The sequence below is a fragment of the Roseovarius mucosus DSM 17069 genome (assembly GCF_000768555.3).
Lineage (GTDB): Bacteria > Pseudomonadota > Alphaproteobacteria > Rhodobacterales > Rhodobacteraceae > Roseovarius > Roseovarius mucosus.
The window spans coordinates 1-55,091 of record NZ_KN293989.1; the positions used below are offsets into that span (position 1 = coordinate 1).

General features: G+C 57.6%; 58 protein-coding genes and 4 pseudogenes (1 of these 62 running past the window's edge). 29 read left to right on the plus strand and 33 right to left on the minus strand.

Annotated features, from left to right (window positions below; genetic code table 11):
* Positions 1-244 precede the first annotated feature (244 nt).
* Both ROSMUC_RS16620 and ROSMUC_RS21095 read left to right on the plus strand, forming a co-directional pair.
* Entirely contained in the window at positions 245-1,456 is a 1,212-nt protein-coding gene (locus ROSMUC_RS16620; protein WP_037239075.1) for an IS256 family transposase, read from the plus strand.
* A gap of 99 nt (positions 1,457-1,555) precedes the next feature.
* Entirely contained in the window at positions 1,556-1,699 is a 144-nt protein-coding gene (locus tag ROSMUC_RS21095) for a hypothetical protein (RefSeq protein ID WP_206018471.1), read from the plus strand.
* Positions 1,700-1,807: 108 nt separating this feature from the next.
* On the opposite strand, the gene ROSMUC_RS21445 is transcribed toward ROSMUC_RS21095, so the two are convergent.
* The gene (locus tag ROSMUC_RS21445) at positions 1,808-2,062 is read right to left on the minus strand and encodes a ubiquitination-like system serine protease family protein (protein WP_255331228.1); all 255 of its coding nucleotides are present in this window, start codon (positions 2,060-2,062) and stop codon (positions 1,808-1,810) included.
* A gap of 45 nt (positions 2,063-2,107) precedes the next feature.
* Between ROSMUC_RS21445 and ROSMUC_RS16630 the strand changes: the two are divergent.
* A pseudogene (locus ROSMUC_RS16630) lies at positions 2,108-2,593 on the plus strand (IS6 family transposase); the annotation flags it as partial.
* Between the two features lie 283 nt (positions 2,594-2,876).
* Here the strand turns inward: ROSMUC_RS16630 and ROSMUC_RS16635 are convergent.
* Positions 2,877-3,905: an IS110 family RNA-guided transposase gene (locus ROSMUC_RS16635; protein WP_037239072.1), complete on the minus strand. Its 1,029-nt coding sequence runs from the start codon at positions 3,903-3,905 to the stop codon at positions 2,877-2,879.
* Positions 3,906-3,990: 85 nt separating this feature from the next.
* On the opposite strand from ROSMUC_RS16635, the pseudogene ROSMUC_RS16640 reads away from it, so the two are divergent.
* The 6 genes and pseudogenes from ROSMUC_RS16640 to ROSMUC_RS16665 all read left to right on the plus strand — a co-directional run.
* Positions 3,991-4,215, plus strand: a pseudogene (locus tag ROSMUC_RS16640) (IS6 family transposase); the annotation flags it as partial.
* Positions 4,216-4,753: 538 nt separating this feature from the next.
* A complete protein-coding gene (locus ROSMUC_RS16645; RefSeq protein ID WP_037239070.1) occupies positions 4,754-6,196 on the plus strand; it encodes an NAD-dependent succinate-semialdehyde dehydrogenase in 1,443 nt (480 codons plus the stop codon).
* Between the two features lie 58 nt (positions 6,197-6,254).
* A complete protein-coding gene (locus tag ROSMUC_RS16650; protein ID WP_102106009.1) occupies positions 6,255-7,289 on the plus strand; it encodes a TRAP transporter substrate-binding protein in 1,035 nt (344 codons plus the stop codon).
* An 84-nt stretch (positions 7,290-7,373) separates the two neighbouring features.
* A complete protein-coding gene (locus ROSMUC_RS16655) occupies positions 7,374-7,877 on the plus strand; it encodes a TRAP transporter small permease subunit (protein WP_102106010.1) in 504 nt (167 codons plus the stop codon).
* A 29-nt stretch (positions 7,878-7,906) separates the two neighbouring features.
* Positions 7,907-9,214 (plus strand): TRAP transporter large permease, encoded by a 1,308-nt coding sequence (locus tag ROSMUC_RS16660; protein WP_051922079.1) that lies wholly within the window; start codon positions 7,907-7,909, stop codon positions 9,212-9,214.
* 10 nt (positions 9,215-9,224) lie between these two features.
* Complete coding sequence (locus tag ROSMUC_RS16665; protein ID WP_037275501.1) at positions 9,225-10,841, plus strand: GMC family oxidoreductase; 1,617 nt, start codon at positions 9,225-9,227, stop codon at positions 10,839-10,841.
* A gap of 45 nt (positions 10,842-10,886) precedes the next feature.
* Here ROSMUC_RS16665 and ROSMUC_RS16670 read toward each other — a convergent pair whose 3' ends face one another.
* Entirely contained in the window at positions 10,887-11,765 is an 879-nt protein-coding gene (locus tag ROSMUC_RS16670; RefSeq protein WP_102106011.1) for a LysR substrate-binding domain-containing protein, read from the minus strand.
* A gap of 140 nt (positions 11,766-11,905) precedes the next feature.
* On the opposite strand from ROSMUC_RS16670, the gene ROSMUC_RS16675 reads away from it, so the two are divergent.
* From ROSMUC_RS16675 to ROSMUC_RS21615, 4 genes are all read left to right on the plus strand, one after another.
* Positions 11,906-13,513 carry an FAD-binding oxidoreductase gene (locus tag ROSMUC_RS16675; RefSeq protein ID WP_037275503.1) on the plus strand — a complete coding sequence of 536 codons (1,608 nt, stop codon included), beginning with the start codon at positions 11,906-11,908 and terminating at the stop codon, positions 13,511-13,513.
* On the plus strand, positions 13,510-14,727 hold the full coding sequence (locus tag ROSMUC_RS16680; protein ID WP_037275504.1) for a CaiB/BaiF CoA transferase family protein: 1,218 nt from the start codon (positions 13,510-13,512) through the stop codon (positions 14,725-14,727). Before ROSMUC_RS16675 ends, ROSMUC_RS16680 begins: the two co-directional genes overlap by 4 nt.
* Positions 14,728-14,780: 53 nt before the next feature.
* Positions 14,781-15,350 (plus strand): gamma carbonic anhydrase family protein, encoded by a 570-nt coding sequence (locus ROSMUC_RS16685; RefSeq protein WP_037275506.1) that lies wholly within the window; start codon positions 14,781-14,783, stop codon positions 15,348-15,350.
* Between the two features lie 161 nt (positions 15,351-15,511).
* A complete protein-coding gene (locus ROSMUC_RS21615) occupies positions 15,512-15,628 on the plus strand; it encodes an IS1096 element passenger TnpR family protein (protein WP_099911053.1) in 117 nt (38 codons plus the stop codon).
* A 206-nt stretch (positions 15,629-15,834) separates the two neighbouring features.
* Here ROSMUC_RS21615 and ROSMUC_RS16695 read toward each other — a convergent pair.
* The 6 genes and pseudogenes from ROSMUC_RS16695 to mobQ form a co-directional block, all read right to left on the minus strand.
* A pseudogene (locus ROSMUC_RS16695) lies at positions 15,835-16,047 on the minus strand (IS5/IS1182 family transposase); the annotation flags it as partial.
* Between the two features lie 26 nt (positions 16,048-16,073).
* Positions 16,074-17,459, minus strand: a complete 1,386-nt coding sequence (locus ROSMUC_RS16700; protein WP_037239053.1) for an ISKra4 family transposase — start codon at positions 17,457-17,459, stop codon at positions 16,074-16,076.
* Between the two features lie 21 nt (positions 17,460-17,480).
* Complete coding sequence (locus ROSMUC_RS16705) at positions 17,481-18,170, minus strand: recombinase family protein (RefSeq protein ID WP_245875215.1); 690 nt, start codon at positions 18,168-18,170, stop codon at positions 17,481-17,483.
* Positions 18,171-18,182: 12 nt separating this feature from the next.
* On the minus strand, positions 18,183-18,842 hold the full coding sequence (locus tag ROSMUC_RS16710; protein ID WP_037239049.1) for a plasmid pRiA4b ORF-3 family protein: 660 nt from the start codon (positions 18,840-18,842) through the stop codon (positions 18,183-18,185).
* 128 nt (positions 18,843-18,970) lie between these two features.
* Positions 18,971-19,261 carry a hypothetical protein gene (locus ROSMUC_RS16715; protein WP_037239045.1) on the minus strand — a complete coding sequence of 97 codons (291 nt, stop codon included), beginning with the start codon at positions 19,259-19,261 and terminating at the stop codon, positions 18,971-18,973.
* 35 nt (positions 19,262-19,296) lie between these two features.
* Complete coding sequence (mobQ, locus tag ROSMUC_RS16720) at positions 19,297-20,589, minus strand: MobQ family relaxase (RefSeq protein WP_037239043.1); 1,293 nt, start codon at positions 20,587-20,589, stop codon at positions 19,297-19,299.
* A 661-nt stretch (positions 20,590-21,250) separates the two neighbouring features.
* Here mobQ and ROSMUC_RS16725 point away from each other — a divergent pair.
* The 6 genes from ROSMUC_RS16725 (at position 21,251) to ROSMUC_RS16750 (ending at position 26,102) form a co-directional block, all read left to right on the plus strand.
* Entirely contained in the window at positions 21,251-21,538 is a 288-nt protein-coding gene (locus ROSMUC_RS16725; RefSeq protein WP_037239041.1) for a hypothetical protein, read from the plus strand.
* 11 nt (positions 21,539-21,549) lie between these two features.
* Positions 21,550-23,211, plus strand: coding sequence for a type IV secretory system conjugative DNA transfer family protein (locus ROSMUC_RS16730; protein ID WP_245875216.1), 1,662 nt, complete (start codon positions 21,550-21,552; stop codon positions 23,209-23,211).
* 18 nt (positions 23,212-23,229) lie between these two features.
* On the plus strand, positions 23,230-23,769 hold the full coding sequence (locus ROSMUC_RS16735; RefSeq protein ID WP_037239036.1) for a hypothetical protein: 540 nt from the start codon (positions 23,230-23,232) through the stop codon (positions 23,767-23,769).
* 254 nt (positions 23,770-24,023) lie between these two features.
* Entirely contained in the window at positions 24,024-25,076 is a 1,053-nt protein-coding gene (locus ROSMUC_RS16740; RefSeq protein WP_075571766.1) for a replication initiator protein A, read from the plus strand.
* An 82-nt stretch (positions 25,077-25,158) separates the two neighbouring features.
* Complete coding sequence (locus ROSMUC_RS16745; RefSeq protein WP_037239034.1) at positions 25,159-25,827, plus strand: ParA family protein; 669 nt, start codon at positions 25,159-25,161, stop codon at positions 25,825-25,827.
* Entirely contained in the window at positions 25,809-26,102 is a 294-nt protein-coding gene (locus ROSMUC_RS16750; protein ID WP_037239032.1) for a hypothetical protein, read from the plus strand. The genes ROSMUC_RS16745 and ROSMUC_RS16750 overlap by 19 nt, the downstream gene beginning before the upstream one ends.
* Positions 26,103-26,254: 152 nt before the next feature.
* Here the strand turns inward: ROSMUC_RS16750 and ROSMUC_RS16755 are convergent, their stop codons facing one another.
* From ROSMUC_RS16755 to ROSMUC_RS16775, 5 genes are read right to left on the minus strand one after another with little or no spacing between them, the layout of a single operon-like run.
* On the minus strand, positions 26,255-27,433 hold the full coding sequence (locus tag ROSMUC_RS16755; protein WP_008281741.1) for an IS5-like element ISRssp10 family transposase: 1,179 nt from the start codon (positions 27,431-27,433) through the stop codon (positions 26,255-26,257).
* Between the two features lie 37 nt (positions 27,434-27,470).
* Positions 27,471-28,772: a TRAP transporter large permease subunit gene (locus ROSMUC_RS16760; RefSeq protein ID WP_237183600.1), complete on the minus strand. Its 1,302-nt coding sequence runs from the start codon at positions 28,770-28,772 to the stop codon at positions 27,471-27,473.
* Positions 28,723-29,235 carry a TRAP transporter small permease subunit gene (locus ROSMUC_RS16765; RefSeq protein WP_008282846.1) on the minus strand — a complete coding sequence of 171 codons (513 nt, stop codon included), beginning with the start codon at positions 29,233-29,235 and terminating at the stop codon, positions 28,723-28,725. Before ROSMUC_RS16765 ends, ROSMUC_RS16760 begins: the two co-directional genes overlap by 50 nt.
* 46 nt (positions 29,236-29,281) lie before the next feature.
* The gene (lspA, locus tag ROSMUC_RS16770; protein ID WP_009824417.1) at positions 29,282-29,791 is read right to left on the minus strand and encodes a signal peptidase II; all 510 of its coding nucleotides are present in this window, start codon (positions 29,789-29,791) and stop codon (positions 29,282-29,284) included.
* Positions 29,788-30,642, minus strand: a complete 855-nt coding sequence (locus tag ROSMUC_RS16775) for a cation efflux transmembrane domain-containing protein (RefSeq protein ID WP_037275508.1) — start codon at positions 30,640-30,642, stop codon at positions 29,788-29,790. The genes lspA (ROSMUC_RS16770) and ROSMUC_RS16775 overlap by 4 nt, the downstream gene beginning before the upstream one ends.
* Before the next feature lie 59 nt (positions 30,643-30,701).
* Here ROSMUC_RS16775 and ROSMUC_RS16780 point away from each other — a divergent pair, with 59 nt between their 5' ends.
* Positions 30,702-31,049, plus strand: coding sequence for an ArsR/SmtB family transcription factor (locus ROSMUC_RS16780; protein ID WP_425442834.1), 348 nt, complete (start codon positions 30,702-30,704; stop codon positions 31,047-31,049).
* Between the two features lie 435 nt (positions 31,050-31,484).
* The gene (locus ROSMUC_RS16785; protein WP_005613343.1) at positions 31,485-32,150 is read left to right on the plus strand and encodes a L,D-transpeptidase; all 666 of its coding nucleotides are present in this window, start codon (positions 31,485-31,487) and stop codon (positions 32,148-32,150) included.
* A gap of 39 nt (positions 32,151-32,189) precedes the next feature.
* Here the strand turns inward: ROSMUC_RS16785 and ROSMUC_RS16790 are convergent, their stop codons facing one another.
* The gene (locus tag ROSMUC_RS16790) at positions 32,190-32,459 is read right to left on the minus strand and encodes a hypothetical protein (RefSeq protein WP_005613342.1); all 270 of its coding nucleotides are present in this window, start codon (positions 32,457-32,459) and stop codon (positions 32,190-32,192) included.
* A gap of 169 nt (positions 32,460-32,628) precedes the next feature.
* Between ROSMUC_RS16790 and ROSMUC_RS16795 the strand changes: the two genes are divergently transcribed.
* Both ROSMUC_RS16795 and ROSMUC_RS16800 read left to right on the plus strand, forming a co-directional pair.
* Positions 32,629-35,025 (plus strand): heavy metal translocating P-type ATPase, encoded by a 2,397-nt coding sequence (locus tag ROSMUC_RS16795; RefSeq protein WP_439570338.1) that lies wholly within the window; start codon positions 32,629-32,631, stop codon positions 35,023-35,025.
* 99 nt (positions 35,026-35,124) lie between these two features.
* The gene (locus ROSMUC_RS16800) at positions 35,125-35,601 is read left to right on the plus strand and encodes a L,D-transpeptidase family protein (protein WP_008282841.1); all 477 of its coding nucleotides are present in this window, start codon (positions 35,125-35,127) and stop codon (positions 35,599-35,601) included.
* Positions 35,602-35,604: 3 nt separating this feature from the next.
* On the opposite strand, the gene ROSMUC_RS21455 is transcribed toward ROSMUC_RS16800, so the two are convergent.
* Complete coding sequence (locus ROSMUC_RS21455) at positions 35,605-35,826, minus strand: PhnE/PtxC family ABC transporter permease (RefSeq protein ID WP_245875226.1); 222 nt, start codon at positions 35,824-35,826, stop codon at positions 35,605-35,607.
* An 88-nt stretch (positions 35,827-35,914) separates the two neighbouring features.
* Positions 35,915-36,094, minus strand: a pseudogene (locus tag ROSMUC_RS21460) (PhnE/PtxC family ABC transporter permease); the annotation flags it as partial.
* Between ROSMUC_RS21460 and ROSMUC_RS21465 the strand changes: the two are divergent.
* On the plus strand, positions 36,009-36,380 hold the full coding sequence (locus tag ROSMUC_RS21465; protein WP_245875227.1) for a hypothetical protein: 372 nt from the start codon (positions 36,009-36,011) through the stop codon (positions 36,378-36,380). The pseudogene ROSMUC_RS21460 and the gene ROSMUC_RS21465 overlap by 86 nt on opposite strands.
* On the opposite strand, the gene ROSMUC_RS16810 is transcribed toward ROSMUC_RS21465, so the two are convergent.
* The 3 genes from ROSMUC_RS16810 to ROSMUC_RS16820 are packed head-to-tail and all read right to left on the minus strand — an operon-like array spanning position 36,364 to position 39,898.
* Positions 36,364-37,146 carry a phosphonate ABC transporter ATP-binding protein gene (locus tag ROSMUC_RS16810; protein ID WP_008282839.1) on the minus strand — a complete coding sequence of 261 codons (783 nt, stop codon included), beginning with the start codon at positions 37,144-37,146 and terminating at the stop codon, positions 36,364-36,366. The two genes, ROSMUC_RS21465 and ROSMUC_RS16810, sit on opposite strands and share 17 nt — an antisense overlap.
* Complete coding sequence (locus tag ROSMUC_RS16815; RefSeq protein ID WP_008282838.1) at positions 37,143-38,018, minus strand: phosphate/phosphite/phosphonate ABC transporter substrate-binding protein; 876 nt, start codon at positions 38,016-38,018, stop codon at positions 37,143-37,145. Before ROSMUC_RS16815 ends, ROSMUC_RS16810 begins: the two co-directional genes overlap by 4 nt.
* Entirely contained in the window at positions 38,018-39,898 is a 1,881-nt protein-coding gene (locus tag ROSMUC_RS16820; protein ID WP_008282837.1) for a cytochrome c peroxidase, read from the minus strand. Before ROSMUC_RS16820 ends, ROSMUC_RS16815 begins: the two co-directional genes overlap by 1 nt.
* 94 nt (positions 39,899-39,992) lie before the next feature.
* Between ROSMUC_RS16820 and mntR the strand changes: the two genes are divergently transcribed.
* Positions 39,993-40,463, plus strand: a complete 471-nt coding sequence (mntR, locus tag ROSMUC_RS16825; RefSeq protein ID WP_005641374.1) for a manganese-binding transcriptional regulator MntR — start codon at positions 39,993-39,995, stop codon at positions 40,461-40,463.
* A 237-nt stretch (positions 40,464-40,700) separates the two neighbouring features.
* Here the strand turns inward: mntR and ROSMUC_RS16830 are convergent, their stop codons facing one another.
* The 13 genes from ROSMUC_RS16830 to ROSMUC_RS16885 are packed head-to-tail and all read right to left on the minus strand — an operon-like array spanning position 40,701 to position 51,274.
* Positions 40,701-41,693, minus strand: a complete 993-nt coding sequence (locus tag ROSMUC_RS16830) for a cytochrome c oxidase assembly protein (protein ID WP_037275512.1) — start codon at positions 41,691-41,693, stop codon at positions 40,701-40,703.
* Positions 41,690-43,627, minus strand: coding sequence for a penicillin acylase family protein (locus ROSMUC_RS16835; RefSeq protein WP_008282833.1), 1,938 nt, complete (start codon positions 43,625-43,627; stop codon positions 41,690-41,692). Before ROSMUC_RS16835 ends, ROSMUC_RS16830 begins: the two co-directional genes overlap by 4 nt.
* 24 nt (positions 43,628-43,651) lie before the next feature.
* The gene (locus ROSMUC_RS21100) at positions 43,652-43,819 is read right to left on the minus strand and encodes a hypothetical protein (protein ID WP_008282832.1); all 168 of its coding nucleotides are present in this window, start codon (positions 43,817-43,819) and stop codon (positions 43,652-43,654) included.
* Positions 43,819-45,390, minus strand: coding sequence for an apolipoprotein N-acyltransferase (gene lnt, locus ROSMUC_RS16840; protein ID WP_050775788.1), 1,572 nt, complete (start codon positions 45,388-45,390; stop codon positions 43,819-43,821). Before lnt ends, ROSMUC_RS21100 begins: the two co-directional genes overlap by 1 nt.
* Positions 45,387-45,881 (minus strand): signal peptidase II, encoded by a 495-nt coding sequence (gene lspA / locus ROSMUC_RS16845; RefSeq protein WP_008282830.1) that lies wholly within the window; start codon positions 45,879-45,881, stop codon positions 45,387-45,389. The genes lnt and lspA (ROSMUC_RS16845) overlap by 4 nt, the downstream gene beginning before the upstream one ends.
* Complete coding sequence (locus ROSMUC_RS16850) at positions 45,862-46,647, minus strand: ZIP family metal transporter (RefSeq protein WP_008282829.1); 786 nt, start codon at positions 46,645-46,647, stop codon at positions 45,862-45,864. The genes lspA (ROSMUC_RS16845) and ROSMUC_RS16850 overlap by 20 nt, the downstream gene beginning before the upstream one ends.
* Before the next feature lie 22 nt (positions 46,648-46,669).
* On the minus strand, positions 46,670-47,128 hold the full coding sequence (locus ROSMUC_RS16855) for a DUF411 domain-containing protein (protein ID WP_008282828.1): 459 nt from the start codon (positions 47,126-47,128) through the stop codon (positions 46,670-46,672).
* 3 nt (positions 47,129-47,131) lie between these two features.
* A complete protein-coding gene (locus ROSMUC_RS16860) occupies positions 47,132-48,505 on the minus strand; it encodes a M23 family metallopeptidase (protein WP_008282827.1) in 1,374 nt (457 codons plus the stop codon).
* Positions 48,502-49,128: an SCO family protein gene (locus ROSMUC_RS16865; RefSeq protein ID WP_037275514.1), complete on the minus strand. Its 627-nt coding sequence runs from the start codon at positions 49,126-49,128 to the stop codon at positions 48,502-48,504. The genes ROSMUC_RS16860 and ROSMUC_RS16865 overlap by 4 nt, the downstream gene beginning before the upstream one ends.
* The gene (locus ROSMUC_RS16870; protein WP_008282825.1) at positions 49,128-49,595 is read right to left on the minus strand and encodes a copper chaperone PCu(A)C; all 468 of its coding nucleotides are present in this window, start codon (positions 49,593-49,595) and stop codon (positions 49,128-49,130) included. The genes ROSMUC_RS16865 and ROSMUC_RS16870 overlap by 1 nt, the downstream gene beginning before the upstream one ends.
* Before the next feature lie 28 nt (positions 49,596-49,623).
* Positions 49,624-50,283 (minus strand): DsbA family protein, encoded by a 660-nt coding sequence (locus ROSMUC_RS16875; RefSeq protein ID WP_008282983.1) that lies wholly within the window; start codon positions 50,281-50,283, stop codon positions 49,624-49,626.
* Positions 50,280-50,702 (minus strand): disulfide bond formation protein B, encoded by a 423-nt coding sequence (locus ROSMUC_RS16880; RefSeq protein ID WP_037239850.1) that lies wholly within the window; start codon positions 50,700-50,702, stop codon positions 50,280-50,282. The genes ROSMUC_RS16875 and ROSMUC_RS16880 overlap by 4 nt, the downstream gene beginning before the upstream one ends.
* Positions 50,703-50,707: 5 nt before the next feature.
* On the minus strand, positions 50,708-51,274 hold the full coding sequence (locus tag ROSMUC_RS16885; RefSeq protein WP_008282981.1) for an SCO family protein: 567 nt from the start codon (positions 51,272-51,274) through the stop codon (positions 50,708-50,710).
* A gap of 618 nt (positions 51,275-51,892) precedes the next feature.
* Here ROSMUC_RS16885 and ROSMUC_RS16890 point away from each other — a divergent pair.
* The 4 genes in view from ROSMUC_RS16890 to ccmI are tightly spaced (at most 1 nt apart) and all read left to right on the plus strand, a layout consistent with a single transcriptional unit that may run on beyond the window.
* Entirely contained in the window at positions 51,893-53,884 is a 1,992-nt protein-coding gene (locus ROSMUC_RS16890; protein WP_008282980.1) for a heme lyase CcmF/NrfE family subunit, read from the plus strand.
* Between the two features lies 1 nt (position 53,885).
* Complete coding sequence (locus ROSMUC_RS16895) at positions 53,886-54,440, plus strand: DsbE family thiol:disulfide interchange protein (RefSeq protein ID WP_273183981.1); 555 nt, start codon at positions 53,886-53,888, stop codon at positions 54,438-54,440.
* Positions 54,437-54,922 carry a cytochrome c-type biogenesis protein gene (locus ROSMUC_RS16900; RefSeq protein WP_008282978.1) on the plus strand — a complete coding sequence of 162 codons (486 nt, stop codon included), beginning with the start codon at positions 54,437-54,439 and terminating at the stop codon, positions 54,920-54,922. The genes ROSMUC_RS16895 and ROSMUC_RS16900 overlap by 4 nt, the downstream gene beginning before the upstream one ends.
* On the plus strand, positions 54,919-55,091 hold the beginning of the coding sequence (gene ccmI, locus ROSMUC_RS16905) for a c-type cytochrome biogenesis protein CcmI (RefSeq protein WP_008282977.1). 979 nt of this gene lie beyond the right edge of the window; 173 of the gene's 1,152 nt are visible here — the first part of the coding sequence; its start codon is at positions 54,919-54,921; its stop codon lies off the right edge, out of view. The genes ROSMUC_RS16900 and ccmI overlap by 4 nt, the downstream gene beginning before the upstream one ends.

Here is a 55,091-nt window from a genome sequence, read left to right on the forward strand (position 1 = left end):
CCGGAAGTGAATCATGTTCTCATAACCGCGTCGAGGGCCGACTTTTTCAGCAGCCTGTTAATCATCCCAATAATCTGCGCCTCGGTAAAACGGCTCTTTCGCATATGTTTGCTCCTTCATGGTTGAGCAAACTCTACATTAAAGTGAGGGATCTCGCGGGGGGCAGGTCAGTCGCTTGGCGGCCATGGTTGTTCTTCGGTTAAGGTTTGGTTTGCGGACCCAACTTTGACCGAGGAGAACGACCATGACCAAGAACAGTCTGTCAGATACTGCCGCACTGCGTGCGCTTTTGTCGGAGTCATCTGACAGCAACCTGCTTGCCGAGATGCTCGGGTTCGTCGCCGACCGCCTCATGGCGCTGGATGTCGATCAGCTCTGCGGTGCCAGCGCGCACGAGCGAAGCAGCGACCGCATGAACCATCGCAACGGATACCGGTCCCGAGCTTGGGAGACGCGTGCAGGAAGGGTCGACGTAAAGATCCCAAAGCTGCGTAAAGGCAGCTACCTGCCCGAGTTCCTTGAGCCCCGCCGGGCGGCGGAGAAAGCCATGACGGCCGTCATTCAAGAGGCCTATGTTCAGGGCCTATCGACGCGCTCCGTGGATGATCTGGTCAAGGCGATGGGAATGACTGGCGTATCGAAGAGCCAGGTCTCGCGGCTCTGCGGCGAAATTGATGAACGCGTCGATGCATTCCTGAACCGCCCGCTGGAAGGCGAATGGCCCTATCTCTGGCTTGACGCGACTTACATCAAGGTCCGCCGCGGCGGTCGGATCGTCAGCGTCGCTGCCATAGTGGCCGTGGCGGTTAATCTGGATGGACGCCGCGAGGTTCTGGGCATCGCTGTCCAGCCCAGTGAGGCCGAGGTCTTCTGGGACGAGTTCTTGCGTTCTCTGGCCGATCGCGGACTGCGCGGCACCCGTCTAATCATCGCCGACGACCACAAGGGACTGAAAGCCGCCGCCGCAAAGGTGCTCGGTGCGACAGTCCAGCGCTGCCGCGTCCACTTTATGCGCAACGCACTTGCCTGCGTCGGCAAGAAGGACAAGCCCATCGTCACTGCGGCGCTCCGGACGGCCTTCGACCAAGACACGCTCACAGCTTCGAAAGAGCACTGGGCCAAGTTGCTCGACGCCTTCGAACCGCGGCATGCCAAGCTTGCAGAGCTGATGCGCCGTGCGGAGGATGACGTGCTGGCCTACAAGAGTTTCCCCCGCGAGCACTGGGTCAAGATTCACAGCACCAACCCGCTTGAACGCCTCAACAAAGAGATCAAGCGGCGGACCAACGTCGTCGGGATCTTTCCCAATGAAGCCGCAGTCACACGATTGGTCGGAGCACTGATGCTGGAGCAAAATGATGAATGGGCGATCACGCGGCGCTACATGACACTGGAAACCGTCGCCGCCATTTGCGACACTACCCCAATGGACCCGGCGACAATCGCCGCCCTGTAACTGCGGCCAAGCCAAGGCCGAAGAACAAAGTTACACCATTCCTTGGGACACTATCGCGTTCTTGAATTCAAGGGCTTTCGGCATGAGGATCTTATGAAGATGGCGGCCGAGGCAGGTGTCCCAGAAGCCGACCAAGAAGGCGTCGTCGCATACGTGGCTGAGCAACTCGCGGGCCTACATGAGGGCAACGTTATCCGCTATCGCCTCAAACCGAGCGATCTCGACGGCGTCACACTCCCTTGATCTGCTTCGGCAAGGGGTAGAAGATAAACCTTCGCCCCTGGTGTGCAAAGAACTTTGGCAGTTCGATAGAGCAAACGCTCAGAAACTGCAGCGTCCATGCCAGGGACCTTATTTGCGCTGGACAGCGTCTTTGCATGTTCTGCGAGGGCTGTCCTTGCACCAATCGATCCGCCCTTGCCGGATCCAGAAGTGACACCGACACTCGTTTGTCTGCCGGACCGAAGGCGAGATCGCCGGGCGTTTCAGCCAGTCTGATATGGCCGTCCACCTGGGTCTCCGGTTTTTGCTGAGGGACAGCTTAATGGTCTCGCCGCACCCGCAGGGGCAGCGGAAGCAGGCCCATTTGTCGACGCCATCGCGCAGGCTTTGTCAGGTTGCTGACGCCGCATCGGCGGGGTAGTTTTTGTCATGCTGAACACCAAAGATTTGTCCCGGATCAAAGGCTTCCGGTTTCCACGGAGCGTCATCGGGTACGCCGTTTGGGCCTACCACCGTTTCGCTCTGAGCCTGCGCGACGTCGAAGACCTGTTGGCTGAACGTGGGGTTACAGTGTCGTACGAAACGATCCGGGATTGGGTGAGCCGGTTCGGGCACCAGTTTGCCGCAAAGATCCGCCGTGACCGTTCAGCGCCGGCAGATAAATGGCATCTCGATGAAGTCGTTATCCAAATCAAGGGACGAAGCCACTGGCTTTGGCGGGCCGTCGACGCCAAGGGCGACGTGCTCGAAATCCTGATCCAGTCCCGACGCAACAAGGCCGCGGCCCGCCGATTTCTCCGCAAACTGATGAAACGTTGGGGCCAACCCCGTGTGCTGGTGACGGACAAGCTTCGCTCATATGGAACGGCTAAGCGAGAGCTCGTGCCCGGGCTGGGTCACTGGTCGCACAAGGGCTTCTGTGGTTGCCGTCCGTGATGCAAGAAGTTTTTCAAACCGTGTAAACTGAACTGGTGATCGAGTGCGAGCTTCTGTCAGGCCTTTGAACGCGGCGCTTTCAGAAGCCGCGGGCCGGGATGGTGATCTGCGGATCAGGTCCAGACCTAAACATCGAGCTTTGGTGCTCTTTCCCTTATCCTGGTTCTACCGATCCAGATCTGTTCGATCATTCTGCCCATTCAGGTCATTGACTTCTCACACCTCCTTCACCGACGTTGATCCATCCTGTGCTGCACCGTGTTCATGCAGCGACGGTCTGCGTCGGATCCCTATAATTTTCCTTCTTTGTTTGCATGGCCCATAGGGCGCGGGCCATCTTGTTGGCCAGCGCAACTGCGACCAGCATCTTGGGTTTGCGCGCGAGCATGCGTTCCAGCCAGGACCCTTTGGGAATGGATTTTCGGCCTAACCAACTCAAACGCGACATCGCACCGATGATCAGAAGCCTTCTGATGTCAGGCTGGCCCGCCTTCGACATGCGCCCCAGACGAGGCTTTCCTCCTGATGAATGTTGCCGCGGCACGAGACCGAGCCAGGCAGCAAAGTCGCGGCCTGAGTTGAATGTCTCCAGTGGTGGAGCAAAGGCCTCAATGGCGAGGGCGCTTAACGGACCAACGCCGGGCATCGTCTGAAGACGTTTGGCCGTATCTGTCTCGGTGGACAAAGCTTTGATCCGTTTCAACTTGGCGTCGATCCGTACAGTGATCTCTTCAATCAGCTCGAAAAGGTCTCGACACTCCTGGCGGACCAGGTCTGGAAGATCGCAATTCGGATCCTCCAGAATCTCATTCCCGCGGCTTAAGTTTCCGATGCCCTGCGGGATTGTATGCCCGAACTCGTAAAGGACTGATCGCAGACCATTTACCAGCTCGGTGCGTTGATTCACCAAACGCTCCCGGCTCCGGAACAGGATCGCGCGGGCCTGTTGGTTCTCGGACTTGGGCGGAACAAACCTCATCTCCGGCCGTTGCGCCGCGATGACGATAGCTTCCGCGTCGGTAGCATCGTTTTTCTGGCGCTTCACAAACGGTTTCACGTATTGCGGCGCGATCAGCTTCACCTCGTGGCCCAAGCGGGTCAACTCGCGAGCCCAGTAATTGGCACTGCCAGATGCCTCCATGACGAGGACGGCCGGCGGTTGCGCAGAAATAAACTCCCTAAACTGTGGACGGGACAGCTTCTTACGAAATTTCAGGTGTCCGGTCATGCTGGCTGCGTGAAGCTGAAAAACGTTCTTTGCCAGGTCCACGCCGATCATTGTATCTTTCATTTGCCGTCCTTTCCTTTTCGTGACGTTGAACACCACGATCCTGGCACAATTCGATGCCGTTTGGGGAGGACGGCAACCACCCCATCTGAACAACCGAAGCGAGGCCTCCCACCGGCATACACGAAGACGCGAGAAGATCATGGGTCGGTTTAAATCCCCGCGCCAAGCACAGCAGTTTCTATCTGTGCATGATCAGGCCACCAGTCTGTTTCGCCCGAAGCGCCACCGCCTGTCCGCAGAATCTTACCGCCACGCTAGGAACGACGCACTCTCGCTGTGGACCGGTTATTCCAACGAATTGACTGCGTGACCTTCGCCGTCACCAATAAACTCAGCCTGACATCAGCAACCTGACAAAGCCCTGCAACGCGAACGAGATGCGCCGGTGCTTCATCAAGCGCCGCGCGCGGCCTCTTACACCATCCGATGGGACACTGCCCTCGCAGTCATCAACACCATGTTTTATATAAGTAATACAAAGTTCAGGACAGCGAAATCAGCGCGCTACTTGGGGAATGCGGGACCAAGAGACTATCAGCGTAGGTAACATAAAGTTGCTCAAGGGTTAATATTTACTCGTTTGTCAGCTGCGAGAAGTAGTGAGAGCTTGCAAACTTAGTCAGCTTTTCGCTGTGATATGAAGTCATCAGTGAGTGGTCAAGATCGGACGAGGGCCATTTGAGACTGATGCTGTAATCGCCGAGCTGATTGGAAGTTGTATGGGAGCACACCTTTTAGACCAGTCCTATAGACCTACCATTCGATCAGATGGTCTAAGTTGGAGTGCAAAATATGCGTGAGAAAAATAAACTGTTGTTGAAGCGACCTCAATTGGGAATTTGTAAAATATGAGCTATTCAGAGGTTCAGCATTTTATTGGCGGCAAGTGGTGTCCGGGCGGCGAAGGTTTGGCCCTGGATGTTTTGAATCCCGCTACCGAACAAATGATAGGTAAAGTAGCTGTCGCAACTAAAAGTGATTTGGATGCCGCTCTGGAATCCGCGCAGCTTGGGTTTGAGGAGTGGGGGGCTATGTCAGCTTATACCCGCTCGAATATATTGCGAAATGCCGCGATTATTCTGCGTGAGCGCGCTGACATGATCGCCGGGATATTAACGCTAGAGCAAGGGAAGCCATTGGCGCAGGCCAAGGCCGAAGTTCTAGCCGGTGCCGAATTCATAGAATGGAGCGCTGAAGAGGCGCGCCGGACATACGGGTTGGTTATTCCTGCGCGCAATGCCGAAGTGCTTCAGCTCACGTTACGCGAGCCAGTCGGGCCAGTAGCGGCATTTGCGCCGTGGAATTTTCCCATCAATCAATGTGTGCGCAAGCTGGCAGCGGGTTTGGCGGCGGGTTGTTCCTTTGTGCTGAAGGGGCCGGAAGATACGCCCGGCTCACCTGCTGAACTTGTGCGTGCCTTTGTTGACGCAGGCGTGCCGGGGAATACAATCAATTTGGTTTATGGCGATCCACCAATGATTTCTGGCCATCTGATACCGCATCGTGTGATCCGTAAAATCAGCTTTACAGGATCGACACAGGTCGGGCGGCAAATTGGGGCTATGGCTGCAAGCCATATGAAACGCATGACGCTGGAGCTCGGAGGCCACGCACCCGTTATTGTTGCTGAAGATGCCGATATCGAGGCTGCTGTGAAATTCATGGTGCTTCAAAAGTTCCGGAACGGCGGACAGGTCTGCACGTCGCCTACGCGCTTCCTGGTTCAACAGAAGGTCTTCGATCGTTTTGTTGAAAAGTTTGTCAAACAATGCGCAGAGTTGGTCGTTGGCGATGGGCTTGATCCCGCAACAGAAATGGGGCCGCTTATCAATCGCAAGCGGGTCGATTCAGTTTCCGAGTTGGTGGATGAGGCAGTGTCACTAGGCGCCAAGCTTTGCACAGGTGGAAATCGTATCGCCAACAAAGGGTTCTTCTATGCACCAACAGTTCTCACAAATGTCCCGATTGCTGCGCGTATTATGAATGAAGAACCGTTTGGTCCAGTTGCTTTGATCAATCCATTCAACACTCTGGATGAAGCGCTGGAGGAAGCAAACCGTCTTGAATTCGGGCTAGCATCGTATGCTTTCGCCGGAAGTGCCGCGACAGTTGCAAAGCTGGGCAAGGGGATTGCGGCCGGTATGGTGAGCATCAATCATCTAGGATTGGCTTTGCCCGAGGTTCCCTTTGGTGGGATCGGAGATTCCGGAGTGGGTACAGAAGGCGGAGCGGAGGCCGTCGCCCAGTTTTTGGCAACAAAATTTGTCACTCAACAAACGATCGGAGGATAGGATCTGACGCGTTGTGCGTCATATCAAAATAAGACTAAAATCAAACAGGGAGAGAAAAATGAAAACCAAGTTGAAATCAATAGCGCTGTCAGCCTTTGCAGCTGCGTTGACTTTTGGCCCCTTACAGGCGTCAGCAGCCGATGTTGAATGGCGCATGCAGACTTACGCGAGCACGGGGATGTCAGAATACAACTCGCTCGTCGTAAACTTCGCCAATCGGGTCGAGAAAGCCTCTGCTGGGCGTATGAAAATCCAGGTCTTTCCAGCAGGGCAAGTGGTTGCTTCGCCAGAAGTAACAGAGGCTGTGCGCGCTGGTGCGCTAGATCTCGGCAACACTTTCTTACTCTATTACGCTGGTAAGGAACCTGCCTTGCAGGGGATTAACGAATGGCCCGCAGGTCTCTATGATCAGCAAGCCTTAGAATGGTTCTATTCCGGCGGCGGTAAAGAATTGCTTCGGCCAGTTGGTGAGCGGAACAACTTTTACTACCTAGGCGTTTCGACACTGCTTGGCGAAAACATCTGGTCCAACAAGAAGATTGAGTCTCTTGAAGATTTTAAAGGTCTCAAAATTCGCACTGCAGGTTTGACCGCTGAATCCCTTTCCAAATTTGGCGCTTCTCCGGTTAGCATGGCATCTGAAGACATCTATACCGGCATGCAACGCGGAACGATTGATGCGTTCGAATTTGTATCCACACCAGTTCATTACGGCTTTGGTTGGCATGAAGTTACCAAATATGTCATTAACCCAAAATTCACGATGGGCGGGTCTTCGGATTGGATTGTGAACCTGGATTCATGGAACGCATTGCCTGACGACCTGAAAGAGATTGTGGACAACTCTTTGCGGGCCGCAAGCGATGATTTCTTTGTGCAGTCACGTCTTGAAGAGGGCGAGATTGTGAAGAAGCTGGAGGAAGCGGGAGTTGAGTTTCTTACGTGGCCAGAGGGCGAGATCGAAAAATTCGAGAAAGCCCGTTATGAAGTCGTTCGCGAAAAGTATTCGCCCAACTCAGAAGACTTTCGTGTGATCCAGCAGTCGCGCATGGATTTTTTGACCAAGCTTGGCTACGCTGTCGAAGCGCCCTGAAACCTGAATATTATTGTCTGAACTAAGAAAAAGGGCCCGGGCAGTAATGCCCGTTCCCAACAATTAAAAAAGGGAGGCGGGAGCGTGCAGAAATTACTTTCATTAGTGGATGGAACATCAAAATACCTGTCGTATTTGGCGACACTTGCGCTGATCGCGGGGATGATAGCCGCATGTTACGAAGTTTTTGCGCGTTATGTACTGTCCCAACCTACGATATGGACGGGAGAACTTGTGCAGATCTTGTTCGGCTCCATTTTTCTACTATGTGCGGCTGACAACCTGCGCACGGGTGGACATGTTGCCATCGACTTTATCAATAGCCTTTTGTCGCGCCGGATGAATTTGATCCTTGCCGGAACTGTTAGTCTGGTTATCTGCATATACTCGGCTATCTTTCTTAAAGTTATTTGGAAGCGTGCCACTGACTCCATTTTGATGTTGGAGACTTCGAACACGCCCTGGGATCCACCTGTATGGCCTTTGTCGTTTCTCTTGATCGTGGCGGTCGGAACGATGTTCTTGCAGGCGTTAGCGTCGTTTATCCGAACCACACAGGGTAACGATCCCTCTCTACCACAAAAATAACTCTTATTGACTAAAAAGAGAAACCAATTATGGACCCTGCGCTCCTTACCGTTCTGCTTTTCCTATCGGTGATCATCGTGTTGTTTTTCAGCGTGCCAATTGCCTTTGGAGTTGGCATTGTCTCACTGGCTTTCGGCTATTTTGTCTGGGGTCCTGCTTCGATCTTTATTCTGGGCAGTCAAGTTTACTCGGGGATGCAGAATACCTCTTTGGTTTCATTGCCGTTCTTTATGTTCATGGCATCGATACTTGTTCGAAGTGGTATTGCCGACGACCTTTATAGCGCAATGTATTTGATAATCGGCAAAGTTCGAGGCGGGTTGGCTATCGGGACAATTTTCGTCTGCGCTGGAATCGGCTGCATGTCAGGCGTCAGCGCGGTTGGTGTGATTACTTCAACCAAGATAGCTTTGCCTGCGATGTTAAGCCGGAACTATGATGAGAAAATCGCGTTGGGTGTCATTATGGTTGGTGGGGCACTTGGCCAGCTTTTTCCTCCAAGCATTCTTGCAATCGTCTTTAGCGGGTTATCAGGCGTTTCAGTGGGTAAAATGTTTGCGGTAGGCTTATCGACCGGTGCCGTGATGGTATTCTTTCTCGTTGCCTATATAGTTGTTCGCTGCTGGTTGGATAAAAATCTGTGCCCTGCGGCTGATGACAGTATGATGGGACATATCGAACCAAAAGAACGTGTGCGTATCTATTTGCGGACTGTGCCATCCGTTTTGGTCGTTTTTGCAGTTTTGGGATCCTTGTTCGCAGGCATTGCCACACCGACAGAAGCGGCTGCGATCGGGGCCGCAGCAAGTATGATCATCGCATTGATTTTGGGCACCATCGATCTGAAGCGTATTTTTGAAGCGGCGGTCGAGGCCGCCAAGCAAACGACAATGGTGTTGTGGATTGCCCTCAATTCATTGCTTCTGGTCTCTGTTTATTCAGGTATTGGTGGTGATGAGGTTGTGCGTGCCTTGATAGATAGCTTGGGAGTTTCACCGGGGGTCGTGATTGGGGTTATGCTTGCCACAATCTTTGTATTGGGATTTTTCATCGACCCTATCGGTATTCTGTTTTTGGTCATGCCGGTGTTTTTGCCCGTACTGACTGCGCTTGATGTTAATCTAGTTTGGATCGGTGCCCTCGTCATTCTGGTTTTGGAAACTGCGTATCTGACGCCACCATTCGGATATAACATATTTTTCCTGAAGTCAGTAGCACCGCCGTCCATTAGTTTGCGAACAATTTACGCCGCAGCACCGGCTTTCGTTTTGATTCAACTGGTGACCGTCGCGGCGTGTTTTACGATGCCTGGAATTGTTCTTTGGATCATTTACTAGGAGACAACGAATGAAAGAAAGTGCAATTTACGATTATATAATCGTCGGCGCGGGCTCTTCCGGATGCGCTTTGGCGGAACGCCTAAGTCGAGATGCGACAGCACGTGTGGCACTGATCGAAGCGGGAAAGAGTGATAAATCCTTGCTCATCAGGATGCCTGCCGGGGTACGACTGCTCTATAATGGCGCGGCCTATAACTGGAAATTCTCGACCACGGCCCAGCCTGAGCTTGAGGCACGCAAAATTTATATACCGCGTGGCAAGGTGATCGGAGGATCGTCTTCCATCAATTCTATGATTGCTATCAAGGGTGCCCGTAGCGATTACGAAAAATGGGCGGCTGTTTCCTCTCCTGAGTGGGGGCCCGAAAACATGTATCGGGTTTTGCGTGAAATCGAAGATTGTAGCGCTCTACCCCTAGTGAGCCGTAACGGGCGCGGACAGGATGGGCCAATAAAGCTATCGCGGCGATTGACCGGCCATACCTTGTCCGAGGCCTATATTGAGGCTTGTGAGCAAGCGGGCATTGGGCAAAACGATGAAGGGTTCAACGGCGAAAATCAGGCGGGTGCTGGTTACTTTGATGTGAACATCGCGTATGGCAAACGCCATGGCGCGTCAATGTTCCTTAAGAAAGCGAGTGGTCGGAGCAACTTGACCGTTCTGTCCGGATTGCCAGTACGGCGGGTCCACCTAGAGAATGGTGCAGCTTGTGGTGTTGTAGTTAAAAAAGGCTCTGATGAAGTACTGCTCCGTGCCGATAGCGAAGTAATCTTAAGCGCGGGGTCAATTGGCACACCGCAGCTTTTGATGTTGTCCGGAATTGGGCCTTCGACGCATTTGCGCGAAACGGGGATAACCCCCATCATTGATGCTCCTGAGGTTGGTCAGAACCTGCGTGACCATCTGGATTGTTCAATACGTTGGGCGACGCAGGGCGTTGACACTTATACCAAATATTTTCGACCCTACGAGGGCCTTTGCCACAGCGCCCTAGCCGGCGCGCAATATCTTCTCAAAGGTACGGGAAGTGCTGCGACACAAGGGATTGAGGCGGGTGCCTTTTGGGGGACCGATCGTCCTGACCAAGCTGAATTTCAAACTCATCTTGTCTTGGCGTTAAAGTGGCCGCCGAAAGGAGAACAACATCCAAAGAACGGTTTTGCTTTGCGTGTTTGCCAGCTCAACCCACAAAGTGTTGGCGAAATCAGGCTAGCCTCCGCCGATCCGAATGATGCTCCGTTTATCGATCCGCGGTTTTTGTCCCATTCGAAGGATCTTGATATGCTGGCTGATGGCGTTACCCGTATGGTGGATGTCGTCGAAAGTGGAGCCATGCGGACATATCTAGATAAGGCGATTGATAAAGATGCATTAAGCACCGATCCCGAGGTGGTGCGTCGCTGGATCAGAAAAAACGCGGAAACCGTCTATCACCCCGTTGGCACATGTCGCATGGGTAACGATGATAGCTCTGTGGTTGATAGCGCCCTGCGGGTACGCGGCGTAGAAAACCTGCGTGTCGCGGATGCGTCGATCATGCCAACAATCCTGAGCGGAAATACCAATCTGAGCTGCATGGCTATTGGTTTGATTGCTGGCGAGACAATTCAGGCCAGTAGTTAACAGGAAGCTCCCCGGATTTTGACCGCTTACAACAGGTAGGGCACTCTAAATCTCCTGTTGTAGCCAAGACATGAAGGTAGGGAATAACGGATGGGTTTCAGTCGCTTTCGGTCGGATTACCGAAAAGGGGCAAACGATTGCTTTGTTATCACTGAATGCATGGGCAAGGCGGTTTGACGAGAATTCACGGTCCAGAAGGGCTTCGATTCCGATAGCTATTCCAAGCCCGCTCATGGCTGCTTCGTACATCATCGACGCGTTTTCAAACCATTGACCACGCTTTGTATCAACATGAATGCCATTTGCATTTGACCATCTTTCCCAATCTTTGGGCCGGGTTTCGCAATGTAAAAGTGCATTTTGCCAATCGGCAACATCGCTGATCAACGTATTAGGCGGGAGATAATCCGGCCGACATACCGGAACCAAATTCGTCTCAAACAACCGCGACGAAATATATCTTTGATCCTCTAAACTATCTGAAAGTATTGCAAGGTCGATGCCCTTCTGTTCGAAATGAATCTCATGACTAAGAGTGGTGACAATCCGAAGTTGCGCGTCTGGATGAGATTGCAAATACCGTGACCAGCGGGGGACTAGCCAGCTAACGATGAAGCTGGGGTAGGCGCATATAACAAGGGGTCGATCGGCATTTTTTCCGACCAGATTATGTGTGGCCAAACTAATTTCATCAAAGACGTCGGCTAGACTATCAGCGTAATTCCGTCCTTCGTGGGTTAAGGATATCTGTCGGTGCATCCGGTGAAAAAGGCTGCACCCCAAATAATCCTCAAGCGATTTAATCGAACGACTCACCGCTGCGGGCGTCACACTCAGCTCATTAGCAGCACTGACAAAACTTCCTGTTTGCGCTGCCATGACGAAAGTACGCAGTGCATTTAGTGGTGGTAATTTAGGATCCATCGACGCAACCTAAGGTAAGAAAAACTCAACCAAAGACTAAGAATAACTTAGTTGTAAGTCAATAAATTAAGTGAAATAGTAAATTCAGTGCAGCATTAATTGACAAATTGTATGTCAAAAAAATCCTTAAGGGGACAGCTATGACCGAGAGACGTAGAAAATTCTATGCTTGGGGCTTTGAGGATCAAAGCGCCACACCCGAAGAGATGAAGCCGGTACTGGATACTTGGCACCGTACCTTCGAGGTTGATGCATTCGACGTAAAGCCCGCACCAACGCTTGATACCATCGATATGCCAGAGAGCAGAATTACCCATTTTCCAGAGACAATCAAAGATATTTGCCGCACAGATCGGTATGAGCGTGCGTTGCATAGCTACGGTCGGTCATTTCTTGACAGCGCCAAGATGTTTCGCGGTGATTTCCGCAATGCCCCAGATGTGGTTGCTTATCCGCGTAATGAAGAGGATGTACGCGCGCTTATCGATTGGGCGGGTGACATTGGTGCGGCGGTTATTCCTTTTGGCGGCGGATCGAGTGTCGTCGGCGGTGTGAATCCTGAAATCAACGGAACCTATGCCGGTGTGGTGACCATCGACATGTGGTACTTGAACAAGATTTTGGAATTCGACCCAGTGTCGCGTTCTGCGCGTGTGCAGGCGGGGGTGTATGGACCCGACCTAGAAACACAGCTAAAAACCCATAACGCCACTTTGCGTCACTATCCCCAAAGCTTTGAGCTTTCGACTCTGGGCGGCTGGATCGCAACCAGGGCTGCCGGTCACTATGCGACACACGGCACCTACATCGACGATTATGTCGAAAATATCCGCATGGTTTCGCCAAGCGGCATCAGCGAAAGCCGCCGTTTGCCCGCCTCTGGCGCTGGTCCGTCACCCGACCGTTATGTGATGGGCACAGAAGGATCCGTTGGAATCATCACCGAAGCTTGGATCAGAGTCTTGTCCCGTATCAAGCACAAGGCAAGCAAGACAGTTACCTTCGCTGAATACGATCAGGGCGTCGAAGCTGTCCGTGCGATCTCACAATCTGGACTTTACCCAGCGAACTGCCGCCTCATCGATGCGCTTGAAGCTAAATTGACCGGAGCTTTCGATGGTAGCCGTCCCATCCTAGTCTTGGGATATGAAAGCTCACATTACCCGGTGGATCAGCTGATGGACTTAACTGTTGATCTGTGCCGAGAATTTGGGGGAACTCCAGTGGATGAGACAGAACAGGGACGCAACAGCGTGGCTGGTCAATGGCGCAATGCCTTCATTCGCGGCCCATATTATCGTGAGCATATGACTTCGCGCGGAATATGTCGTGAGACCTTTGAAACGGCTGTGTGCTGGAACAATTTCAAAGAACTGCACAGCTCGGTCATCGAGACAGTGAATGCAGCGATCAAGCGGGTGACCGGTCGGGCGGGCACCGTCACTTGTCGCTTTACCCACGTCTATCCCAATGGCCCCGCGCCGTACTTCACGTTCCATTGCCTTCCAGACCGTGAGCGAATGGGCGAGCAGTGTATGGAAATTAAAATCGCCGCCTATGATGCTGTGATGAAGGCAGGGGGCACGATCACCCACCACCATGCCGTTGGCAGACTGCACATGCCTTGGTATGAAAAACAGCGCCCGGCGCCAATCGGCGCTGCATTCACTGCGGCAAAGAAATCACTTGATCCCAAGTCAATTATGAACCCCGGGGTGATCATCTCTGAACAGAGGGGAAACCCATGACTTTGCCGCTTGACGGCCTGCGGGTTCTTGATCTCTCGCGCATTCTTGCAGGGCCAAGTTGCACGCAGACCTTGGGCGATTTGGGGGCGGATGTCGTCAAAATTGAAAGGCCAGGCATCGGTGATGACATTCGCGGATGGGGCCCACCCTTCCTGAAGGATCGGGATGGAAACGACACCCGCGAAAGTGCTTATTTCATGTCCACAAACCGTAACAAGCGGTCTTTGACAGTTGATATAGGATCAGACGATGGCCTTGAAATCATCCATGATCTTATCGATAAAAGCGATGTTCTGGTCGAGAATTTCAAGGTTGGTGATCTCAAGCGTCGTGGACTGGATTGGGGGTCGGTCCACGCACGCAACCCACGTCTTGTTTATTGCTCGATCACGGGTTTTGGACAGACTGGTCCCTATGCCGAGCGGCCCGGCTACGATTTCGTCGTTCAGGGCATGGGTGGCCTGATGAGCATTACCGGAGAGGCCGCGGGACAGCCTATGAAGGTAGGGGTGCCGATCTCGGACATCATGTCAGGGATGTATGCGGCAGTATCTATCTTGGCCGCGCTCCGTGAACGCGACCAAACCGGTGTCGGGCGGCACATTGACATTTCGTTGCTCGATTGTCAGGCTGCGTGGTTATACAATCAGGCGTCCAACTACCTTGTCGGTGGTGTTCATCCGGGGCGTTTGGGCAATGCCCATCCAAACATCGTTCCGTATGAGACCTTCGCCACCGCTGACGGCCACATAAATCTAGCCGTGGGTAACGATGGTCAGTACCGACGCCTTTGTCAGGCCATCGGACGGCCCAATCTGGCCGATGATCCGCGCTTTGTCACCAACACCCTTCGGCTAACCAATCGTGACGCCGCTTTGATCGAGATTCGTGCAGAATTGGCCAAAAAACCTTCAGCCCAATGGCTTACAGATTTGCAGGCGGCCGGGATACCTTGCGGACCGATCAACACCATCCCCGAAGTGTTCGACGACCCCCACATCCAGGCGCGGGGTATAGTTCAAGAGATTAACCACAGCGCTGCGCCAAATGTGAAAGCAAAGGTAATGCGCACACCGATCCGCATGGAAGGCCATGAGTTTGGTGTTCGCCTGCCGCCGCCAATGCTGGGCGAGCATACGGACGAAATCCTGTCCAAAATGCTTAACTATGACCCCAAAAAAATTACAGATCTGCGTGAGAAAGGCACTATATGAGTGGCGCTGCTGTACCTCTTCCCGGACTCCGGTACAGCGTAGGAGATGCAACAATGACCACACATTTATTCACTTTGGACAACATCGGCCCGCGTGGCCCCACCACGGGCGAAGCCTTCGTCGCGCCCACGGCTGTGCTAATCGGCGATGTGCAGATCGAGGCCGACGTTAGCATCTGGTTTGGTGCCATCCTGCGCGCCGACGATGCCACTATCTATTTGGGCACAGGGTCGAATGTTCAGGACAACTGCGTGCTGCATGTCGATCCCGGCTTCCCCATCCATATTGGTGTCAACTGCACCATCGGGCATCGCGCGATGATCCACGGCTGCACCATCGGTGACGGCACGTTGATAGGCATGGGCGCGACCATCCTCAATGGTGCCAAGATTGGCAAAAACTGCCTAATTGGCGCAGGCGCGCTGGTCACCGAAGGCAAAGAGATCCCCGACAACACTCTGGTCGTTGGAAGCCCTGGCCGCGCGGTTCGTAAGATCGATGCAGATGGTGTGGCTGATTTGGAAAAAGCTGCGGAACTTTATCGTCTCCGCTGGCGCCGCTTTGTTGGGGGGCTCCAATCCGCCACCCTGCCCGTCGGCATCACCACCTTGAAAGGTCTTTGATCTGGTTGCGAGGCTTGATCGGTCGCGCTGGCAGCAATCTTTTCCTCGACGGCAGCAATCTGCGCCTGGGTCTCGGCGATGGCGATGCTGCGGTATTCATAGAGAGTACAGCAAAGTGCGGGGCCGGTGCCGCGTGCGGCTATTGATGGCACGTTCAGGATATGGACACTGTCTGTAATATTGTTCAGCTGAAGGTTCGGCTTTTGGGGATCAGTCCGATGATCTGGCGTCGTGTGATGGTCCCGACAACAATTACCTTACGCGAGTTGCAGGGGTAGTGTGTGGATGCCCCCGGTTTTGCAAGGATTTTCTGATCTGTCTGGACAAGATTGATTGCGGTCGTGTGTCAGGCCTCAAGTTGCAGCTTTTCGCACGCCGCGGGCCAAGATGGTTCGTTCGCTGATCGGGTCCAATTCGATTCCGCGGGCTTTATGCGCCCTACCCCTATCAAGCAAAAGACTGCAGGTCTACCTAGGGTCAGGATTCATAACCAATAGATGACGAGAGCCGCGAGGGCGATGGCTGAGAGGAACACCTTGGGGCATCGGTCATAGCGGGTCGCGACGCGCCTCCAGTCCTTGAGCCTGCCGAACATGATCTCGATGCGGTTACGCCGCTTGTATCTCCGCTTATCGTATTTGATCGCCGTCTTGCGTTTCTTCCGGCCTGGGATGCAGGCACGTATCCCCTTGTCCTGGGAGAGTACCGTAAAGTGTGGGGCAATCATGCAGCCATTTCGGTTTCGGACGAAGGCTTCAACGCCGGATGCCATTGCTCGAACTTGGCGCGCAGGGTGCCATCGAGGGCTCTGGTTCGGGTTTGCAGCATGAGGTGCGCGCCTCGTTTTGACCAGCGCATTTGCTGCCGCTTGCCGAAGCGCTTTCCAACAACGGTGTTGACGGTGCTTTCGACAAAGCCGGTTGAAACGCGTTCACCGTACCGTCGTCTTTCCGCATAGTTCGGGATCATCAAGGCGTTGTTGGCGATGTAGGTCTCGAACTCGGACGCCGCCTTCCGAAGTGCCTTGATGCTGGCATAGTCCGTCTCGACAACTTCCAGATCGATGACAAGGTCTTCGATCGCTGCCTGACCATTGTGAAGGTTGCCATTCCAAAGGAACCCTTTGATCTGGCGCAGCAGGCGGGCAATGGCTTCGGCCTCTGCGGGATTGTGATGCGCAAGCCCTTTGACGTATTGCTGCATGACGGTGATGCGCATGGTGATGTGGAACCAATCCAGGATATGCTCAGAGGAAGGTGCCATGTGTCGCGCCATGTGGATGACGGTGTCTCCACCGTCAGTCATGAATGTCACTGGATGGTTTTCCTGCCAACCCTGATCCTTCAAAACTTCATGCAGTCGCCGCTTGGGCTTGTCATCATGACTTTGGACAAGCCCAAGATAGCGGCTCGGGCGATCTGTGGGGATGGATTTGCCGACGGTGACCTCGAAATGCGACTGACCCGCGTCGCGAGACCGAACATAGCCACCGTCGATACCGACGGTGATTTGGCCCTCAGGGTTGGGAAGCTGGGCGCGCTGGTGGGGACTGGTTTCAATGAAACTGTAACGCTCATCAGAAAGTTCGGCCTCCATCCGCGTGGCCACACGCCCCAGATGTCTGCGGATGGTGTCTGGATTTAGCCTCATATCAATCGGCAGGACATCTTTCAGCAGGTTAGTCGTGACCCCGAAAGATACAAGCGAAGCCCATTTCGTCTCAAGCCAGAGCAACTCCGGGGCGATATGGTCGGGCAAAAGTTCGTTCAGAGGACTGAAAGTTTTGGCTGGACCATTGTGGCACTGGCAGGAATAGAAGCGCGGACTTTCAACGGCGATGTCACCGAAGACCGTCCGGTATCGAATTTGCCGGCGCCCTTTGCCACGAAGCTTTCGATCACAGCACGTACAGCGGGCACGTTGGATACAAAACGCTTCGCATTGCGCGGCAACAACTTTCCGCTGGATGCCCAAAAGAACGGCTTTGCCTTCCTCTATGGACAGGCCGATGTCACCAGCAGCCTCAATGCCCTTGGAGAATGCGGCGATCCTATCCGTGTGAGCGGTGCCATCTGGCGCAGTTATTGTGACGCTGATTTCGATATCCATCTTCGGGGTCTGCCTGCTTGATTATATTGGTTCTGAATCTCTCGCCCGCATGATTGTCTGCCGACTGGTGCCCATTTCGCGTGCGATGGAGGAAACTGTCGCGCCATTGGCAATCTTTTCGCGGACCAGCGCCTGCTGATCAGCCGAAAGGGTTGATGGGCGCCCCAGTGTTTTGCCTTGCGCTTTCGCACGCGCCAGCCCCGATTGCGTGCGTTCGATCAGAAGGTCTCGCTCGAACTGGGCAACTGCGTTGATCACACCCATCGTCAGCTTGCCCGCAGAACTGGTCAGATCCACGCCGCCCAAGGCGAGGCAATGCACACGGATGCCCAAGACTTCCAGCTTGGCCACGGTCGTACTGACATCGATCGCATCGCGCCCCAGCCGGTCCAGCTTAGTCACGACAAGAACATCGCCACGCTCCATCTTGTCCAGAAGACGCGCAAATCCCTTCCGCTGTGCGATGGCCTGTGAGCCGGAAACCGTTTCGGTAATGATCCGGTGTGGCTCCACCGCAAATCCTGCGGCAGCGATCTCCCGGATCTGGTTTTCGGGGTCCTGTTCGACGGTCGATACTCTGGCGTAGGCGAATGTTCTGGTCACAGCATTGCAATTCTGTCCGGAAATGTTGTCCAAAATAATACGCCTGTTCGATACAGGTTCAAGATAATTTATGGACAGATCATTACGCCCTGTCCGGAACCGAACCATTTCGGACGGCCCTTACCACATCTGCTGGCGCATCAGGTCGCGATGATCTCCGGATCGAAACCGCTTGTTCACAGCACCCCGTGAGAATTTCCCGTCGACGAACGGCTTGCGAGCAACCATCCGTTCCATCGCAGCTTCCACCTCGTCAGACATGAAATCAGATACCGGCCGATTGGGGGCGTTCGCTGCTACAACATCTTCAAGGAAACCAACCATGACGCCCATGTCATTCCAGGCATCATAGCCGTCAGCCTCATCCCGCCGTTCAAGATACCCATATACACCACCGCAATCTTCAGGCGGGCAGGCTCCGGAACCGCCTATGCAGGCCGGATAGGTTTTCTTTGGTGGCGGATTAATCGCTTCAACACGAATTTCGTGTTCCCAGTTATTCCCCATATCGTAAACGTAGGAAAATCGTTCGTTCTCGCGGAACCCAAACTGCTGCAAGGATACATCCGGGTTTCCAGCATGCAACTCCAACGAGCCGTATTGTACCGCGTGAACCTCGAAGAGGAACAGATGAATGCCCTCCCAGCCCATCGCAACCTGAAGAATGCCGTGCAGTTCACGCAGTGTCGTCGAATCCGATACCAAAACACGCCGCCAGATCATCGGGCTCAACCCAAGAAGGCGTACCTTTAGCTGATAGATTGGAGAAGCGGATGACATCCAAAATCCTTGCCAGCATCAATCCCAAAATTCAACTGCCCCACACTTTACGGTACTCTCCACATTGGCCGCATTGCAGAAAACTTACAAGATGGGCTCGAAGCGGCCTTGCGGCATCGCAGCATCGCTCACCGTCGCTGATGGAACACCGGTGGCTGATCCCGCACATCATCAAACAGGATCACGCGCCCATCGCCACTACTTGGACTGTTGACCAGCACAAACGGCACATCCGCCCCATCCTTCTCATAGATGCAGCGGTACTTCATCTGACCGTCGAGCGGATCGCGCACCTGATCGTAGCGATAGCTGTACTTGATCCCTTGATCGATCCAGCCCTCGACGCCTGCGGGCGTAACCAAGGACATGGGCTGCCCATCCAGCAGCAACGTTTTTCCCACGTTGAACACTTCATCCATTTTTCAGTCTCCTCTGTTTGCCCTGTCAGACCGCGTCACAGACTGTGGCCTTCGCCACGGTCCCTGTCCCGCGTGTTTTCCTGTTCATCATCATCGCGTTCATGATCACGGTCGTTATCCGGTTCCAGCCGCTCGCGCGGCTTGTTCAGCACGTCCTTCAGGCGCTCATTGACGGACGGCTTGCGCGCCTCGCGCCCGGTGTCTTCGCCAAGCTCCGGGTCACTGTGCCCGTCCAACTTGTGAACCGCCGCCTGACCGTCCCGGCCTGCGTCTTTCTCCATGATCTCTTTCAGCAGCTCCCGCGCATAATTGCGGCCGTCTGGTTTCGGCGTGTCGTCCTGGTCCCGTGACCGGTCCACGACGCGCGCCAGACGCTCCTGGAAGTCCTCCGGGGTGCGCTCGCTGCTGCGATCCTTCGCTGTCGCGGCCCTGAGTGCCGCCAGACCGGCAGAGACACGGCCCTGCCCTTCCTCACGGGCCATCCCGTAAGTCTCCCGCGCAATGTCCAGGCGTTCGCGCATTTCGCGGAAGGCGGCGCGTGCCTGGCGAGCGGCATGGACGACAGCGCCACGCTCGGTGACGGGTTTGTATTCCCGGCCCTGGCGCTCGGCCATCCACTTCGCGCGTCGCTCCATGGAATTGGCCGCTGGCCCCAGCTTCAGCTCCGGGTCGCGGTCCAGTTCCTCAGCGCTCAACTTGTCGCCACGATCCAACGCCGTCTCGCGCTGCTTCTCAAGCGACCGGTGATCGACGCGCTTGACCTCCCCGACACGCTCCAGCGCGCGGTTCTGCAACTCGGCCCAGAGGCCACGCATCTGCTCGATCTCGACGCCGCCCGTCTTCGCGGAATCAAGAATGCGCGTCTTGGCTGTGAAGCCCCCGGCTTCCAGCTTGCGGGTGGAGGTCAGCACATGGGCATGATGGTTGCGCTGATCACCCTCGCGGTGCGGCGCGTGGATCGCAACATCGACAGCTACGCCGTAGCGGCTGACCAGCTCCTCGGCGAACTGACGGGTGATCAGCGACCGGTCCTCGTCGCTGATCTCGGACGGCAGGGCCAGCTCCCATTCGCGGGCGGTGACGGAGTTGCGACGGGTCTCGCTGGCCTCGGCCTCGTTCCAGAGGCGGGACCGATCCTGCGCCCAATCCGGGGCATCCTTCGGGGTCAGGATGAAGGTCTCCTCGATGCCCTGCTTGCGGGTGTAATCGTGGACACGGCCTTCGCGCAGGCACTCGATACGCTCCCCGACACGGTAGGCCGCTGCCGCCGTGGCGGAGCGCCCGGCGCTGCGTTTGATCGTCTTCACGGAGAGGTGGTAGCTGGCCATGCGTCCTCCCCTCGCCTGTGAAGCAAACGCGCCCACGCGCCGCAGCTGATCCGTGCCGATGCCCTGACATTGGCAATCAGATCAGCCGTCTTTTCTCCGCAAGAGTGCGCCCGGAACCGGCGCGGTCCGAGGGGAAAAGACAGCCCGCTTGAGGCGAGCCAACAGCTCTCCGACGCGCGGGCTTGCCAGTGATCTGCCCCCAGATCCCCAGCCTCATGGGGGGCGGGATATGGGGACAGATCACTGGCGGTTTGCCGGGGGCAAACCCGGTTCGTGTCGGCACCGTCAGGTCTGCCGGGGTGCGCGCTCGCACCGACACGAACCTCCCGCAAGGGAGACGCCAGCGGCAGACCGGCCCCCACCGTGGGGCATCGGGCGAGACGCTGGCGCGACCTTGCGGGACGCGATCCAACCGCTGAGGTTGGGCTGGGATGGTTTGGAAGGGGCGGCGCGCCCTTCCATGTCGCGGCGGCACGCAGCGAAGGGGATGGCCATCGGCCGGGGCTTTGCCCCAGAGAGATCGCACGCAAATCTCGGAACCGCAGGTGGAGAGTTTGCATAAGTGCGCCCTTGTCCTTTACAGGCCTACGGGTAAGCGCTATCGGTTGATCTGGCAAGAACAACTTCAACCTCAAGAATATTTGGTGGCGAGGGTAGAGATTTGGCAGAAACAGAACTTGAGCGCGCCGAGAAACGATATGCCCAGGCCAAGGCCCGGCTCCAAGCGCTGAAGAACCGGGAAAGCACCAGACAGCGCAAACTCGACACGCGGCGCAAGGTGATCCTGGGCGGTGCGCTCATGGACCTGGCGGAACGGGATTCCGGGGCTGCCGCGATGCTCGACCGGCTGATCCGCAACCTGCCCCGCGAACAGGATCGCAAGGCCTTTGCGGACTGGGGAACTCCCTCCCCTGCCTCGTCCGGCTCTGATCCGGAAACGCCGTCCTGATGCGGGGCGTGATGCGCGTCTTCGGAGGGCTGTTCCGGTTCTTCGGTCGTTTGATCTTCGCGCCTATCCTGTTGGGCTGGATGATCGGCGCTGTCCTGTTCGGCGCGATGATCGGGGCACTTGTCGCCACGCCGTTCGTCTTCGCCTTCTTCGACCAACCGCCCGGCGAAAGCGCATGGCAGTGGCTGGTCTTCGGGCCGTTCATTTTTGTTGGTGGCGTCTTCGGATTCCAGTATTGGCGCATGGCCTCTGGCGCGGACGCCTTCTTCGGGCTGACCGGCGACAGCCACGGCTCCGCCCGCTTCGCCAACCGCAAGGAGCTGAAGAAACTCCAGCGGGAAGACGGCCTTCTGATCGGGCGCAACCCGCACACCGGACGGCTGCTGCACTATGGCGGTCCGGCCCATCTGATCACCCTCGCCCCGACACGGGCCGGGAAAGGCGTTGGTACTGTGATCCCGAACCTGCTGGCGGCGGAGCGCTCGGTTTTGGTCATCGACCCCAAAGGCGAGAATGCCCGGATCGCCGGGGAAGCCCGGCGGCGGTTCGGCACCGTCCATGTCCTCGATCCGTTTGAGGTCTCGGGGATGCCCTCTGCCGCCTACAATCCGCTTGACCGGCTGGCACCGGACAGCCTCGATCTGGGCGAGGATGCGGCCTCCCTGACAGAGGCGCTGGTCATGGACCCGCCGGGACAGGTCACGGAAGCGCACTGGAACGAGGAGGCCAAGGCCATCCTCGGCGGGCTGATCATGTTCTGCGTCTGCCACGAGGACCGCAACCGCCGGACGCTTGCCACCGTCCGGGAATATCTCACCCTGCCCCCGGAAAAGCTGCGCTCGCTACTGGAGCTGATGCAGGACAGCGATGCGGCGGGCGGGCTGATTGCCCGCGCCGCCAACCGCTTCCTCGGCAAGGCGGATCGCGAAGCCGCCTCGGTGCTGTCGAACGCACAGCGCCACACGCATTTCCTGGACAGCCCACGCATCGCGAAAGTTCTTTCGCGGTCGGATTTCCACTTCTCCGATCTGCGCCACCGGATCACTTCGGTGTTTCTGGTGCTGCCACCGAACCGGATGGACGCCTACAGCCGCTGGCTGCGCCTTCTGGTCTCTCAGGCCCTTCAGGACATTGCACGGGACGCTGAGGCGTCCGTGAGGCCCCTGAGCGGCCCTGCAGACGCTCAGGGGGGCACACAGCGCCTCAAGACGCCCACGCTGTTCCTCCTGGACGAGTTTGCCGCCTTGGGTCGCTTGGAGGCCGTGGAGCGCGCCATGGGGCTGATGGCAGGCTATGGCCTCCAGCTCTGGCCAATCCTGCAGGACATGAGCCAGCTCAGGGACCTCTACGGCGAACGCGCGGGCACGTTCATTGCCAATGCCGGGGTGCAGCAGGTCTTCGGGGTGAATGATTTCGAGACGGCCAAGTGGCTAAGCCAGATGATGGGTCAGGAAACTGCCGGATTCCAGACCGACAGCTTCAAGCCCGGTGACGGTCCCAGCTTCAGCAACAACCTCACGGGCCGCGACCTGCTCACCCCCGATGAAATCATGCAGCTCCGCCCGGAAAACCAGCTCCTGCGCGTGCAGGGGCAAGCCACCGCCGTCGCCCAAAAGCTGCGCTATTACGCCGATCCCGAGTTCAAGGGACTGTTTGTCCCGCAGGACCAGTAATCTGAAGGACGCCTCCCGATGCCAGACCAACCCGACCTCCCCGACGATGATCTGCGCGAAACGCTCGATCTCATGGCAACTGCTGTCGCCAGCATGTCCGACAGGATCGACGATCTGACCGCCGTGGCGGACAAGCAGATCAAGGTCGCGACAGAAGCGCGGATCGCGGCCTTCGCCGCACGGGACCAAACCAATCCGAAAAAATACGGGGATCTTCTGGGCCAGACCCTCGACAGCCACCTGGGCGCAACGGCAGACGCGATGACCGAGATTGTCAGACGCCTTGGCGTCCAGACGGACAAGACCATCGGGGCCTTGGCCAAATCGGAAGATGACAGGTCCACAGCCTATCGAGCGGTGTTCGAACGGGAACAGAAAGCGGCTCGCCTTAAAAGCCGCCTGCCCTGGTTTGGTCTGGGTGCATTGGTTGTGGCCCTGGTGCTGACGGTGACGCTTCCTCGTTTCTTGGCCAGCAACGCGTCCACATGTGCTGTCCTTGGGGCGTCCTGGACCACGACAACCACGGGTGTCGATGCCTGCGTGTTCTATCGACGGTGAGTGGTCATGTGATGGGGATGATCAGCTCTGCCTGAGAACTTGTGTGTTATATATGTGTTATAGAAGGTGTTACGAGAATCGCCATCTCCGCAACACACTGATTTCGTTGTTCTATTTCACTATATTTCAGCCTGCCGGTGTGTAGAGTATCGAAGAAAGGTGGGTAGACTATCGAAGAAAGGTGTGTAGAGTATCGAATAATGCACGCCTCTGGTGGGCAGACTGTCGAATAATGGTGGGTAGATTATCGAATAATGGCACGACCCCGGAAAAGAACAGCTTTGCTACCGCAGCGGCACACTGAGCCGGACCTGTTTGTCTGTGACATCTTGGATGCCACGCCCAAGAGTGACCGCGCCTCTATGGAACACCCCCTGTTTTCGCTTTCGGTCAAAAAGGACCTGGCCGCGTTCGAGTACGAACAAGGCAACGTGAAGGTGAAGATCACGCCAGCGGCTGAGGAAGGCCGTGCAAATGTCTTCGATAGGGATATTCTGATTTATGTTTTGAGCCAACTCATGGCCGCGAAGAACGAAGGTCAGGAGATCGGTCGTCGTGTCCGGATTTCAGCCCATGATCTGCTGAAGGCCACAAACCGCCATACTACCGGACAGGCCTACGCAACGCTTCGACGTGCCCTCACCCGTCTTCAGTTTACGCAGATCGAGACGAACATTCATGATCATGGCTTAGGCGAATGGCGTTCGATTTCATTCATCACCGACGCGCGGATCGTCAAGGAGGACTCCACAGGACGCCTTCTCAGCGTGGAACTGGAAATGGGTGACTGGCTCGTCAAGGCAATCGAGAACAAGAATGTGCTAACACTTAACAAAGCATATTTTCAGCTTCGCAAACCTTTGGAGCGGCGCTTGTATGAGTTGGCACGAAAGCACTGCGGAAAGCAGGATGTCTGGCGGATCGGGCTAGATAAGCTGCAACACAAGACAGGCTCTACATCTACAGCAAAAGAGTTCAAACGCCTTGTAAAGGCGATCTGCAGGGCAGATGAGGCTCAGTCCCACATGCCCGATTATCGCTTCAGGCTTTTGCATGATGTACTGGAAATTACTCCAAAGCCCGAGTTCCTAGAGATTTACGGCGATAGCCCATCGTTCGCCTCAGATGTATCGGTGCGTTTGTCTTCTGATGCCTACGATCAGGCTCGAAAGGCTGCTCCCACATGGGATGTCTATGCGCTTGAGCAGGAATGGCGGATGTGGATGAACGACCCACCACGTCACCCGGATGCCGCTTTTATAGGGTTTTGTCGGAAATGGTATGAGCGCAAGGGCAAGGCTCCATAACACTTAACAGATACCTGATATCTGTTAAGTGTTGACAGTTATTGGTTAAGGGTTAAGGGTTAAGGGAAAATGGAGGCAGGCCATGACGCAGGTTATCAGCGTAGTGCAAGAAAAGGGCGGCGCGGGAAAAACGACACTTCTGACGGCCATCGCAAGCCTGATGGTTCAGGATGGTGCAAGGGTCGCCGTGATTGACACAGACCCTCAGCGGCACTTGGAATCGTGGGCAAAAAAAGAACAGACCGATCTCGACTGGCTATACGAAGAAGATGACGAAAAGCTTCTGCCAACCGTCAAGGCATTGAAGAAGGCTGATCCGCCGTATGACGCAATCTTTGTGGATACAGCAGGCTTCAAGTCAGCAATGGCAATGCACGCCATCGCGGCCGCCAATCTCATCCTGATACCATCGAAGGCCAACGAAGCTGACGCCAAGGGAGCCAAGCGAACCTATTCACATGTTCAAAGTGTTGCTGAGACAATGGAAAAGGAGATTCCGGCCCTGGTCGTGATGATGGACGTGGATACACAAACAAACATCACGCAGGCCATTGTCGATGCCCTCGATGCCCAGAATGTGCCTCGGCTCAACGCTATGTGCGCGCACCGGACAGGGTTCAAGGAAATGACGTCTACAGGGCAAGCCCCACAAGGATCGGCGCGTCGGTCGGCTCAGTCGGTGCTGGCGGACTTGCAGGGCAGGGGCCTCATCAGTTTCTACAGGAGCGGGTCATGGCCAAAGTCAGCGTAAACCTCGATGATGATCTGGATGCTGACAACAGCTCGAAGAAGTTGAAGGCAATGGCGGCACCTTTGCCAAGTGTCAGCAAAGCAAAATCATCTGCGATGAAGGACGCCCCGCGTGTCCAGTTCTCTTTCACGAATGTGCCAGAACCCATCAAGGAAGCTTTTGCGGCAGAGGCAACGAGGCGCGGGCTTACTAAGAAAGAACTTTTGTATGAATGTCTTAGGGCCGGAGGTATCAACATCCCTGCAACTTCAGAGATAGATGGCCGCAGGCGATAACAGATAACAGTTATCAACGAGTGTTCTTTGATCTGATAGCTTAAGCTTAACAGGCTGCTGAAGAAGTCAGCCTTGAAGGACGTTATTCTTCCCCCACGGTTTGAAGGTGGCTCTTTGCGACTGCGGACGCCGGGTCGGGTTTGCCCCCTTCGTCAGGGGGCAAGGAGTTTCGGTAGTCTGGCCAGATTGCAGGCTGCCATGGTCATTGTGAATTGGGCGCGGACCCTGTCGAGGCCGCGATGAACAGTCTGGGCCATGCCGCCCACGGTCTTGGCCCAGCCAAAGGGTTCCTCGATCTTCTTCCGGCGCCGCTGTGACAAGGCATAACCGGGATGCTGGGTGGTTCGCCCGTCGATTGCGGAACTCCGGGCCTTCTGCGCGACATGTGGCGTCACAACCATGCGCCTGAGTGCGGCAACAAAGTTGGCGCTGTCATATCCCTTGTCTGCTCCAAGCGTCAGGCGCCGGGTCGAGCCAGGGGAGTGTCGGTTGATCATCTCGAGGGCCGCCTTGCGCTCGCCGTAACCATCGGCATGGGTCAAATCGGCCTGCACGATCAGCCCGTTGCGGTTCTCCATCAGCGTATGTCCCATGAAGCACAATGTCGCCGCGGCACCCGGTGCCTTCTTGTAGAGACGGGCATCGGGGTCCGTCACAGAGATGTGGGTTGCGTTCGAGCGCTTCTGGCCCCGGAAGTTCACTGCGGCGTTGCGGATATGGCGGGGCGTGTCGGGCATCGGCTGCGTTTCTGTCTGCTGGGGCTGCGGTTCGGTGTTTGCGAAGGTCGCGTCGGCCGGTGGTGGCGGTCCGCCAGGATCATCGTCATGCGGTGGCGGCGCGCTGTTCCTGGGCTGAAAGCTCTTCATGGACGCCCACGCCTTGACCAAAGTGCCGTCTACCGAGAAGTGTTCATCCGAGAGGAGCGGACGGACCTCCGGGTGCGCCAGGATCGCCGCCATCAGCTTGCGCGACATGTCGGTCGTCAGCAGCCGATCGCGGTTCTTGGTAAACACCGTAGGAACCCAGACCGGATCGTCGATGCCAAGGCCGACGAACCACCGAAACAGCAGGTTATAGTTCATCTGTTCCATCAGCTGCCGTTCCGAGCGGATCGAGAACAGGAGCTGAAGAAGGCTCGCACGGATCAGTCGCTCCGGCGCGATGGAGGGGCGGCCAAAATCGGTGTAGAGCGCGGCGAACTCGGCATCCAGGCTGGCCAGCGCGTCATTGACGACCCGACGGATCAACCGCAGCGGATGACGATCCGGAACCCGCTGCTCAAGATCAACATAGCTGAACAGCGACCCGCTTGCCTCGTCCGTCCCACGCATCGCCACCTCCTGCTGCCGCTGCCATGCCGGAAGTGAATCATGTTCTCATAACCGCGTCGAGGGCCGACTTTTTCAGCAGCCTGTTAGGTGCCGCCATCTTGGCAAAGAATAGGGCATAGCCGAAGGGAGGCGTCAGAAAAGACGTCTGCAAGGCCAGTGCTATCAGGCCAGCGATCCAGATTTGCGCAAAGTAGGCAGAGCCGACGTGATCTGCGAAGTCGAGTTCCGAAAAGATCGGCATCAACACTGGTACAAAGACCAGCAGCACCTCGATCCAGTCAAAAACAAACCCAAGTATGATGATCACGCCAAGGAGGATCGCCAACAGTTCCCACCGGGTGAGATCGAATGCGGATATCCACTCGAAGATGACGTCCGGTCCACCGACCAGGTGGAAACTAAGCGAGAATACCGATGCGCCCAATACGATGAAGTAGACCATCGACGTCATCGTGCTTGTCTGCACCGTGACAGAGTTCAACGATGAGAAAGACAAGCGCTTTCGCGCCAGCGCGACCAATAGCGCGCCAAAAACCCCTACTCCAGCCGCCTCTGTTAGTGTCGCAAAGCCCAGAATGATGCTGAGCGGAATGGATGCGATGACCGCGACAGACGCGAGTACAAACAAGAGGTCTGACACAAGATTGGTCTTGGGTGTGTCCAGCGGGATTTCGACCGTTTTTCTCAAGGTGACCGCAAAGTAGACCGCGAAGGCCATGACCATCAGAAGCACAGGTACGATGAGGGCCACATACATCAATCCGATGCGCAGATAGAACACGTTCGAGATGAAGAACAGCATCACGGCTGGCGGGAACACGACACCCAATGCTCCAGAAGCTGCGACAGCGCCTCCTGCGGTTCGCGGTGCGTAGCCCGACGCCATCATCGGGGCATAGGCCACCAACGCCACAGTTATGACGGAAGCACCGATCACCCCGGCGGCGGGCGCAAGAACGAGGCCGATCAGCAAAGTCGCAATGGCGTAGCGACCGGGAACGCCTGTCAGAAGACGCCCCAGCAAGCGAAACATGGTTTCGGCAATCCCGCTGGCATTCAGGATCAGACCAAGAAAAATCAACATTGGAACGCTGGTGAATTGGACTGATTCATTGGTCAGTACACCACGGGCCCTCAGGTAGATCAGCCCCAGATGCTGAAAATCAGTGATCCCCACCCAAACCGCAGCGACAAACCCCAAGAAGCCTGTCCCCGCGAGCACCAGCGCCACCGGAAAGCCACTGAAAACCCCAATCGCCATCACGACAAGCATGGCAACCGTGAGGACCTCATTCACCATTGTGCAGGCCGCTTGCTTGTTCCGGTGCACCTTGCGCACGTCTCCCTGTCAGAAAGGCGATGTTGCGAAGGGCTACGATCATCCCGGCAAGAGCCAGCAGGATGGGGCCGATGACCCCGGCAATGCGTTGTGCCCACAACTGGGTTTCCGCGTATTTCGTGGTGCGCATCAAACCGTCCCATCCGTAGTAGGTCAGGATGGCGGCGAGCGGCAGAAGGACAAAAAGGCCGCCAATCAGTTCGATCCAAGCAATGCGGCGGGCGGACCAATGTCTGCGAAGAACATCAACGCGCACGTGACCGTCGCGCAGATAGGTATACCCAAAGGTCAAGAAAATTAGGATGAACAGCAGTGACGTGGACAGGTCCGGCAAATAGCTCGACACGCCAAGTTGTAGCTTGCGATCCAGCATCTGAAGCGCGCCATAAGCAGCAATCGAAACAACTGTCAGCCACGCAGTCACGACGCCGATGCCGCGAATGCCACGGTCAATCCAATCCAAAAATCTCAAGCCGAATTCCCTCCCAAAGTTCTTTGCCTGTTAGCTGTTATCCCCCCGTGACATCTCCCTTGCGATTGTCTTGTTCCCGATTTTCCGGCCTGACTTTCGAGGTGCGAAAGCTGTCCCAGAACAGCAATGCTGCCCCACAAAAGATCGCCACGTCAGCCAAGTTGAAGGACGGCCAGTGGTATGACCCGTAATGGAAGTCGAGAAAGTCAGGGACGGCCTGATAGCGCAGACGGTCAAGGATATTGCCAAGCGCGCCTCCGATGATCAGACCGAGCGCCGCACCTGTCAGCCCGTCCGGAGCCTTCCATAGCCAGATCAGCAGCCATGCCACGACCACGGCAGCAAGTGCGACCAGACCCCACCAGGGTACGACCCCGCCGAGCATACCGAAGCTGACCCCATCGTTCAAAACCCGCACGAGGTTGAGAAAGGGCAGAACCTCGACCCCGTTCTCAAGCGCCGGGGAGTTCAGGGCAAGAGCCTTGGTGCCCTGATCAACACCAAACGCGGCGATGGCGCAAAGCCCACCGAGAACGCGGCTGTTCATGCCACCGCCTTCAGATCGGCCCGCGCGTCGCGGATGATCGCCCATGACGAGTGCAGGAACAGTCCGGCGATCCCGAACGCGACGATAAGATCGGGCCAAGCGCTGCCCAGCCAAACCACTAGCCCAGCGGCGATAACGACTGCGGCGTTGCCGATGGCGTCGTTACGCGAGAAAAGCCAGACAGCGCGCATGTTCGCATCGCCCTTGCGGTACCGCAACAACGGCAGCACGGAGATGACATTTATCACAAGAGCAATCAGGCCCAGAATCCCCATCAATGTGGCGTCTGGGGTTGTCGGCTCGAATGCCCTTATGATGGTCGTGCTAAAGACCCCAAGGCCAAGCAGGCCGAGAAAGATGCCCTGGATCAGGGCAGAGCGTGCCCGCCAGAGAAGGCTCCATCCGATGGCAAGAAGCCCCAAGAAAGTGATCGCGCCATCGCCGATGAAATCCAGCGCGTCGGCCTTCACCGCCTGTGACCCGGCAATAAACCCACCAATCATTTCCAGAACGCCGTAACCGACATTTAGAATCACGACGATCCAGAGCGCGCGGCGGTAGCCCGGGTCCTGATGGGCCGCACTTTGCTGAAGGTCCTCGTCGCTCTCGATGCGGTCGAACCCATATCCCGTTGTCTCAACGGCTTTTTCAATCTCCGGCAGGCTTGCTTCAGGGACTTTCAGAGTCATGATATGGGTCGCCGCTGATACTTTCACTGCGTCGGGCGCGACACCCGCAGACTGCGCCGCCCGCTCGATCTGGGCGGCATCCTTGGCGCAATCCATTCCGGAAACCCGGTAACGGACGGGCGACGTATCTGCTGTCGATCCGGTGCTTTCGGTGTTGGCCATCGGTGCAATACTCCTGCTAAAGTGGATCAAGTTCAAACATATCAGCAAGGAGTGATATGATGCAAGTCTTCGCCGATCGCAATGCTGCGGCCGCTGGCATCGAGCGTAGGGCAAAGCTCTTTCGCGGTCTTGCCGACCCGAGCCGACTGGCGATACTGGGCGTGCTGTGTGAAGGACCGTTGGTTGTTCACGAGATCGTCAAACGCACAGGGCTATCGCAGCCCAACGTGTCAAATCATTTGCGATGCCTTCTGGATTGCGGACTTGTCGCCAGCGACCGCGATGGGCGCTTCATTCGCTACCGGATCAGCAGTCCGCGCATAGCAGCTCTTTTAAATGATGTAGACGCCCTGCTTGATGTGGTCGCAGAAGGTGTTGGGGCTTGTGACAATTATCGCGAAGCGTGAACGATAATATCCCAATGCACGTCATCACGACCACTTCCGCGTGAGGCAAAATTTTATATGGGGCTTGCTGCCAAACGTGTTGAAAAGACCCATTATTGAAAGCGCTCAATTTAACTGCTCGGCATAGCGAGTTAAGGATCACAATTGAAGCGAAGATCAAGACGAGGCCCGGCATCGTGGCAGTAGCCTGGTTTCACCCCACAGATCGTGACAGCGCTTAGACTGATAAAGAAACGAACGGGCCCGAAGTATTACCGAGATCGTCTGGCATCAAAATTTCTCTTGAACCTCTAGTAGCTTTAGGAGTTAAGCCACCGACATAGAACGGCACCATGGAGCAAGTTGCCAATAACGCCTCACTCTTTCCCGGGCGAACAACACTGCGTTCGGGGTAAGGTTCGGTTTGCCGTCCAATGCGTGAACGGAGCAATCTATATGCTGACAAGACGACACTTCATCCAGACGACTGCCGCATTGTTCTCGGCGTCTATCTCGAGTCCGCTCCTCGCTGACACCTGGCCCACTGAAGCGGAAAAGGCGGCTTGGGATGCACAGATTACACCGCCGGGCTATAACCCAGCCACATCAAACCCGTGGGGCCTGCACCCGCGCTTTCTGCCGCAGCGGGTTATAACTAAAGATGGTCTTGTGGCCGGTGACATCCATGTCGATGCTGTCGCGCGCTATCTTTACCATATCGAGGAAGGCGGCACGGCGATGCGCTATGGCGTAGCGATTGCTCGTGGCAAACTTTATGAGCCAGGCGTCTACACGATCAAGCGCAAGGTCAGGTGGCCGCATTGGCAGCCAACACAGAACATGATTGACCGCGACCCGGAGCTCTATGCCGACATCGCTGACGGTATGGAACCCGGACCTGAGAACGCGCTCGGGTCACGGGCGCTTTATCTCTATGTCGGGGACCGAGACACCTATCTGCGCATCCACGGTACACCACAGCCGCGAAGCATCGGCGGCCGAGCCAGTTCCGGTTGCGTCCGGATGGTCATGGCGCACATAAACGATCTGTATCCGAATGTGGAGATTGGCTCGACGGCGTTCCTATATTCGGCCGAGGACAGCGTGACTCCGCAGAGTTGACCCAAGCCGCGCCGTCAATCCGACGCTTGGACGCGTCAATCAGGATTGGCGTGCGACGCAGATGGGATTGCCGCCTGCCGATCGCAACGGGACCAAGGTCGTTTCCACCGGCCCACTATGGGCATACCAATAGCAATTATCTTCGGGACGTAGCCGTGCCGTGATGAGATCCTGGTCGGGTGCAGCGAGGGCTGCGACAGATTCTGGAACATTGCCGATCCTGAATGGATCGTTGTCTTCCTTAGAAGGCACCGCGCAGCCAGCCAGGGCCAATGTTGCAACCATGATCACCGCATATTTTTGAAGCATATCTATCTCACTCTTTGGCAGGTCAGCCGCGTCCTCAGACTTAGCGGCGCGTTTCAAGGTTCCGCAGGTCTGTGTCCTTATTTGACCAAGTTTCTGTTTTTGCTCTTGAAGCTCTAGTTACTGTAGGGGCTATCTCAATGTGGAATGAACGAATCCCGAGGTCAATCCCATGTCTTCCAATGGCCACCGCCACGACCACAAGCACAGCTCTGACTGCAGTCACGATCATGGTGATGATCACAAACATGCGAGCGTAGTTCCCCACTCTCATGGAAAAGGTGCTGCGTGCTGCGGTGCTGGAGCCAACACGGGACCGGCACAATCCATCCCCTCGAATGGGCGAAGTTTTCAAGTTTCCGGTCTAGATTGTGCCGAAGAGGTGGCAATCCTGAATAGGGTGGTCGGTCCAAAAGTCGGCGGGACTGAGCATCTGGCGTTCGATGTCATCAATGGTCGGATGACGATTCTGGATACCGCAGTCGGAATTTCGGACAACGAGGTTTCGCAACTGGTCGCGAGTACCGGCATGAGCACAAAACCGTGGGACGCCGACAACGCAGCAGAGGATCAGGCCGCGCATCTGGCACGTCAGAAGCGCTTTACCTCGTTGAGCGGCGGCTTCTGGGCGGCGGGATTCCTTTTTCACATTGTCGAGACCGGCATGGGCGGCGCGCTCGGGCTCTTTGCGGGGCATGGCGAGGTGCCTATGCCTATGGCGGAAGCAGGGATCTTCGCCGTCGCGATCCTCTTTGGGGTCTGGCTGGTTGCGCCCAAGGCATGGTCTTCGGCGCGGCGACTTTCGCCAGACATGAACCTACTGATGGTGGTGGCCGTTGCAGGAGCCATCGGGCTCGGCGAATTCTTCGAGGCCGCGACGGTCGCGTTTTTCTTCTCTTTGTCGCTCTATCTTGAGAGCTGGAGTGTCGGTCGCGCACGCAACGCGGTTTCATCTCTCCTCGACCTCGCGCCGCCTACGGCTCGGGTTCTTTACGACGACGGATCGGAAGCCGACGTTCCGGCCGCTGCCGTGGCAGTCAATGCAAGGTTTATCGTGCGCGGCGGCGACCGGATCCCTCTCGACGGTGAAGTCGTGGACGGGGCAGGGGCCGTCGATCAGGCTCCTATTACCGGCGAAAGCGCACTGGTGCCCAAGGAGCCCGGCGACGAGGTCTATGCCGGCACTATCAACGGCGAGGGCACACTGACGGTGCGGGCGACCAAAGCCGCCTCGGACACGGTGCTGGCGAAAATCATTCGCATGGTGGGCGATGCCCATGCCCGTCGTGCGCCGGTCGAGCAGTGGGTCGCGAAGTTCGCGCGCATCTACACACCCATTGTGATGGCTCTGGCGATCGCCATCGCGCTGGTGCCGCCACTGCTGCTCGGCGGCGCCTGGGACTACTGGTTCTACAATGCTCTGGTCCTTCTGGTCATCGCATGTCCTTGCGCGCTGGTCATTTCTACGCCGGTTTCTATCGTGGCGGCGCTGACCGCGTCGGCACGGGCGGGGGTGCTCATCAAGGGCGGCGCCTATGTCGAGGCGCCGGGGCGGACCACGGCACTGGCGATGGACAAGACCGGGACGATCACCATGGGCGAGCCTGAGGTGGCGGCGGTTCACCCCCTGGTCGGCGTTTCCGCACGCGATCTCATGGCGCTGGCAGCAAGTCTGGAGGCGCGGTCTTCACACCCGCTGGCACGCGCCATCCTCTCGCGCGCCGAAGCCGATGGTGTTTCCGTGTCTGCCGCAGAGGACACCCGCACCGTGCCCGGGCGCGGTCTGGAAGGACGCGCCGACGGGCGCGCTATCTGGCTCGGCTCGGATCGCTTCGCCGAAGAGAAGGGGTTCGGCAATGCCATTCCGGCGGATCTGCGGGACCGGATCGAAGGGGCAGGGAGCACCCTCGTTGCCGTGGGTGACGAGACCGGCGTGACCGGCGTACTGGAGCTTCGCGACCGCATCCGCCCAGATGCAAAGGGGATCGTTGCGCGCCTACACGCGCAGGGCGTGAAGACAATCGTCATGCTGACCGGCGATAACGAGCGCACCGCGCGTGCAGTGGCGGCCGAGGTCGGCATTGACGAGGTGCGTGCCGATCTCTTGCCAGAAGACAAGGTGACGGCCATCGAGGAACTGGTGGCAACCCACGACATGGTGGCGATGATCGGTGACGGCGTGAACGACGCACCGGCGATGGCGCGGGCGCATTATGCCATCGCCATGGGGGCTGTCGGTTCGGACGCGGCCATCGAGACGGCCGATATCGCGCTGATGACCGACGATCTGGCTCGAGTGCCGTGGCTGATTGCTCACTCTCGCCGGACAATGACGATTATCCACCAGAATATCGGTATATCGCTGGCAACCAAGGCGCTGTTCGTCGGGCTGACCGCGTTCGGGATGGCCTCGATGTGGGGCGCCATCGCTGCGGATGTAGGCGTATCCCTGTTGGTGGTCGCCAATGCGCTGCGGCTTTTGAACGGGCATCGGATCAAGGACGGGCCTTCGGGCGGTGAACCGGTGGGCGAGCAGATGGCGAAGGGAGCACTGGCGCACGGTCATTGATCCGACGTCTTCGTTAGAGTAACCTCTGGCACCAACAGACCTCGCAAAAAGGGGCGTCGAGCAGTGACAAACACCAGATTTCCACGGCGCGCCTTTTTGATGGGCGGATTTGCCGCCTTCCTGTCAGGCTGTGCCAGCAAGTTCCGGTCGTACAACGGACCCGAAGTGACTCGGCTGCGCATGTACAAGGGACAACGACTGCTGGTTCTTGATGGGGCGGATGACGTCTTGCGGACCTATCCCATCGGATTGGGCTTCGCGCCCGAGGGCCACAAGCAGTTCGAGGGGGACGGACGGACGCCGGAAGGCTCCTACGAGATTGACCGGCGCAACCCGGACAGCCTCTTCCATCTCTCCATCGGCATTTCCTATCCCAACGAGGCTGACATCGCGTTCGCGGAGGCGCAAGGAAAGTCGCCGGGTGGTGACATTTTCGTCCACGGCGGACCGCGCAAGGGGATCGACCCAATGAATGTCCGCGACTGGACGGCAGGCTGCATCGCTGTCACGGACCGCCAGATCGAGGAAATCTATGCCATGGTCAGGGACGGGACCCCGATCGACATCTATGCCTGAGGATCAGGTGAAACGGCGCCGCAGCGTGACGTTGATCGCCTCGATGGCGATGACCATGACGACGACCGCAATCGTGACGCTGGCGGCCTTGTCGTACTGGAAGGAACGCACGTAGGTCTGGATGTAGAAGCCGATCCCGCCCGCGCCGACTATGCCGAGGATCAGGGACTCTCGCAGGTTTAGTTCGAACCGGAAGATCGTGTCGCGGGCGACGACCGGCGCCATCTGCGGCCAGATCGCATGTCTGAGCCGCACGACGCGGCCCGGCGCCCGCGCTTTCCAGCGCGGCGATCGGCGCGCGGGGCACGCCGTCGATCGCCTCGGCATAGAACTTGGCGAGCATCCCCGTTGCATGAAAGGCGACCGCGATGATGCCGGGCAGCGGCCCGAGCCCGACAGCGCCCACCATGAGCATGGCCACGAGGATCAGCGGAATTGCCCGGATGAAGGCAAGCAGCGTTCGGATCGGTCGGAACACCGCACGCGATACCATCGTTTCGGAGGCGAGGATGCCGAGGGGAACGGACAGGATCACAGCACCGAGGGTGCCGAGGATCGCGATCCTCAGCGTTTCCGCGCTGCCCTTCCTGATCTCGGCCATCACCGTCGGGTCAGGCGGAACCATCCGGCCGAGGAAATCGGCAATGCGCGGGCCGGCCGACATGAGACGCGACAACTCGACATCGGTCGTCGCGAAGGACCACACGATCGCGGCGGCGATCAGACCGCTCGTCGCAAAGCCGCCAAACCCGCGGAACGCCATCAGGACACCGCCCTGAGGCCGATACCGGGGATTGGCTCAACCTCCCGATAGAGCTCCGCTGTCGCATCATCGTTCAACTCGGAGGTCGGTACATCGAAGGCGATCCGCCCATCCCGCATGCCGATGATGCGCTGCGCGAAACGCCGCGCCAGGTCGGGCTGGTGCGAGGAAAACAGCGCCGTTGCGCCGCGCGCTTGCGCCGCCCCGGTCAGCAGCGCCAAGACCTCCCCAGCGCGGGTGGGGTCGAGGTTGCTCACCGGCTCGTCGGCGAGGATCAGCCGTGGCTCCTGCGCGAGACACCGCGCAATGGCCACGCGCTGCCGCTGGCCGCCGCTGAGACTGTCGACCCGGCGTTCGGCGAGATCGGCAATGCCGCAATCGGTGAGGGCTGTGCGCGCAATGTCGAGATCATGTGGCGTTGGCGACCCCAGCAGGGCGCGCAGGGGCGCCATCCGGCCTAGGCGGCCGTTCAGCACGTTGCGCAGAACCGTGGAGCGTTCGACCAAGGCGAATTCCTGAAACACGAAACCGGTATCAGGTCGGCTTGCGCGCGGCGGCGGTTGGTCGGGATCGAGCGGCGCACCCAAGACTGAAACGCGCCCGCGCCAGCCCTGAAGCCTGCCGTCGAGCAATGCCAGCAGCGTTGTTTTTCCTGCCCCGGACGGGCCGAGCAAAGCGACGCTTTCGCCGGTCGAAATTGTAAGCGAGACCCGCTCCAGCGCCGGAACACTCCCGCCCGGATGGGCAAAGTTCAGGTCGTCGATCCGGATCGCAATGTTCATTCCAGGAGCCCATATCGCCGTGCCATGTCGCGCACGCCGCCATAGGCGGCGGAGTCGGCCCTGACATAGCCGTCCGGCCCGTAGAGATAGCGCAGCTTGTCGCGGTTCTCAGGTTCGTTGAGCTGCAGCATCGCGTTGGTGAAGCGGTCTTGCACCTCGGCATCCAACCCGGGTCGCGCGATCACGACATGGCTCGGGATTGGCGGGCTTTCCGCGATCCATGTCACCTGTGCCTGCTGCTGCGGCGTCAGGAGCAGGTCCGCATACTGGCTGGCACCCGCGGCGTCGACCAGACCTTCGGCCATCGCCTGCATGGCCTGCTGATAGCCGCCTGCGAAGAAGACGCGGCCGAAGAATGCCTCCGCCGCGCCCGGACCGTCGATCAGCCCAGCCTCGACGAATTCGGCGAGCGGATAGAGATAACCAGATTCCGAGATCGGATCGGCAAAGGCGATGTCGCGCCCGCGCAGGTCGGCAAGCCCTGCGATGCCACTATCGCGCCGGACGAAGATGCGACCCGTGTAGCTCGGCGCGTCGCGGTAGACCTCGGACAGGAGTGGCACGGCACCGATCTCGGCCTCGGCCAGGACGAAAGGCAGGGCGCCCATGAAGGAGATATCCGCGTCGCCATTGCGCAGCGCCTCGACCGCTGCCGCATGGTCGATGGTAACAAACCCTTCGACGGGGACGTCGATCTCACTAGCCAGCCAGCCGGTGATGGCTTCAATGTCGCCCAGGAGCTTCTCGGGGTTCTCCTGCGGGATGAAAGCCAGCCGCAACGCAGTGTCCTGCGCGGCCAGCGGGGTTGCGAGCGATACTGCGCCCGCAGCGGCCAGCGCCAACATCGTTCTGCGGTTCATATGGATCGCCATCAGAATGCCCTCTCTTCGATTGCGTCGGCTTCGGACTTGAACGCGGTCCAGCTTGTTTCGGCAGCCACCCAGTCATCAGTACGAACGGCGTCACCAACCTCGGCCAGACGTTGGGCCAACGCGTAGACTTCAGGCCGCGCAGCCAGGTTCGACATTGTGCTGGCGTCCGCCGAAAGGTCCGCGGCCACGGTGTCGGTCAGCAGCAGGATATGTTTTGCATCCCGCTGCGGCAGCAGCGTATCAAGCGTCGAGGCGAAGGTCGTCAGTTCGGAGAATGCCAGCCGGAAGGCGGTGTTCTCGGCGTCGAATGCCTCATAGGGCTCGTCCGCTGCGCCCACGGTCTCCAGATAGGCCGTCAGGTCGGCCCGTTCCGCTCCGGTCAGGCCGAGCGCTTTCGATTCGTCGAACCAGTCCACGACAGCGGCCAGGGTCGGCAGCGACCCGTCGTGGAAATAGGGCGCGGTGTAGACGGTGCCGAGCAGCGTGGGTGTATCCATCGCACCGGTGCGGGCGCCATCGTAGGCCAACGCAACCGAGCCGATATCATGGGCCTGCCGGTCCAGGAAGTTCGTGTCCGGGACGTGGCAGCTGGAGCAGGAACGGTCGCCGAGCGCCGCGAAGGGTGTATTGAAGATCGCTTCGCCGCGCTGCGCTGCCTCGGGAGCGGCTTCGGTCAGCTGACCATCCGGTGTCAGCATGGAGTTGGGCAGGAAGTCGAATTCGAGCATGTAGGCGAGCAGAGCATCCAGCATGAAGGGCGTCGGTTCATCGCCGCCGAACTCGTTGACGATGACGTTGCGGGTGAAATCGCGCAAGGAGGCGAAGCGGCCATCGCGGCCGTAGGGCCCGGTGAAGCGCAGGCCACGGAGGCTGGGGATGTCAATCGGATCATCACGCCGGTCATTGAAGATCGGGTTGAAGAAGGCGCCATCGACATCGATCGCGCCTGGTTGATGGCTCGCACCCGGAATGAAAAGCCTCTGGTTAACGTCCGATCGGTTGTGACAGGTCGAACAAGCGACCCCGAGACCCTGCGCCGGATTGCCAAAGATTTGCGCGCTGTCGAATAGCATGTCGCCATAGGCCACCAATGGCAGGTCGGTCTCGTCGATGCCCTGCTCCTCGAAATTGAGGACGAGGCGCGGCAGCGGATCCTGATCGAAGATGTCAGACCCCGGCGGCAGGCTAGGCGGCACCTCGATGGTGCGGCCACTCAGGACAACAGTTTCCGGCAGCGCGCTCAGCGTCCGGCGCGGCGCGAAATCGTCAACGAGGTAATTCTCGGCGAGATAGAGGGAGATGACTTCGCGCGCGGCTTCCATGGTTTTGCGACTCGCGGGTGTGGCACCAGCACCAAGAACACCGGCGGAACCTGTGCTGCTGTTGAGTTCCAGCCAGGCGAGGCCGATGCGTCTCGAAGCGTCGGGATCAGCAGCCGCGATACCGTCCGCGAACGAGCGATAGAGTTCTCGGGCTGTCCGCACGGCCTGCTGCGCACGTGCAGGGTCGTCGGCCATGACTGCTCGGTCCAGTTCCTCGTCGATCCGGCGCGCGATCAGCCGCGTCGCCTCGGCAAAGACCGCCTGGCGGTCTTCGCGAGTGATGGCGTCCAGAAGGGGGGCGGGTCCGATGTCGCTGTTGCCGTCCAGCCATGCCAATGCACCAACAGAGAATTCCGAACCCCGGTAGGGTTCGGCCCAGGCGGTCCCGACGTCATCCCAAGGCAGCGGTTCGAGATTTCCGAGGAAGAGAGTCAGCCGGTAGGCCGCCGCCTCGGGAAGCCATGGAGCCTCCTTGGCAGGCGTCGCAGCGACAGGTCCGGACAGGACGAGCGCACTTGCGAGTGCGACAATGAACGCTCCAAGGAATTTCTGAATCACCGTGGTCTCCCAACTTCAAAGTTAGCCACGGCTAATTTATCTACCCTATGCAAACAAGTTGTCAATCCTGCAGTTTCCCTGCAAAGTCCCAAGTATGACAAAGCTGCAATCACAGGAACATGAACCGTTCGAAACTGTCGACAGGGCTCCCGAAGCACAGGCTGAGGGATTCGCGACCGTGCGTCAGGCACATGAGAGCGAAATGGCGGAAGATTACGTTGAACTGATCGCCGAACTGATCGAGTCGCGCGGAGAGGCAAGGCCGGTGGAAATCGCCGAACGGTTTGGAGTGAAGCCGCCGACCGTGACCAAGAACATCTCGCGACTCAAAGCTGCTGGCCTGGTGCGGCGGGAACCTTACCGCGCCATATTCCTCACGGATGCCGGTCGGGAGTTGGCCGAGGCCTGCCGCCGGCGGCACAGGATCGTCGTCGCGTTTCTCCTCAGCCTGGGAATCGACGAAGAGACTGCGGAACGCGATGCGGAGGGGATCGAGCATCACGTCAGCACGACCACGCTGGAGGCCTTCGAACACGCCCTCCTGCAATCTGAGAGCGGCAAGTAGCGCAGCATCAAGTTCTCGCGAAATTCAGCAAAGCAAGACTCAGGAGGCGGCGGCGTCAGCAGTCAAAGGCTGGTGGGTCTGTTCTGATGGTCAACTTTAGTGCAGAAAATCGTTCGTGTCCTCTGAGCTTGGCCAGCCCGAGATAGTGTGCCCAAAATCTCTGACTGCGACGACGGTGCAGCGAAAATGTCGATCGCGGGAAAAGACGTGGGTACAACCTTTGATTTGCTCCTCTGTTCAAAGCGCATAGACAATAGTCACCACCGTCGTCATGACGATGAAGAACATGACCAAGGCGCCTATGGCGAGCGTCCGGCCCATGTCGCGGTTTGGCTTTGCCACTTTCAGACGCAATTCTTCGGCCGTTTCCGGAAACTCGAGCGCCGCGGAGTTCGAGCCTCGCACCAACTCGTATCGTGAATTCCAGCGACGCACCTCGGCCGCGTTCCACCCGTTCATGACCAGAATGATCGCGGCGATCATCAGCATCGAGGACGGGACCCAGATCGTGTAGCCACCCATGGTTTCGTCGGACAGGGGATCGAGCAACCCGGTTCCCGCCGTTTGGTAGGAGGCATAGAGGCTCACCTCTTTGAGTGTCGTCAAGGAACCCAGAAAAATGTTTGAAACGATCACCGCAAAACCGGAGATCAGCCTTGCGCCGCGCCTCGCGCCCTCAGGGGGATCTCTCGGGTCGAAGAGCATGCCGAAATACCAGATCCCTGCCAGCACCATCGCAAAATGGGCGAACACCTCGATCGCCGCGATGCGCTGCGCAAGTCCGTAAAGCACTGGAATCTGCCAGATAAAGAGCGACGTGATGAGCGCGGCAGTGGCGGTTACCGGATGTGCCAAGAGCCCCAAAGTAATAGATTTTCCAAGAGCGCCGAGGTATCGACGCCACCGTCTGTTCAAACCGGCTTGCAATAGTCGCCACGGCTGAGAGACCGCGATGAGTAGTGGTCCTGCAAGGCGAAGGAGAAGATGCTCCACTTGGTGCACCGAAAAGAGGCTGTGCCCCAACGAAGCCAGAGGCGCATTCGTGGCCGCGAGAATACAGGTCAAGCCAGCGAAGAACAGAGCTTGCCGCCAAACAGAAACCGTCCCGCGAATGCGAGCGGATCGCGCGAGGCCGCGCACGTAGAACCATGCGGCCAAACTGACGGAAACAAGGGACACTGGCGAAATCGCATATCCAAACGGGTCGAAATTAAGGAAGTAGGTGATCATTGGCTCCTGTCATGTTGTATTGCTGGCCCATCGACGGACACTGGTGAAAGTCGAGATGTTCCCACTGCGCCACCTTGGGCCAAGGACAGATCAGTGGACATCGGAAGGTATTTGCCCTGCATCCACATGGGGAAAAGGTTTTCATAGAAACGTGAGAGCGGGTGGCCGGACTGACCGGCGGGCGCGATGAAATAGGATCCGGCTTCTTCCGAAAACGACATGACCGCCTGAAAATTGGTGCCCGCGCTGGTCGCGAACGGGCGGTCATTGTCAGAAGTGAACAGTGTTGCAATCAGTGTGTCGGGATCGCCGGAAGATGGGGCTTCGAGAGACAGCAGATCGCTGATGATCCCGCTCGATCGGATTGGTGCCCACCCCATATTCAAAGCGTGTGCTTCGCCCCAGGCCCAGGCGGACGGATCGGGTCCGTAGCGGTCGACAAGCCAGCCGATGGCATCATCCAGGGCCGCACGAACCTGATCCTGGCAGGTCTCGATGCGGGTAGACGGGCGGATGTCGCACCAGATTGCGCTCCCTCCGCGATCTGAAAGCACCGCAAATAGGACATCGGGATTTGGCCTGGCCCAGACCTTCGTCGCGGATGGAAATTCATCCTGAAGTATTCGCTTTTGCAACGCGCGCGCCCAGGCCCAGAACACGAGCGGCTCCGGTGAAAAGCGATCCATGTCGCCATTCCATTGGGCAAGTTGATCCAGAATATCGCCGCGAAGCTCATCTGCGCGGTTCTCTTCGAGAGCACCTGTGGAACCCACGAACCAAAGCTCTTTTGCCATTATAGGAAGAAGCGCCCGCGCGGCAGCGCTGACCGTGTCGCGCTGCACCGTAATCGCGCCCTCGACCGAGAATATCGGCTGCCGCTCATCAAGAGCAGCCAGACGGGCGTCTCGAAACGATAAAGGAGTTTCGACCTCCCTGTCAGGCCAGCGAGCAAGGGTTTCTCGGTCGATCGCAAGAATCTCCAATCCGGCTGGTGACAGGTTCATGCATGCGTCCATAGCATCGTTCACATCGGCGGACCGCGCCAGACGGTCAAGCATCATCAGAAAATTGCTGGCCTGCGCGGCCGTGGGATTCTCTGGCTCTTTAACGGCTTTCTGGGACACAGATCGGAACGCCCAAGCGACGCGTTCGCTGCGACCGACGACAATGAAGGGCACACCCGGCAATGTAGCCCCAATCGCGGCTCCGGTCGGGAGTTGAATATCCGCCAGGTACCATTCAGAAGGCAGCGATAAGGGGCCACGTATATCGGCGGCGAGAATTGGTGCTCCGGTAGCTGTTCTGTCTCCAGGCAACGCCCAAGCATCGAGGCTGACCTTGGGCGAGGTCACAAACAGCTCGGGCAAAAGAGGTCGATCCGACGGGATCGGTAGATCTGACAAGCCGGACAGGTCATTCTGCCGTCTCTCGGGTTGAAGATCGTTCAGAAACGCTTGGGCAAGTCTGAGACTATCGACGGGTCTCCAGGCTGCGATCATTCTCTCATCCGCGATCAACAGATCGGGTGAGCCTCTGCCGCGCCCGCCTTCGGACACCAGGCCAAGCCACGCGTTGACACCTGCGGCATATGCGTCGAGCGCTTGGGCTGTCGAAGGCTCAACTTCGATCGTCCGGTCAAGTGGCATCAAGGCTTGCGCTGCCCGCCTTGCCCTCAATAACTGGCCAAGCCTGTCCTGAGCGTGAACGAAACCAAGCGCGAAATAGGCGTCCGGAGCGGAGTCTGCAGAAATGTGCGGTATGGCCGCAGCATCTCGCAGAATATCGACTGGACCTTCGATACCCGCAACACTGAAATCCTCGTCATAGTCGGGGACGGAGGCGCGCAAAAGAAAGTAGACGACACCGGATACGGTCAGTCCTAATGCAAAAACCGCCAGGAGCAAGTACAGTAATATGTTGAATAGTCGTTTCAATTCGTTGCCGGTGCCAAAGTAATCTCAAGACGTGATGCGCAAGAGGATCACCGAGGCGAAAAAAGCGAGCAGGCCGAAAGCAATACCGAAGCTTGTCGCGTATTGAAGTATATCCAGGCGGTTCCCTTTCCGCCGTTGCGCCAGATAGCCACCCCAGAGCGCCCCTCCGACAAAGCCTGCGAGCACCAGCATCACGATTCCTCCGATTTTGATTTTTCTGAATTGAAACGTCGTCTGACCAATCCGACGGTAAAGGCTAGAGCCCAGACCGCACAGATGAGCGCCAGCGATGTCCAATCACCGAAACGTGCGTAAGGTGTGGGCGCAAGCGCTGTCGGCAGGCTGGCATCTATGACTCCAGTTTGTCCGGTCTCGAGGCGCGCGATGATCTCTCCCTTGGCGTCGATGATCGCGGAAATCCCGGTGTTGGCCGCCCGGACTACAGGAAGCCCTTCTTCGACCGCGCGCATGCGCGCGGAGGCGAGGTGCTGCTCGGGTCCGATGCTGGTCCCGAACCAGGCATCATTTGTGGCGTTGAAAATCCAGTCGGGGCGAAAAAGGTCATCGACTACCTGGCCCGGAAAAATGATTTCGTAACAGATCGCCACCGCGACCAGAGGCGCACCCGGGATCGCCAGCGTGCGTGGCCCTGGTCCTGGCGTGAAATCACCCAAACCTTCGGTCAGCCGCTCGATCGGCAGCCAGCCTCTCAGGGGCACATATTCCCCGAACGGAACAAGATGATGTTTTGCATATCCCGTCAGAATTTCGCCGCTGCCGTCATAGGCTTGAACCGTGTTGAAATATCGGGTTCCCCCATCGCCCTCTACGCGGTCAGGCACGCCTGTCAAAAGGATCCTGCCGTCTGGCAGAACCGTGGATAGCCGCCTACGCGCCAAGGCGTCCTCGTCCAGAAAACCGGGAAAGGCCGTTTCCGGCCACAGCAACAGGTCGAAGCGTCCAGGTTGCGCCGACAAGCCCAAATATTTCTCCAGCGTTCGCTCGCGGCTGCCCGGTGCCCACTTCTCGACTTGCGGCACATTGCCTTGGACGATGCGCAAAGCGCTGTCCGTCGGAGGCACATTCGTCCCTAAACGCAGCGCGCCGCCACCCCAGAGGCCCATCACCACAACGGCGAAGAGCACGAGAACAGGCACGCGTCTGTTTGGTGCCGCCACAATCAACACACCGGGCAACAGCCCTATAAAGACCGTGAGAAAGCTCAGCCCATAGCTTCCTACCCAGGCGGCGGGTTGGCGCAGAGCGGCGTGTTCGACAAGGGCATAAGCGGCAAGGTTCCAGGGAAACCCTGTCAGGACATGACCACGCAGCCATTCTGCGGCAACCCAGCAGGTTGCAAGCAGAAGACCTGCCGTAGTGTCGCCGACAGCACGGCGCTGCATGATGGTGGCAAATAACATCGCCGCAATCGCCGGGAAAATGGCCAGTCCGGCGGACAGTCCCGCGACTGCCGGGATCGCAAGGGCACCGAAACGTTCGGAATCGACGTAAAAGCTCTCGGCGATCCAGGAAACTCCAAACCCGAACTGGCCCATTCCGAAGACCCAGCCGATGAAGAAGGCAGGCGCTGTCGAAACCTGCCGGAGGACGAGAAAGAGTGCTGAGAAGGCGACTGGAACAACGATGAGCCATGAGAATGGTGGAAGGGTTAAAACCGTTAAACCGCCCGCTGCAAAGCTAATCCCTGATCGCAGGGGAATGTAACGGCCACGACCCGTCAGTGGTCGCAAGCCCGCCATCATGTGCCTGTTTTCAACTTGGCGCTCAACCAAGGGGCTATGAGCAGTAGGCCCACGCCACTGACCACGAAAACATCCGCCATGTTGAAGGCGGGCCAATGCGTGGATCCGACATAGAAATCGAGGAAGTCCGTCACACTCCGAAACCGGATGCGGTCGAGGACGTTGCCGAGCGCGCCACCGATAATCGCACCATAGGCGATAGCCTCAACCGGGTTGGCAGTGCGCACCAACATGACGGTCAACCAGCCGCAGACAGCGAGGGCCAACGCCGTAAGGCTCCACCATGGCGCGCCACCAAGTAATCCGAATGTCACGCCATCGTTGCGCAGGTAGATGAGATTGAAACCGGGAAAGACCGGAATTCCGGCGCTCAAATCTGCCGCATTGGCGACGACAATTGCTTTTGTCACCTGATCGACAAGAAAAGCAGTTCCAGCCGCAATGAAACCTTGGAAATGGGTCAGTTTCATCTCATCCTCCCAGCCATACATCGAGGAACAACATGATCACGAGGCCGGCTGCGAGACCGAGTGTCGCCCTGTTTTGATGGCCTGAACGGTGGGTTTCGGGAATGATTTCGTGGCTGATGACGTAGAGCATCGCCCCGGCGGCGAAGGCGAGCCCCCATGGCAACAGCGGCTGCGAGATGCTGATGATCCCAGCCCCAAGAAGCCCGCCTACCGGCTCGACAAGACCTGTCAGGGCGGCAATCCCCCACGCACGGCGCCTGGAATAACCCTCACCAAGCAATGAGACCGCTACGGCGAGACCCTCGGGAGCGTTTTGCAGCCCGATGCCAATCGCAAGCGGCAAGCCACCAGACAGACCGTCAGCCCCAAACCCGACACCAACGGCGAGTCCTTCGGGGAAATTGTGGATCGTGATCGCAATGATGAAGAGCCAGACGCGGCGCAGCGAAGCAGCGTCTGGGCCTTCCCGCCCCGTCTTGAAATGCTCATGCGGCAGCCATTCGTTCATCAGAGCGACCGCGCCCATGCCAAGCAGGATCGCAACACAAACGATGGCCGCCGGGAGAGCACCGTTGTCGAACTGTCCTTCGGCTGCATCGAGAGCCGGGATGATCAGCGAGAAAAACGAGGCCGCGAGCATGACACCCGCTGCGAAGCCAAGTAGCAGATCGCGTGTAGCCCGGGATGGGATGCGCCCGAAAAGAACGGGGATCGCCCCGACCGCGGTCAGCGATCCGGCGGCCAGGCTTCCAAGAAAGCCAAGGGTAATTGGGGAGAAGGGTTCCAAGCGCTGAGGTCTCGCCGATACGTCAGTCAGCGGCCGAATAACTGCTAAAGATCTCGGTCGATCCATCGCCGCGGATCAGGAAGACCTCATAAGCCTCACGATCGTCTTCCGGTCCCATGCCCGGCGATCCATAGGGCATTCCGGGCACCGCCAACCCCACTGCATCTGGACGCTCATCCAACAAACGCTGAATGTCTGATGCCGGTACATGTCCTTCGATCACGTAGCCGTCGACCAAAGCCGTATGGCAGGAGACCATGCGCTGAGGCACGCCATTGTCGAGTTTGAAGCGCACAAGAGATCCCCCGAACATGTCCTCGCCTGTCGGCGCGAATCCGCTTTCCTCGAGGTGCTTCATCCAGGACAGACAACAGCCGCAGCCGTTTGTCTTCCGGACATCAATCTGGATCGCATCGGCGACAGCTTGCGCCGCGGGGAACAAGGCCAGCGTGACTGCAAGGGCGAGAGCCAGTCGTTTCATGGATTAAAGCCTTTCGGTTGTTGTTTGCATAAATTCGCTGGTGAGCCTCTCGGCCAGTAGCGTGCGTGCCTCAGCCAATCGCTCAAGTGCAGCCGTGTCATCCGCATCCCGCTCGGCCGCCTCTGCCAGTCGGTCGTCTGAGAGAGGATCCGTCGGGCGACCATCGACAAGAACCTCATAATGCAGATTGGGGCCGGTCGCGGTGCCGGTCGCACCGACGCGACCGATCATGTCTCCGGCCATCACGCGCTGCCCTTGTTCGAGTGTGTCCGGCACCTCGCTGAGATGTGCGTATCGTGTCAGGGTGTCGGATCCATGCGCTATCTCCACCACCCGGCCATATCCACCGCGACGTCCGATGAAGCTCACGCGTCCGGGCGCCGTCGCTTTCACCGGCGTACCGCTTGCTGCAGCAAAGTCGACGCCGGTGTGCATGCGCACATTCCCATAGACTGGGTGTGTGCGACGGCCAAAGACGGAACTCAGCCGCGCTCCTTCCACCGGTTGGGCAAAGACACGCAGGACCTCTCCATCAACATAGATCGTCGCTTTGCCGCTGCCGTCATCCGGCCAGACGATCTCGTAGACCGTTTCACCAAGATTCAGTGCGGCAAAGGCAAGTTCGGGCTGACCGATCCTCTCGTTTCCGTCGCGCGCTTCGCGCCAAAGAAGACGCATCGTCTCGCCACCGGAAAGTTCGCGTCGAAAATCCACTGTGCCGCCCAGCATCTGCGCCATGTCGACCGCAAAGCGAGCAGGGATGCCCGCCTTGTCCAATGCCGCGAAGACAGAGCTTTCGATCACTGCCTCGCCCGCGAACGTCACCATTTCAGGGTCTGGCTCCAACACGCGTGTGACAAGTTCCTGACCAAAGACCGTTTCGATCCGCACCCCATCGTCAACTGCCAGTTCCACGCGGCTCGGATTTCCGTCCACCTTTGAGATCACAGTGATCTCATGGCCCGGGCGCAATCGGCGCAGGTCATATTCTGCACCAAGCGCGAGCGCGATTTCGGCACGCGCAGGCGCAGCGATACCCGCGTTCGCCAGGACCGCATCCAGCGTCTCGCCCGACGCGATCTCACGCGACCAGGTTATCAAAGGCGGTTCAATCTCGGGCAAGGCGGTTTCTGCGAAGACGGATTGCAAGAGCGGCAGAGGTCGCATTGGGCTAGCATTGTCGGCGTGAAATGCAGCGGGCGTTGTCACATCGTAGTCGGCGATCTGAGGCATCGAGAGCGGATCGGGAGTCCAGAGGGTGGCTTCAGCAATCGCAGGAGGCACTGGCTCTTTGGAAAGAACGCCAGATATGGCGATGGCGGTCACCGAAAAAGCGCCTGCGACCACAGCGCTCGCCAAAACAATTCTAATATTCATGTTGCCCCCTCTACGTCTTCTGTCAGTGCACGCCGGATCTTCGGCACTGCGAATTCTCTTGGCTCGTGATAGTCAATCATGGTGACGAGTTCACCCTTGGCATCGAACAGGAATACGCTTGCCGTATGGTTCATTGTATAGTCGCCGCCTTCGGTCGGAACGCGCTCATACGAGGCACGAAATGCTTCTACAGCGCGGGAAATCTGGTCTTCCGGTCCCGTCCAGCCGCGAATGGCCGGATGAAAATAGCCGACATATTCGGCCATGGCCTCGGCCGTGTCCCGCTCTGGATCGACTGTGATGAAGACCACGTTCATCCGCGCGGCGTCGTCCCCGAGATCTTCAAGCCAACCTGAGATATCCGATAACGTCGTGGGGCAGACATCCGGGCAGTAGGTGAACCCGAAAAACACCATGGTCGGGCGTCCAATCAGGGCTTCTGGGCCCACTTCATTGCCTTCGTGATCGGTCAGTCGGAAATCCATCGCCGACAGGGGGAGAGGCCTTTGGCCGGCCGGTTTTGGTGCGCCGGGACCGTCTACCCGCCACCAGCCGACCCCGAGCATCAGAGCGACAGCGCCTACACCGGCTGCACCGTATTGGACCACATGCCGACGCTGCATCAGCTCTCCGGCCCGCGCGCGGCGATCCCCAGAATTGGGACCTCAACAGTCACTTCACCACCGTCCGAGAACGTCAGTGTCAGTGGGAAGGTCTCGCCTTCGATCATCGGGTTTTGCAGCTTCATGAGCATGGCGTGCAGTCCGCCCGGTTCCAATGCTACGCTTTGGCCCGGTTCAATCGTGATTTCGTCAGCAGGCGCCATAGAACTGACGCCGTCGGCGTTGGTTTTCGTCTCATGGATCTGGGGCATCACGGCCAGTGGTGTTGTAAGCCCGGTCAGCGTGACCGTGTCTTCACCGGTGTTGCGCACAGTCATATAGGCGGCACCAGGGCGGTTGACCCCGATTGAAGCACGGGACCACGCGTTTTCGACGACCACATCCTCCGAACCGGCAAATGCCGGAGTCGACATGCCCGAGAGCAGTAAGACAAGGGTCAAACCGTTGATGTAAGATAGTTTTGTCATGAAGAATTCTCCTGTATCTGGCCGAGCATCAACTTTGGCTGGCCGCAACTTCCGCCGCCACCAGTCGCCGCAGTTCTGCCTCACCAAACGGGTCCAATGGCTTGGCGTTGACGAAGAACGTGGGCGTTTGTCGAACGCCAACCGCTTCGACATCAGCGCGGTCCTGATTGAGCACGGCCACGACACCGGGGGCCAGCATCTGTGTCCGAGCAGCTTCGACATCCAGACCACCGCTTGCGGCAATCTCAAGGATCAAACCCGGTGCCGGAGTGCCATGGGACGCCCATCGCGGCTGCTCGCGCAGGACCGCTTCCAGCACGGGTTCGAACACATGCTGCATCCGCGCAGCTTCGAGAACACGGATCGCTTCCACCGAAGCGTCCCCGTGAAAGGCAGTGTATCGAATGACGACACGGACCGCATCACCGTGCTCAGTCATGATATCCTTGACCACGGGATAGAAGGCGCGGCAGGCCTCGCAAGCTGGATCGAAAAACTCGACAATCGTGACAGGTGCCGTTTCGGGGCCGAGGATCGGGGAATAGGGCCGGATCAGCACATCGTTCACTTCAGGCGCGACAGGGACTGCCTCTGCAATGGGTTGGGGGCGGGTGGCATACCAGGCCGCGCCGCCAAAACCTGCGGCACCAACAGCCAGAACGGATAGAACGAGACCGCGTCGATTCATGTTTGTTTTTCCTTCAGTGAAATGGCCGACAGCACCCCGATCATCGTGAAGGCGACAAGCGCCATCAGCGGAATCGGAATGCCGAAGACCACCTGGTTGTCGTCGGTACAAGAGGGGCCGGTCGCCTTGCAGGGCTGGATCGCCTCGGGGATCAGCCCGACATAGAGGCCGATGTGATACAACGCCACCGCCGCCCCCCCAAGCGCCAGCGCAACGCCATAGCGCCCCACGCGAGGATCTTGCCACCACAGCCCGAGCCCAAGAACGACAGCCAGGGGGAACATGAAGGCGCGCTGGAACCAGCAAAGGACGCAAGGCGTTTGACCAAGAACCTCGCCAATAAAGAGCACGGCAAGCGATGAGATAAGCGCAATGATCCAAGCAAGAACAAGGGCCGTTTCTCCGGAAAGTCGGGTCATGGCGATCAGATCCTCTCTCTCAGATCCGCAAGGATCTCTTCGGCGGGTGTGCCGTAGGGCCAGGAATCGGCGAAGCCCGCCTGCGGATCAAAAAGGAACAGGTGCGATGTGTGCCCCATTGTATAGCCATCCGGCGCGCTGGCCTCTTCGATCCGTTCGAAGTAGATCGGAAAGGTTTCAGCGGTCTCAGCGATCTGATCGGATGTTCCGGTCAGACCGATGATGCCTGCATCAAAGCGCGGCACAAAGTCGGCAAGAGCCATTGGCGTATCGCGTTCGGGATCAATCGAGATGAAGATCGGCTGCACTTTTGCGGCATCCTCGCCAAGTCCATCCATGACCGCCGCCACCTCTGCAAGCGTCGTCGGGCAGACATCTGGGCAATTGGCGAACCCGAAGAACACAAGCATCCAGCGACCCGCAAAGTCCTCTTCGGTGCGGATCATGCCCATATGGTCCGTCAGTTCGAACTGCGCAAGGAAAGGTGGTTCGGTCTCGGCTTGGGAAATATCGGCGCGGTAGTCCGCCCACAGTAACAGCCAGATGAAAACGAGCGCCGCGACGCCCGCCAATACCCATAGCACTTTTTGAAGACCTGAAAGCTTCACGCCGCTCCGCCCGAATTTGATTCTATATTTTAAGCGCGTTTACACCCTCTAGCTACTGTAGGTTCAAGCGTGATTCTTGCCCTGCGGCAGCACGTCACGCACCTGTGAAGCTAATGCTCTCTATTCAGCGCTTCAAAACCTGCCGTCACTCAATGTTTCGCTGCTTCGTCTGACCCTGCAGGTGGCCATCAAGGGAAGGCAACGGCAATTTCCGCTAAATCCGACGCCTGCGGAAACCGGGCCTGCAGATACAAAGCTGCTACGCAGATGCACTGCAAGCATGGGTCATTTTTTAAGGTATCAGTCTAAAATAACGCTTGAACCTACAGCGACTACAGGAACTACAAAGGACGCGAATCAACTGTCGGATCCTGCTCACGGCATGCACGCGCAAAGAACTTCATCCCATTCGGTTTTCCGCCCAACCCCAACTCGGTTGCGATTCACAGAAGCGAACACAGGCGGAAAGTGGAGAATGTCGCGATATGATCTCACTAGAATGGACGATGAACATGCTGAACTATCCCGATGCGGAAACCTTGTCCGGCTCGGATGCAGAAGCGCTACTCAGGAGGACGCAAAATGACACCTGAGATCGGACAATTCGCCCTTACCCTCGCGCTTGCCGTCGCGATTGTTCAAAGCATCTTGCCAATTGTCGGAGCAAGCACGGGACGCGTGCTTTGGATGGAAAGTGCAAAGACAACAGCGGTGCTTCAGGTGACGTTAGTTGCAATTGCGTTTGGCGCGCTCATGCGCTCCTTTGTTGTCAGTGATTTCACGGTTCGAAACGTGGTTGAAAATTCCCACTCTCTGAAGCCGATGATCTTCAAGGTTGCCGGCACTTGGGGCAGCCACGAAGGGTCTCTAGTTCTCTGGACCTTTATTCTCGTACTTTTCGGGGCTGGGGTCGCGCTGCTGGGCAGAAACATTCCGGTTGGTCTCAAAGCGCGAACTCTATCCGTTCAAGCCTGGATCAGCGTCGGTTTCCTGAGCTTCATGCTCTTTACATCCAATCCGTTCGAGCGGGTGTTTCCGCCGCCTCTGGATGGCACAGACCTTAATCCTCTGCTGCAGGACATCGGGTTGGCGATGCATCCCCCGCTCTTGTATTTTGGGTATGTCGGCTTCTCGATCGTCTTCTCCTTCGCGGTCGCGGCTCTGATAGAGGGTCGGGTGGATCCCGCATGGGCGCGTTGGGTGCGGCCTTGGACTCTGACGGCCTGGATCAGCCTCACTGCGGGGATCGCACTCGGCTCTTGGTGGGCCTATTACGAACTTGGCTGGGGCGGCTGGTGGTTTTGGGACCCGGTGGAAAACGCATCCTTCATGCCATGGCTGCTGGGTACGGCACTCCTGCACTCCGCTATCGTCACGGAAAAGCGGGACACGTTCAAAAGCTGGACCATTCTTTTGGCCATCCTGACCTTTTCACTGTCACTTCTGGGGACATTTATCGTCCGATCCGGCATTTTGACATCCGTTCACGCGTTCGCGGTCGACCCGGCGCGCGGCGTGTACATTCTCGGCCTTCTTGGCGTAACCATTGTCGGCTCACTGACACTTTACGCATGGCGCGCGCCTCAGCTTGGATCGGGTGGCGTATTTCGGCCGATTAGCCGCGAGGCGGGGCTTTTGCTCAACAACCTTCTGCTCGCGACCGCAACGGCGACCGTCCTTTTTGGAACACTCTATCCGTTGTTTGTGGAAGCGGTGACTGATGAAAAGATCTCTGTAGGACCACCGTATTTCAACGCGACGTTTATCCCTTTCATGCTGCCGCTAGTCATCATCATGGGAATTGGCCCATTCCTGTCTTGGAAACGGGCCGATCTTCCCGGTATCTGGCAGCGGCTGCGTTTGGTTTTTGGTATCGCGATTGGTGTTGCGGGGATCGTTTGGTACCTTCAGACAGACGGGCCCCTGCTTGCAGTGGTCTCAATAGGGATTGCAGCCTGGGTTTTTGTTGCAACGTTGCGCGAATGGGCGTTGCGCATCAAGCTCTTTGATTTACCCCTTTCACAGTCGCTGCGTCGCGCGCGGAACTTGCCGCGCGCTGCGCACGGTATGACGCTCGCGCATCTTGGCGTTGCAATGCTTGTGCTTGGGTTTGTAGGTTCCACAGCCTGGAAGGAAGAACGTGTTCTTTTCGCAGAACCGGGGACGACCGTGGAAATCGCCGGTTTTGAGGTAATATTCGACGGTGTCGAACGGTTGCGTGGTCCAAACTACATCGCACAACAAGGCCAGCTTCGCGTCTTGAAAGATGGACGGGAGATTACGCTTCTTCGTCCGGAGCGCAGAAACTATCCAGTTGCGGGGACGTCCACAACCGAATCTGCAATCCGATCAACGCTCAGAGGTGATCTCTACGTCACCATCAGTGAGCCTGCGACCGAAAAGGCGTCGGGCCAGTGGAATTTGCGCATTCTCTACGAACCACTGGTTAATTGGATATGGATCGGAGCGACGATGCTGGTGCTTGGCGGGTCCCTTTCGCTATCGGACCGCAGATTGCGGGTGGGTGCGCCGTCGCCAAAAAGCCGGTCGTCAGCGCTTCAACCGGCGGAATGATATGATGAAGAAAATCCTTCTCGCGATGCCAGCGCTGGTCGCAGTGGTCTTGGGTGGATTTTTGTTCTGGGGGCTCAACCCAGACCGAGATCCTAACGCAATTCCTTCCGCTTTGGTCTCCGAACCAGTTCCGGATTTTGAGCTTCCACCGGTAGAGAGCACGCAGACCCCCGGACTGTCGGCCGCAGCCCTTCGTAGCATTGGCGAGCCGGTTTTGGTCAATGTATTCGCTTCATGGTGCGTGCCCTGTCGTGCTGAGCATGCGGTGCTAACCAGGCTTGTTGAACAGGACGGTGTTCGGCTGATGGGGATTAACTACATGGACAAACCAGCAGATGCCGCAAACTGGCTGGAGGAGCTTGGCAACCCCTATGAGAGGATCGGATCAGACAGCGAGGGCCGGGTCGGTATCGAATGGGGTATTTCGGGGGTGCCTGAGACGTTTGTGATCGATGCGAACGGTATCGTAGTCTATCGCTACGTTGGTCCCATTGTGACGCCAGAGGCACAGGATGAAATTCGTGCTGCGTTGGCCGCAGCAGGTGGTCAATCATGAAGAGTTGGCTCTATTCACTGGTGCTGATGCTTTCCGCAACAACCGCGGCATGGGCTGTGGAGCCAGATGAGTTGCTGGATGATCCGGTGCTTGAGTCGCGCGCCCGGGAGCTCTCAAAGCAGCTACGCTGCGTTGTCTGCCAGAATCAGGATATCGATAGCTCAAATGCGGGTGTTGCCCGAACGATGCGCACCTTGCTGCGCGAACGTCTGATTGCAGGTGAAACAAATGACGAGATCATTGCGTTTTTCGTAGATCGATATGGTGACTTCGTCCTGTTCAGGCCGCGACTGAAACCCGCCACGTATCTGTTGTGGTTCGGACCAGCGGTTCTTTTTGCCGTTGGGATTGGCGTTGTCTTTGTCACAATCAGGTACCGAAGCAGGGCCGTTCTTGATGGCACTGCTGATCCACTGAGCCCCGATGAAGAGCGTGAGTTCGAAGCCATTTTTCATGAAAATGAAGGACGGAGAGACCCATGATTTGGTTGGTGTTAGGCGCGATGGCATCCATCACTGTCCTTCTGTTCTTGTCCGGTCTCTATCGAACGGGTGAAGTCCTGAACAGAAAGGATGGAGCGTTGGTTATCCTCAAGGATCAGCTTTCCGAAATTGATACTGATCAAGAGCGGAATCTGATATCCGTTACCGA

What these genes read in the sequence shown, in the direction of transcription:
- ROSMUC_RS16620 (WP_037239075.1), top strand. Translation starts at nt 245, where the DNA reads ATGACCAAGAACAGTCTGTCAGATACTGCCGCACTGCGTGCGCTTTTG.
- ROSMUC_RS21095 (WP_206018471.1), top strand. Translation starts at nt 1,556, where the DNA reads ATGGCGGCCGAGGCAGGTGTCCCAGAAGCCGACCAAGAAGGCGTCGTC.
- ROSMUC_RS16635 (WP_037239072.1), bottom strand. Translation starts at nt 3,905, where the DNA reads ATGAAAGATACAATGATCGGCGTGGACCTGGCAAAGAACGTTTTTCAG.
- ROSMUC_RS16645 (WP_037239070.1), top strand. Translation starts at nt 4,754, where the DNA reads ATGAGCTATTCAGAGGTTCAGCATTTTATTGGCGGCAAGTGGTGTCCG.
- ROSMUC_RS16650 (WP_102106009.1), top strand. Translation starts at nt 6,255, where the DNA reads ATGAAAACCAAGTTGAAATCAATAGCGCTGTCAGCCTTTGCAGCTGCG.
- ROSMUC_RS16660 (WP_051922079.1), top strand. Translation starts at nt 7,907, where the DNA reads ATGGACCCTGCGCTCCTTACCGTTCTGCTTTTCCTATCGGTGATCATC.
- ROSMUC_RS16665 (WP_037275501.1), top strand. Translation starts at nt 9,225, where the DNA reads ATGAAAGAAAGTGCAATTTACGATTATATAATCGTCGGCGCGGGCTCT.
- ROSMUC_RS16670 (WP_102106011.1), bottom strand. Translation starts at nt 11,765, where the DNA reads ATGGATCCTAAATTACCACCACTAAATGCACTGCGTACTTTCGTCATG.
- ROSMUC_RS16675 (WP_037275503.1), top strand. Translation starts at nt 11,906, where the DNA reads ATGACCGAGAGACGTAGAAAATTCTATGCTTGGGGCTTTGAGGATCAA.
- ROSMUC_RS16680 (WP_037275504.1), top strand. Translation starts at nt 13,510, where the DNA reads ATGACTTTGCCGCTTGACGGCCTGCGGGTTCTTGATCTCTCGCGCATT.
- ROSMUC_RS16685 (WP_037275506.1), top strand. Translation starts at nt 14,781, where the DNA reads ATGACCACACATTTATTCACTTTGGACAACATCGGCCCGCGTGGCCCC.
- ROSMUC_RS21615 (WP_099911053.1), top strand. Translation starts at nt 15,512, where the DNA reads ATGGACACTGTCTGTAATATTGTTCAGCTGAAGGTTCGGCTTTTGGGG.
- ROSMUC_RS16700 (WP_037239053.1), bottom strand. Translation starts at nt 17,459, where the DNA reads ATGGATATCGAAATCAGCGTCACAATAACTGCGCCAGATGGCACCGCT.
- ROSMUC_RS16705 (WP_245875215.1), bottom strand. Translation starts at nt 18,170, where the DNA reads ATGGTTCGGTTCCGGACAGGGCGTAATGATCTGTCCATAAATTATCTT.
- ROSMUC_RS16710 (WP_037239049.1), bottom strand. Translation starts at nt 18,842, where the DNA reads ATGTCATCCGCTTCTCCAATCTATCAGCTAAAGGTACGCCTTCTTGGG.
- ROSMUC_RS16715 (WP_037239045.1), bottom strand. Translation starts at nt 19,261, where the DNA reads ATGGATGAAGTGTTCAACGTGGGAAAAACGTTGCTGCTGGATGGGCAG.
- mobQ (WP_037239043.1), bottom strand. Translation starts at nt 20,589, where the DNA reads ATGGCCAGCTACCACCTCTCCGTGAAGACGATCAAACGCAGCGCCGGG.
- ROSMUC_RS16730 (WP_245875216.1), top strand. Translation starts at nt 21,550, where the DNA reads ATGCGCGTCTTCGGAGGGCTGTTCCGGTTCTTCGGTCGTTTGATCTTC.
- ROSMUC_RS16735 (WP_037239036.1), top strand. Translation starts at nt 23,230, where the DNA reads ATGCCAGACCAACCCGACCTCCCCGACGATGATCTGCGCGAAACGCTC.
- ROSMUC_RS16740 (WP_075571766.1), top strand. Translation starts at nt 24,024, where the DNA reads ATGGCACGACCCCGGAAAAGAACAGCTTTGCTACCGCAGCGGCACACT.
- ROSMUC_RS16745 (WP_037239034.1), top strand. Translation starts at nt 25,159, where the DNA reads ATGACGCAGGTTATCAGCGTAGTGCAAGAAAAGGGCGGCGCGGGAAAA.
- ROSMUC_RS16750 (WP_037239032.1), top strand. Translation starts at nt 25,809, where the DNA reads ATGGCCAAAGTCAGCGTAAACCTCGATGATGATCTGGATGCTGACAAC.
- ROSMUC_RS16755 (WP_008281741.1), bottom strand. Translation starts at nt 27,433, where the DNA reads ATGCGTGGGACGGACGAGGCAAGCGGGTCGCTGTTCAGCTATGTTGAT.
- lspA (WP_009824417.1), bottom strand. Translation starts at nt 29,791, where the DNA reads ATGAACAGCCGCGTTCTCGGTGGGCTTTGCGCCATCGCCGCGTTTGGT.
- ROSMUC_RS16775 (WP_037275508.1), bottom strand. Translation starts at nt 30,642, where the DNA reads ATGGCCAACACCGAAAGCACCGGATCGACAGCAGATACGTCGCCCGTC.
- ROSMUC_RS16780 (WP_425442834.1), top strand. Translation starts at nt 30,702, where the DNA reads ATGCAAGTCTTCGCCGATCGCAATGCTGCGGCCGCTGGCATCGAGCGT.
- ROSMUC_RS16785 (WP_005613343.1), top strand. Translation starts at nt 31,485, where the DNA reads ATGCTGACAAGACGACACTTCATCCAGACGACTGCCGCATTGTTCTCG.
- ROSMUC_RS16790 (WP_005613342.1), bottom strand. Translation starts at nt 32,459, where the DNA reads ATGCTTCAAAAATATGCGGTGATCATGGTTGCAACATTGGCCCTGGCT.
- ROSMUC_RS16795 (WP_439570338.1), top strand. Translation starts at nt 32,629, where the DNA reads ATGTCTTCCAATGGCCACCGCCACGACCACAAGCACAGCTCTGACTGC.
- ROSMUC_RS16800 (WP_008282841.1), top strand. Translation starts at nt 35,125, where the DNA reads ATGGGCGGATTTGCCGCCTTCCTGTCAGGCTGTGCCAGCAAGTTCCGG.
- ROSMUC_RS21455 (WP_245875226.1), bottom strand. Translation starts at nt 35,826, where the DNA reads ATGGCGCCGGTCGTCGCCCGCGACACGATCTTCCGGTTCGAACTAAAC.
- ROSMUC_RS21465 (WP_245875227.1), top strand. Translation starts at nt 36,009, where the DNA reads ATGAGCATGGCCACGAGGATCAGCGGAATTGCCCGGATGAAGGCAAGC.
- ROSMUC_RS16810 (WP_008282839.1), bottom strand. Translation starts at nt 37,146, where the DNA reads ATGAACATTGCGATCCGGATCGACGACCTGAACTTTGCCCATCCGGGC.
- ROSMUC_RS16815 (WP_008282838.1), bottom strand. Translation starts at nt 38,018, where the DNA reads ATGGCGATCCATATGAACCGCAGAACGATGTTGGCGCTGGCCGCTGCG.
- mntR (WP_005641374.1), top strand. Translation starts at nt 39,993, where the DNA reads ATGACAAAGCTGCAATCACAGGAACATGAACCGTTCGAAACTGTCGAC.
- ROSMUC_RS16830 (WP_037275512.1), bottom strand. Translation starts at nt 41,693, where the DNA reads ATGATCACCTACTTCCTTAATTTCGACCCGTTTGGATATGCGATTTCG.
- ROSMUC_RS21100 (WP_008282832.1), bottom strand. Translation starts at nt 43,819, where the DNA reads ATGCTGGTGCTCGCAGGCTTTGTCGGAGGGGCGCTCTGGGGTGGCTAT.
- lnt (WP_050775788.1), bottom strand. Translation starts at nt 45,390, where the DNA reads ATGATGGCGGGCTTGCGACCACTGACGGGTCGTGGCCGTTACATTCCC.
- lspA (WP_008282830.1), bottom strand. Translation starts at nt 45,881, where the DNA reads ATGTATGGCTGGGAGGATGAGATGAAACTGACCCATTTCCAAGGTTTC.
- ROSMUC_RS16855 (WP_008282828.1), bottom strand. Translation starts at nt 47,128, where the DNA reads ATGAAACGACTGGCTCTCGCCCTTGCAGTCACGCTGGCCTTGTTCCCC.
- ROSMUC_RS16860 (WP_008282827.1), bottom strand. Translation starts at nt 48,505, where the DNA reads ATGAATATTAGAATTGTTTTGGCGAGCGCTGTGGTCGCAGGCGCTTTT.
- ROSMUC_RS16865 (WP_037275514.1), bottom strand. Translation starts at nt 49,128, where the DNA reads ATGCAGCGTCGGCATGTGGTCCAATACGGTGCAGCCGGTGTAGGCGCT.
- ROSMUC_RS16870 (WP_008282825.1), bottom strand. Translation starts at nt 49,595, where the DNA reads ATGACAAAACTATCTTACATCAACGGTTTGACCCTTGTCTTACTGCTC.
- ROSMUC_RS16875 (WP_008282983.1), bottom strand. Translation starts at nt 50,283, where the DNA reads ATGAATCGACGCGGTCTCGTTCTATCCGTTCTGGCTGTTGGTGCCGCA.
- ROSMUC_RS16880 (WP_037239850.1), bottom strand. Translation starts at nt 50,702, where the DNA reads ATGACCCGACTTTCCGGAGAAACGGCCCTTGTTCTTGCTTGGATCATT.
- ROSMUC_RS16890 (WP_008282980.1), top strand. Translation starts at nt 51,893, where the DNA reads ATGACACCTGAGATCGGACAATTCGCCCTTACCCTCGCGCTTGCCGTC.
- ROSMUC_RS16895 (WP_273183981.1), top strand. Translation starts at nt 53,886, where the DNA reads ATGATGAAGAAAATCCTTCTCGCGATGCCAGCGCTGGTCGCAGTGGTC.
- ROSMUC_RS16900 (WP_008282978.1), top strand. Translation starts at nt 54,437, where the DNA reads ATGAAGAGTTGGCTCTATTCACTGGTGCTGATGCTTTCCGCAACAACC.